The sequence below is a fragment of the Streptomyces sp. NPDC002845 genome, from assembly GCF_053591955.1.
Map to the genome: position 1 here is coordinate 173,014 of NZ_JBSFUU010000004.1, position 55,641 is coordinate 228,654.

General features: G+C 70.3%; 57 protein-coding genes and 5 pseudogenes (2 of these 62 cut by a window edge). 35 read left to right on the forward strand and 27 right to left on the reverse strand.

Features of this window, described 5'->3' with window-relative positions:
- From ACWD3C_RS04315 to ACWD3C_RS04340, 6 genes are all read left to right on the forward strand, one after another.
- Positions 1–1,290: the 3' portion of an FAD-dependent oxidoreductase gene (locus ACWD3C_RS04315; RefSeq protein WP_451139913.1), read on the forward strand. It extends 321 nt beyond the left edge of the window; only the last 1,290 of its 1,611 coding nucleotides appear in the window; its start codon lies beyond the left edge, outside the window; the stop codon is at positions 1,288–1,290.
- Positions 1,291–1,411: 121 nt separating this feature from the next.
- Positions 1,412–2,350, forward strand: a complete 939-nt coding sequence (locus tag ACWD3C_RS04320; RefSeq protein ID WP_451139915.1) for a PAC2 family protein — start codon at positions 1,412–1,414, stop codon at positions 2,348–2,350.
- Between the two features lie 66 nt (positions 2,351–2,416).
- Positions 2,417–3,037, forward strand: a complete 621-nt coding sequence (gene coaE / locus ACWD3C_RS04325; RefSeq protein ID WP_451139917.1) for a dephospho-CoA kinase — start codon at positions 2,417–2,419, stop codon at positions 3,035–3,037.
- Positions 3,038–3,087: 50 nt separating this feature from the next.
- Positions 3,088–3,468, forward strand: a complete 381-nt coding sequence (locus ACWD3C_RS04330) for a tetratricopeptide repeat protein (RefSeq protein WP_451139919.1) — start codon at positions 3,088–3,090, stop codon at positions 3,466–3,468.
- A gap of 87 nt (positions 3,469–3,555) precedes the next feature.
- Positions 3,556–4,248 carry a class I SAM-dependent methyltransferase gene (locus ACWD3C_RS04335; protein WP_451139921.1) on the forward strand — a complete coding sequence of 231 codons (693 nt, stop codon included), beginning with the start codon at positions 3,556–3,558 and terminating at the stop codon, positions 4,246–4,248.
- An 84-nt stretch (positions 4,249–4,332) separates the two neighbouring features.
- Positions 4,333–4,785, forward strand: a complete 453-nt coding sequence (locus ACWD3C_RS04340) for a DoxX family protein (protein WP_451139923.1) — start codon at positions 4,333–4,335, stop codon at positions 4,783–4,785.
- Between the two features lie 200 nt (positions 4,786–4,985).
- On the opposite strand, the gene ACWD3C_RS04345 is transcribed toward ACWD3C_RS04340, so the two are convergent.
- Positions 4,986–5,543 (reverse strand): RNA-binding S4 domain-containing protein, encoded by a 558-nt coding sequence (locus ACWD3C_RS04345; RefSeq protein ID WP_451139925.1) that lies wholly within the window; start codon positions 5,541–5,543, stop codon positions 4,986–4,988.
- Between the two features lie 81 nt (positions 5,544–5,624).
- On the opposite strand from ACWD3C_RS04345, the gene ACWD3C_RS04350 reads away from it, so the two are divergent.
- Together ACWD3C_RS04350 and pip are read left to right on the forward strand one after the other, a co-directional pair.
- Positions 5,625–6,332: a uracil-DNA glycosylase gene (locus ACWD3C_RS04350; RefSeq protein WP_451139927.1), complete on the forward strand. Its 708-nt coding sequence runs from the start codon at positions 5,625–5,627 to the stop codon at positions 6,330–6,332.
- A 73-nt stretch (positions 6,333–6,405) separates the two neighbouring features.
- Positions 6,406–7,404, forward strand: coding sequence for a prolyl aminopeptidase (gene pip, locus ACWD3C_RS04355; protein WP_451139929.1), 999 nt, complete (start codon positions 6,406–6,408; stop codon positions 7,402–7,404).
- On the opposite strand, the gene ACWD3C_RS04360 is transcribed toward pip, so the two are convergent.
- Positions 7,401–7,808: a (2Fe-2S) ferredoxin domain-containing protein gene (locus tag ACWD3C_RS04360; protein WP_451139931.1), complete on the reverse strand. Its 408-nt coding sequence runs from the start codon at positions 7,806–7,808 to the stop codon at positions 7,401–7,403. The genes pip and ACWD3C_RS04360 overlap by 4 nt on opposite strands.
- On the reverse strand, positions 7,805–8,509 hold the full coding sequence (locus ACWD3C_RS04365) for a GntR family transcriptional regulator (RefSeq protein ID WP_451139933.1): 705 nt from the start codon (positions 8,507–8,509) through the stop codon (positions 7,805–7,807). The genes ACWD3C_RS04360 and ACWD3C_RS04365 overlap by 4 nt, the downstream gene beginning before the upstream one ends.
- 187 nt (positions 8,510–8,696) lie before the next feature.
- Between ACWD3C_RS04365 and ACWD3C_RS04370 the strand changes: the two genes are divergently transcribed.
- From ACWD3C_RS04370 to ACWD3C_RS04380, 3 genes are all read left to right on the forward strand, one after another.
- Positions 8,697–10,193, forward strand: a complete 1,497-nt coding sequence (locus ACWD3C_RS04370; protein WP_451139935.1) for an NCS1 family nucleobase:cation symporter-1 — start codon at positions 8,697–8,699, stop codon at positions 10,191–10,193.
- 2 nt (positions 10,194–10,195) lie between these two features.
- Positions 10,196–10,909, forward strand: a complete 714-nt coding sequence (locus ACWD3C_RS04375; RefSeq protein ID WP_451139937.1) for an aspartate/glutamate racemase family protein — start codon at positions 10,196–10,198, stop codon at positions 10,907–10,909.
- Positions 10,910–11,620: 711 nt separating this feature from the next.
- A complete protein-coding gene (locus ACWD3C_RS04380) occupies positions 11,621–12,475 on the forward strand; it encodes a glycoside hydrolase family 6 protein (RefSeq protein WP_451139939.1) in 855 nt (284 codons plus the stop codon).
- Positions 12,476–12,502: 27 nt separating this feature from the next.
- Here ACWD3C_RS04380 and ACWD3C_RS04385 read toward each other — a convergent pair whose 3' ends face one another.
- The 3 genes from ACWD3C_RS04385 to ACWD3C_RS04395 all read right to left on the reverse strand — a co-directional run bounded on the left by ACWD3C_RS04385 (position 12,503) and on the right by ACWD3C_RS04395 (position 14,743).
- Positions 12,503–12,904, reverse strand: coding sequence for a RidA family protein (locus ACWD3C_RS04385; RefSeq protein WP_451139941.1), 402 nt, complete (start codon positions 12,902–12,904; stop codon positions 12,503–12,505).
- Between the two features lie 58 nt (positions 12,905–12,962).
- Entirely contained in the window at positions 12,963–14,009 is a 1,047-nt protein-coding gene (locus ACWD3C_RS04390) for a GNAT family N-acetyltransferase (protein WP_451139943.1), read from the reverse strand.
- A gap of 65 nt (positions 14,010–14,074) precedes the next feature.
- On the reverse strand, positions 14,075–14,743 hold the full coding sequence (locus ACWD3C_RS04395) for a hypothetical protein (protein ID WP_451139945.1): 669 nt from the start codon (positions 14,741–14,743) through the stop codon (positions 14,075–14,077).
- A 162-nt stretch (positions 14,744–14,905) separates the two neighbouring features.
- Between ACWD3C_RS04395 and ACWD3C_RS04400 the strand changes: the two genes are divergently transcribed.
- Positions 14,906–15,325: a hypothetical protein gene (locus ACWD3C_RS04400; protein WP_451139947.1), complete on the forward strand. Its 420-nt coding sequence runs from the start codon at positions 14,906–14,908 to the stop codon at positions 15,323–15,325.
- A gap of 59 nt (positions 15,326–15,384) precedes the next feature.
- The gene (locus ACWD3C_RS04405; RefSeq protein WP_451140029.1) at positions 15,385–16,167 is read left to right on the forward strand and encodes a nucleotidyltransferase domain-containing protein; all 783 of its coding nucleotides are present in this window, start codon (positions 15,385–15,387) and stop codon (positions 16,165–16,167) included.
- 52 nt (positions 16,168–16,219) lie between these two features.
- Here ACWD3C_RS04405 and ACWD3C_RS04410 read toward each other — a convergent pair.
- A pseudogene (locus tag ACWD3C_RS04410) lies at positions 16,220–16,413 on the reverse strand (DNA/RNA helicase domain-containing protein); the annotation flags it as partial.
- Between the two features lie 474 nt (positions 16,414–16,887).
- Between ACWD3C_RS04410 and ACWD3C_RS04415 the strand changes: the two are divergent.
- Positions 16,888–18,786: an FUSC family protein gene (locus tag ACWD3C_RS04415; protein WP_451139949.1), complete on the forward strand. Its 1,899-nt coding sequence runs from the start codon at positions 16,888–16,890 to the stop codon at positions 18,784–18,786.
- Between the two features lie 45 nt (positions 18,787–18,831).
- On the opposite strand, the gene ACWD3C_RS04420 is transcribed toward ACWD3C_RS04415, so the two are convergent.
- A complete protein-coding gene (locus ACWD3C_RS04420) occupies positions 18,832–19,824 on the reverse strand; it encodes an endonuclease/exonuclease/phosphatase family protein (protein WP_451139951.1) in 993 nt (330 codons plus the stop codon).
- A gap of 130 nt (positions 19,825–19,954) precedes the next feature.
- Here ACWD3C_RS04420 and ACWD3C_RS04425 point away from each other — a divergent pair, with 130 nt between their 5' ends.
- From ACWD3C_RS04425 to ACWD3C_RS04435, 3 genes and pseudogenes are all read left to right on the forward strand, one after another.
- A complete protein-coding gene (locus ACWD3C_RS04425) occupies positions 19,955–21,331 on the forward strand; it encodes an amidohydrolase (protein WP_451139953.1) in 1,377 nt (458 codons plus the stop codon).
- A 161-nt stretch (positions 21,332–21,492) separates the two neighbouring features.
- A pseudogene (locus ACWD3C_RS04430) lies at positions 21,493–22,246 on the forward strand (DUF899 domain-containing protein).
- A 165-nt stretch (positions 22,247–22,411) separates the two neighbouring features.
- Positions 22,412–22,585, forward strand: a complete 174-nt coding sequence (locus ACWD3C_RS04435) for a hypothetical protein (protein ID WP_451139955.1) — start codon at positions 22,412–22,414, stop codon at positions 22,583–22,585.
- Position 22,586: 1 nt separating this feature from the next.
- On the opposite strand, the pseudogene ACWD3C_RS04440 reads toward ACWD3C_RS04435, so the two are convergent.
- Positions 22,587–22,841, reverse strand: a pseudogene (locus tag ACWD3C_RS04440) (ABC transporter ATP-binding protein); the annotation flags it as partial.
- Between the two features lie 563 nt (positions 22,842–23,404).
- On the opposite strand from ACWD3C_RS04440, the gene ACWD3C_RS04445 reads away from it, so the two are divergent.
- The 6 genes from ACWD3C_RS04445 to ACWD3C_RS04470 all read left to right on the forward strand — a co-directional run bounded on the left by ACWD3C_RS04445 (position 23,405) and on the right by ACWD3C_RS04470 (position 27,403).
- Positions 23,405–23,800: a hypothetical protein gene (locus ACWD3C_RS04445; protein WP_451139957.1), complete on the forward strand. Its 396-nt coding sequence runs from the start codon at positions 23,405–23,407 to the stop codon at positions 23,798–23,800.
- Positions 23,801–23,843: 43 nt separating this feature from the next.
- Positions 23,844–24,221, forward strand: coding sequence for a hypothetical protein (locus ACWD3C_RS04450; RefSeq protein ID WP_451139959.1), 378 nt, complete (start codon positions 23,844–23,846; stop codon positions 24,219–24,221).
- Positions 24,222–24,233: 12 nt separating this feature from the next.
- Positions 24,234–25,028: an ATP-binding cassette domain-containing protein gene (locus ACWD3C_RS04455; protein ID WP_451139961.1), complete on the forward strand. Its 795-nt coding sequence runs from the start codon at positions 24,234–24,236 to the stop codon at positions 25,026–25,028.
- Positions 25,025–26,290: a hypothetical protein gene (locus tag ACWD3C_RS04460; protein WP_451139963.1), complete on the forward strand. Its 1,266-nt coding sequence runs from the start codon at positions 25,025–25,027 to the stop codon at positions 26,288–26,290. The genes ACWD3C_RS04455 and ACWD3C_RS04460 overlap by 4 nt, the downstream gene beginning before the upstream one ends.
- On the forward strand, positions 26,287–26,913 hold the full coding sequence (locus ACWD3C_RS04465; protein WP_451139965.1) for a hypothetical protein: 627 nt from the start codon (positions 26,287–26,289) through the stop codon (positions 26,911–26,913). Before ACWD3C_RS04460 ends, ACWD3C_RS04465 begins: the two co-directional genes overlap by 4 nt.
- Positions 26,914–26,983: 70 nt before the next feature.
- Positions 26,984–27,403 (forward strand): Clp protease N-terminal domain-containing protein, encoded by a 420-nt coding sequence (locus tag ACWD3C_RS04470; RefSeq protein WP_451139967.1) that lies wholly within the window; start codon positions 26,984–26,986, stop codon positions 27,401–27,403.
- A 246-nt stretch (positions 27,404–27,649) separates the two neighbouring features.
- On the opposite strand, the gene ACWD3C_RS04475 is transcribed toward ACWD3C_RS04470, so the two are convergent.
- The 6 genes from ACWD3C_RS04475 to ACWD3C_RS04500 form a co-directional block, all read right to left on the reverse strand.
- Positions 27,650–28,231 (reverse strand): DUF6262 family protein, encoded by a 582-nt coding sequence (locus ACWD3C_RS04475; RefSeq protein ID WP_451139969.1) that lies wholly within the window; start codon positions 28,229–28,231, stop codon positions 27,650–27,652.
- A gap of 47 nt (positions 28,232–28,278) precedes the next feature.
- Positions 28,279–30,750 (reverse strand): tyrosine-type recombinase/integrase, encoded by a 2,472-nt coding sequence (locus tag ACWD3C_RS04480; protein ID WP_451139971.1) that lies wholly within the window; start codon positions 30,748–30,750, stop codon positions 28,279–28,281.
- Entirely contained in the window at positions 30,747–31,898 is a 1,152-nt protein-coding gene (locus tag ACWD3C_RS04485) for a tyrosine-type recombinase/integrase (protein ID WP_451139973.1), read from the reverse strand. The genes ACWD3C_RS04480 and ACWD3C_RS04485 overlap by 4 nt, the downstream gene beginning before the upstream one ends.
- Entirely contained in the window at positions 31,855–33,567 is a 1,713-nt protein-coding gene (locus ACWD3C_RS04490; RefSeq protein WP_451140031.1) for an ATP-binding cassette domain-containing protein, read from the reverse strand. The genes ACWD3C_RS04485 and ACWD3C_RS04490 overlap by 44 nt, the downstream gene beginning before the upstream one ends.
- 352 nt (positions 33,568–33,919) lie before the next feature.
- The gene (locus tag ACWD3C_RS04495; protein WP_451139975.1) at positions 33,920–34,327 is read right to left on the reverse strand and encodes a hypothetical protein; all 408 of its coding nucleotides are present in this window, start codon (positions 34,325–34,327) and stop codon (positions 33,920–33,922) included.
- A gap of 50 nt (positions 34,328–34,377) precedes the next feature.
- Positions 34,378–35,196 carry an ATP-binding protein gene (locus tag ACWD3C_RS04500; protein WP_451139977.1) on the reverse strand — a complete coding sequence of 273 codons (819 nt, stop codon included), beginning with the start codon at positions 35,194–35,196 and terminating at the stop codon, positions 34,378–34,380.
- A gap of 210 nt (positions 35,197–35,406) precedes the next feature.
- Between ACWD3C_RS04500 and ACWD3C_RS04505 the strand changes: the two genes are divergently transcribed.
- Positions 35,407–36,267 (forward strand): helix-turn-helix domain-containing protein, encoded by an 861-nt coding sequence (locus ACWD3C_RS04505; RefSeq protein ID WP_451139979.1) that lies wholly within the window; start codon positions 35,407–35,409, stop codon positions 36,265–36,267.
- Entirely contained in the window at positions 36,268–36,522 is a 255-nt protein-coding gene (locus tag ACWD3C_RS04510; RefSeq protein ID WP_451139981.1) for a DUF397 domain-containing protein, read from the forward strand.
- 297 nt (positions 36,523–36,819) lie between these two features.
- On the opposite strand, the gene ACWD3C_RS04515 is transcribed toward ACWD3C_RS04510, so the two are convergent.
- The 3 genes from ACWD3C_RS04515 to ACWD3C_RS04525 form a co-directional block, all read right to left on the reverse strand.
- Positions 36,820–37,167, reverse strand: coding sequence for a hypothetical protein (locus ACWD3C_RS04515; RefSeq protein WP_451139983.1), 348 nt, complete (start codon positions 37,165–37,167; stop codon positions 36,820–36,822).
- 295 nt (positions 37,168–37,462) lie between these two features.
- Positions 37,463–37,858, reverse strand: coding sequence for a PEP-utilizing enzyme (locus ACWD3C_RS04520; protein WP_451139985.1), 396 nt, complete (start codon positions 37,856–37,858; stop codon positions 37,463–37,465).
- Positions 37,859–38,346: 488 nt separating this feature from the next.
- On the reverse strand, positions 38,347–38,955 hold the full coding sequence (locus tag ACWD3C_RS04525; protein WP_451139987.1) for a hypothetical protein: 609 nt from the start codon (positions 38,953–38,955) through the stop codon (positions 38,347–38,349).
- Positions 38,956–39,093: 138 nt separating this feature from the next.
- Between ACWD3C_RS04525 and ACWD3C_RS04530 the strand changes: the two genes are divergently transcribed.
- A complete protein-coding gene (locus ACWD3C_RS04530) occupies positions 39,094–39,276 on the forward strand; it encodes a hypothetical protein (protein WP_451139989.1) in 183 nt (60 codons plus the stop codon).
- A gap of 8 nt (positions 39,277–39,284) precedes the next feature.
- Here ACWD3C_RS04530 and ACWD3C_RS04535 read toward each other — a convergent pair.
- From ACWD3C_RS04535 to ACWD3C_RS04550, 4 genes and pseudogenes are all read right to left on the reverse strand, one after another.
- Positions 39,285–39,734, reverse strand: a pseudogene (locus tag ACWD3C_RS04535) (PEP/pyruvate-binding domain-containing protein); the annotation flags it as partial.
- An 803-nt stretch (positions 39,735–40,537) separates the two neighbouring features.
- Positions 40,538–42,028, reverse strand: coding sequence for a glutamate synthase subunit beta (locus ACWD3C_RS04540; RefSeq protein ID WP_451139991.1), 1,491 nt, complete (start codon positions 42,026–42,028; stop codon positions 40,538–40,540).
- A 159-nt stretch (positions 42,029–42,187) separates the two neighbouring features.
- Positions 42,188–42,667, reverse strand: a complete 480-nt coding sequence (locus ACWD3C_RS04545; protein ID WP_451139993.1) for an anthrone oxygenase family protein — start codon at positions 42,665–42,667, stop codon at positions 42,188–42,190.
- A 238-nt stretch (positions 42,668–42,905) separates the two neighbouring features.
- Positions 42,906–43,595 carry a DUF2293 domain-containing protein gene (locus tag ACWD3C_RS04550; RefSeq protein WP_451139995.1) on the reverse strand — a complete coding sequence of 230 codons (690 nt, stop codon included), beginning with the start codon at positions 43,593–43,595 and terminating at the stop codon, positions 42,906–42,908.
- Between the two features lie 178 nt (positions 43,596–43,773).
- Between ACWD3C_RS04550 and ACWD3C_RS04555 the strand changes: the two genes are divergently transcribed.
- The 3 genes from ACWD3C_RS04555 to ACWD3C_RS04565 all read left to right on the forward strand — a co-directional run bounded on the left by ACWD3C_RS04555 (position 43,774) and on the right by ACWD3C_RS04565 (position 45,453).
- Positions 43,774–44,415 (forward strand): uridine kinase, encoded by a 642-nt coding sequence (locus ACWD3C_RS04555; protein ID WP_451139997.1) that lies wholly within the window; start codon positions 43,774–43,776, stop codon positions 44,413–44,415.
- Between the two features lie 95 nt (positions 44,416–44,510).
- Positions 44,511–44,906 (forward strand): PPOX class F420-dependent oxidoreductase, encoded by a 396-nt coding sequence (locus tag ACWD3C_RS04560; protein ID WP_451139999.1) that lies wholly within the window; start codon positions 44,511–44,513, stop codon positions 44,904–44,906.
- A gap of 118 nt (positions 44,907–45,024) precedes the next feature.
- Positions 45,025–45,453 carry a CBS domain-containing protein gene (locus tag ACWD3C_RS04565; protein WP_451140001.1) on the forward strand — a complete coding sequence of 143 codons (429 nt, stop codon included), beginning with the start codon at positions 45,025–45,027 and terminating at the stop codon, positions 45,451–45,453.
- Between the two features lie 45 nt (positions 45,454–45,498).
- On the opposite strand, the gene corA is transcribed toward ACWD3C_RS04565, so the two are convergent.
- A complete protein-coding gene (gene corA / locus ACWD3C_RS04570) occupies positions 45,499–46,626 on the reverse strand; it encodes a magnesium/cobalt transporter CorA (protein ID WP_451140003.1) in 1,128 nt (375 codons plus the stop codon).
- Positions 46,627–46,855: 229 nt separating this feature from the next.
- On the opposite strand from corA, the gene ACWD3C_RS04575 reads away from it, so the two are divergent.
- On the forward strand, positions 46,856–47,650 hold the full coding sequence (locus ACWD3C_RS04575) for a class I SAM-dependent methyltransferase (protein WP_451140005.1): 795 nt from the start codon (positions 46,856–46,858) through the stop codon (positions 47,648–47,650).
- Positions 47,651–47,708: 58 nt separating this feature from the next.
- On the opposite strand, the gene ACWD3C_RS04580 is transcribed toward ACWD3C_RS04575, so the two are convergent.
- Entirely contained in the window at positions 47,709–48,641 is a 933-nt protein-coding gene (locus tag ACWD3C_RS04580) for a carbohydrate kinase family protein (RefSeq protein ID WP_451140033.1), read from the reverse strand.
- On the reverse strand, positions 48,626–49,564 hold the full coding sequence (locus ACWD3C_RS04585; protein ID WP_451140007.1) for a pseudouridine-5'-phosphate glycosidase: 939 nt from the start codon (positions 49,562–49,564) through the stop codon (positions 48,626–48,628). Before ACWD3C_RS04585 ends, ACWD3C_RS04580 begins: the two co-directional genes overlap by 16 nt.
- A 66-nt stretch (positions 49,565–49,630) precedes the next feature.
- Between ACWD3C_RS04585 and ACWD3C_RS04590 the strand changes: the two genes are divergently transcribed.
- A complete protein-coding gene (locus tag ACWD3C_RS04590) occupies positions 49,631–50,059 on the forward strand; it encodes a VOC family protein (RefSeq protein ID WP_451140009.1) in 429 nt (142 codons plus the stop codon).
- Between the two features lie 374 nt (positions 50,060–50,433).
- Here the strand turns inward: ACWD3C_RS04590 and ACWD3C_RS04595 are convergent, their stop codons facing one another.
- On the reverse strand, positions 50,434–50,988 hold the full coding sequence (locus ACWD3C_RS04595) for a methylated-DNA--[protein]-cysteine S-methyltransferase (RefSeq protein WP_451140011.1): 555 nt from the start codon (positions 50,986–50,988) through the stop codon (positions 50,434–50,436).
- Positions 50,985–51,225, reverse strand: a pseudogene (locus ACWD3C_RS04600) (glycerophosphodiester phosphodiesterase family protein); the annotation flags it as partial. The pseudogene ACWD3C_RS04600 and the gene ACWD3C_RS04595, both read right to left, overlap by 4 nt.
- A gap of 426 nt (positions 51,226–51,651) precedes the next feature.
- Here ACWD3C_RS04600 and ACWD3C_RS04605 point away from each other — a divergent pair.
- The 4 genes from ACWD3C_RS04605 to ACWD3C_RS04620 form a co-directional block, all read left to right on the forward strand.
- Positions 51,652–52,518, forward strand: coding sequence for an MHYT domain-containing protein (locus tag ACWD3C_RS04605; RefSeq protein WP_451140013.1), 867 nt, complete (start codon positions 51,652–51,654; stop codon positions 52,516–52,518).
- Between the two features lie 40 nt (positions 52,519–52,558).
- On the forward strand, positions 52,559–54,697 hold the full coding sequence (gene uvrB / locus ACWD3C_RS04610; RefSeq protein ID WP_451140015.1) for an excinuclease ABC subunit UvrB: 2,139 nt from the start codon (positions 52,559–52,561) through the stop codon (positions 54,695–54,697).
- Positions 54,698–54,857: 160 nt separating this feature from the next.
- A complete protein-coding gene (locus ACWD3C_RS04615) occupies positions 54,858–55,436 on the forward strand; it encodes a TerD family protein (RefSeq protein WP_451140017.1) in 579 nt (192 codons plus the stop codon).
- Positions 55,437–55,482: 46 nt separating this feature from the next.
- Positions 55,483–55,641, forward strand: the 5' portion of a protein-coding gene (locus ACWD3C_RS04620; RefSeq protein WP_451140019.1) for a TerD family protein. It continues 1,818 nt past the right edge of the window; the window shows 159 of its 1,977 coding nt (coding positions 1–159); its start codon is at positions 55,483–55,485; its stop codon lies beyond the right edge, outside the window.

A 55,641-nucleotide genomic window follows, 5' to 3' on the forward strand; every position in this document is an offset into this window, starting at 1 on the left:
CGCCGCGGCGACACGACCACCGACCTGTACGGCAACCGGCAGACCGCCCGCTTCGCCGACGGCCAGTACATGAACACGGGCCCCGCCCGCCTGGCACAGTGGATGGTCACCCTCGACTACTGCCGCGAACTCGGCGTTCCCGTCGAGGTGTTCACCAACGCCAACGCGGACGCGTACATCTTCAACGAGTCGACCGGCATGACGAAGCCGATGCGTTACCGGACCGCGAAGGCCGACGTCTACGGGTACGTCTCCGAGTTGCTTGCCAAGGCCGCCCACAAGGGGGCACTCGACCAGGAGCTGACGGCGGAGGACCAGGAGAGACTCGTCGAGTTCCTCCAGGACTTCGGGGAACTGGGCGACAAGCTGACCTACGAGGGCGGCCGACGGCGCCGCGGGTACTCCGTCGTTCCGGGCGCGGCAGGAACCCCCGGTGCACCGCTCGGCGACATCCCGTCCGCCTCCGACGTCTTCGCCAGCGGTGTCGGACGCTACTTCGGCTTCGAGCTCGAGTTCGACCAGGCGATGCTGATGTTCCAGCCGGTCGGCGGCATGGACCAGATACCCAAGGCGCTCACCAGGGCGATAGGGGCCCGCCGCGTGTGGACCGGGGCCGTGGTCTCGAAAATCACCGACAAGGGGAGCGGTGTTTCGGTCACCTACACCCAGGGCGACCGTACGAAGGTGATCGACGCCGACTACTGCATCGGTGCCCTCCCGCCCAACATCCTCGCCAAGATCCCGCACAACCTCGGCTCCGGCGTGCAGAGCGCGCTGGACGAGATCGTTCCGTTGTCGGCGGCCAAGATCGGGCTGGAGTACCGCTCCCGTTGGTGGGAGCTGGACCACAACATCTACGGGGGCATCACCGAGACCGACCAGGACATCCTCGACATCTGGCACCCCTCGCACGGCTTCCACACCGAGCGTGGCGTCCTGATCGGCTACTACAACTACGGCGCCAACGCCGACTCGTACGCGAAGCTCACCCCCAAGGAGCGCGAGAAGCGGGCGGTGGCCGCCGGCGTGAAGATCTACGGCGAGAAGTACCGCACCGAGCTGGCCTCGTCCTTCTCGCACCACTGGCGCCAGATGCCCCACCTGGAGGCCGCCTGGCACTTCCTCCCGGACGGCCCCGACGCACCCCGCTACAAGCCGCTGAACGAGCCAACCGGGCGCGTCTACTTCGCCGGGGACTGGCTGAGCCACACCGTTGCCTGGCAGCACGGGGCCTTCGAGTCGGCCCGCAAGGCGGTGACTGCGCTGCATGCGCGCGTGCTGGGTGCTTAGGGGGACGCCGTCCCTTGTGCGGATGAAAACGCCGTAGGACGAGGTGATGAAGGGGCACGGGCGGGAATGGCCGTGCCCCCGACCGCGTTGTGCAGTACGAACACGAGGAGGAGCGGTCACAGTGCTTGATCCGCAGGGTTTGTACGAGTGGGAGCCGAAGGGCCTGGCAGTCGTCGACATGGCGCTCGCCCAGGAGTCGGCCGGATTGGTCATGCTCTACCACTTCGACGGATACATCGACGCGGGCGAGACCGGCGACCAGATCGTCGACCGGCTCCTCGGTTCGCTGCCCCATCAGGTCGTCGCACGCTTCGACCACGACCGGCTCGTGGACTACCGCGCCCGTCGTCCGCTGCTGACGTTCAAGCGCGACCACTGGACCGCCTACGAGGAGCCCACGCTCGACGTACGGCTCGTCCAGGACGCCACCGGGGCGCCCTTCCTGCTGCTGTCCGGCCCGGAGCCGGACGTGGAGTGGGAGCGCTTCGCGGTCGCCGTCCAGCAGATCGTGGAGCGGCTCGGCGTCCGCCTGTCGGTGAACTTCCACGGCATCCCCATGGGCGTCCCGCACACCCGCCCCGTGGGCCTCACACCGCACGGCAACCGTGCCGAGCTGGTGCCCGGCCACCGCAGCCCCTTCGAGGAGGCACAGGTCCCCGGCAGCGCCGAGTCGCTGCTGGAGTACCGCCTCGTGGAGGCCGGACACGACGTCCTGGGCGTCGCCGCGCACGTGCCGCACTACATCGCCCGCTCCGCTTACCCGGACGCCGCGCTGACCGTCCTGGAGGCGATCACCGGCGCGACCGGCCTGGTGCTGCCCGGTGTCGCGCACTCCCTGCGCACGGAGGCGTACCGCACGCAGACCGAGATCGACCGGCAGATCCAGGAAGGCGACGAGGAACTTGTCGCCCTCGTCCAGGGCCTGGAGCACCAGTACGACGCCGCCGCGGGCGCCGAGACACGCGGCAACATGCTCGCCGAGCCCGCCGACATCCCGTCCGCGGACGAGATCGGGCGCGAGTTCGAGAAGTTCCTCGCGGAGCGGGAGGGCGACGGCTGAGCGCCGGGGCGTCCGCGGGAAGGGGTGAGCTGGGGCCTGTCAGTGGCAGGCCCTAAGCTGCCGGTCATGCTGAAGGTAGGGCTGACCGGTGGCATCGGCGCCGGCAAGAGCGAAGTCTCCCGCCTGCTCGTCGAGTGCGGCGCGGTGCTGATCGACGCGGACCGGATCGCCCGCGAGGTCGTCGCGCGCGGAACTCCCGGCCTGGCGGTGGTTGTCGAGGCATTCGGCGAGGACGTGCTCGCCGAGGACGGCAGCCTGGACCGGCCCAAACTGGGCTCCATCGTGTTCGCCGACCCCGAGAAGCTCGCCGTACTGAACTCGATCGTGCACCCCCTGGTGGGCGCTCGCTCCCGGGAACTGGAGGCCGCGGCCCCCGAGGACGCCGTGGTCGTCCACGACGTCCCCCTCCTCGCCGAGAACGGACTCGCCCCGCTGTACGACCTCGTGGTCGTCGTGGACGCAAGCCCCGAGACACAGCTCGACCGGCTCGTACGCCTGCGCGGCATGACCGAGGAGGACGCCCGCGCGCGGATGGCCGCCCAGGCGCCCCGCGACAAGCGTCTGGAGATCGCGGACATCGTCATCGACAACGACGTCCCCCTGGAGGACCTGGAGCGGCGTGTACGGGATGTATGGGCGGATCTCGCCCGTAGAGCGCAGGAGCCCCGGGAACACTCCCAGGAATAGCGGTCCTTTACGGGGGCGTTGAATCCGTGCAGCAAGGGAAGGACTCAGCCGTGCCCGAGATCAGCGGTTCCGCCGGACGTACTCCGGAGACGCACGTCATAGACTTTCGCGCCGCCGAGCAACTGCTCGCCGCGGGCGATCCGCGGGGCGCGGTGAAGCTGCTCGACGGAGTCATCGCCGTACACCCCGAGAACACGGCCGCCCGGCTGCTGCGCGCGCGTGCCTTTTTCGCGGCGGCCCAACTGCGCCCTGCGGAACTGGAGTTCACCATCGTGCTGGAGCGCGAGCCGGACAACGCGTTCGCGCACTTCGCACTGGCCCGGACCTACGAGCGGCAGCACCGGCCCGATCCGGCCAAGCGGCACTTCCGCCTCGCCGCGGCGCTCGACCCGAACCCGGAGTACCTGGAAGCGGCCCGCTTCGACTCGTGAGCCGCGGCCGGGGCCTGCCGTAAGACATCACTCGATCGAGTGATGGAGAGGCGGAACGGCCCGGTGGGGGCGGGCCGTTGGAGGGATATGAGCATTCAGATGCGTGAGGGACACGAGGGAACCGGACCCGGTGCGATCACCCCGGACGGCTGCGCGGTCGAGCTCTACTCACGGCTGTCGTTGGGGAACGAGCCGGAGGTGATCGCCGCCGCCGCACCCGCGGGCGCGAGCATTCTCGAACTGGGCTGCGGGGTGGGGCGGATGACCCACCCGCTCGTGGAGCGCGGATTCAGGGTCACGGCCGTGGACGAGTCGGCGGACATGCTGGAGCGGGTGCGCGGGGCCCGCACGATATGCAGTCCGATCGAGGAACTCGACCTGGGCGAGAAATTCGATGTGGTGCTGCTCGCGTCCTTCCTCGTCCACACCGGGGACGAGGAGATGCGACGGGGGATGCTCAGGGCCTGTCTGCGGCATCTCGCGGACGGCGGTTCCGTGCTGATCCAGCGGGAGGGCGAGGACTACCACTCGAACGTGCCTCGCGAGCGGACCGACCCCAGCGGCTACACCGTACGGATCCTGTCGGCGGAGCCCGTCGGGAACGGGGCGAACTCGGTGCACGCCGAGTACGTCTTCCCGGACGCGATCTGGACCCAGACGTTTCAGGCGCGGCCGATGACCAAGCAACAGTTCGAGGAGGCCTTGGGGGAGGTGGGGCTGAGGGTGGACCGGTATCTGACGGAGGACCGGGTGTGGGTGAAGGCGTTGCCGGTCGGATAAGTCGGCGCCGGCGGCGATGAGTTTTGGACGACCCGTGGGTCTACTTCGGTGACAGCAACCCGAACTGCTTCACAGGAGACCCCGATGTCCGAAACCATCGCTCCCGTCACCGGCACCACCTCTGCCTCTGCCTCTGCCACGCGTACCGCCCGCAGCCGCCGCGCCGAGATCTCGCTGCGCGCTCTGCAGATCGTCCTCGCGCTCTTCTACGCGGGCGCCAGCGCACTGCCCAAGCTGATCGGGCACTCGTCGGCCGTCGAGATATTCGAGGAGATGGGCTGGGGCAGCGCGGGGATGTACACCATCGGCGCGCTCGAACTGGCCGGTGCCATCGCGCTGGTGGTCCCCGCGCTGGCCACGATCGCGGCGGTGTCGCTGGGCGCGCTGATGGTGGGGGCGTTCGTCACGCAGCTCACCGTGTTCGACGGGGAGAACGCGGCGACGCCGCTCATCCTGCTCGTCCCCCTCGCCGTGATCGCCTGGGCCCGCCGCCACCACACGGCCGAGCTGGTGCGGCTGGTACGACGACGGGCGTGACGGCGGTACGGGGGGCACGGGGTGCGCGTGGGACACGCGCGTACGTGGGGGTGTGAGAGGTGCGTGCGAGGTGCGTGGGTGCCCGCGCCGTCGAGGGTTCCCCGACCAACCGAGTCCGACCGGGTCGGTCGGGGTCGGGGAACCCTCGACGGCGTCGGACGACCCGCGCCGGGCCGACCGCAGGACCGCGGCGGCTGCCGTCACTCTCCCCTGGGGCTCCTGGAGCCGTCGTCAGGGGCCCCGAAGCCGCTGCCCGGGCCGCCGCCGAAGCCGCGGAGGCGTTCCAGTTCGCGGCGGTCGCGCTTGGTGGGGCGGCCGGTGCCGCGGTCGCGGATGCCGATGGGGGCGACGGCCTCGCGGGGCGGGGGCGGAGGGGAGTTGTCGACGTAGCACTCCACCGCGACCGGGGCGCCGACGCGCTTGCGGATCAGGCGCTTGACGACCACGATCCGTTCCCGGCCGGCGTGGCGGAGGCGGACCTCGTCGCCGACGCGTACCGAGTGGGAGGGCTTGACGCGTTCGCCGTTCACGCGGACGTGTCCGCCCCGGCAGGCGGTAGCACCTGCCGAGCGGGTCTTGACGAGTCGGACGGACCAGATCCAGCTGTCGATCCGCACGGTCTCGCCGTTCGCCGGGCCCGCCGCCCGGGCGGCGGCGACCGCGTCGGCGGAACCACGCGAACGGGCCTCGCCGGAAGCGGAGCGCTCCGACGACGAAGCCGTGTCCTTCACGTCCTCGACCGCATCTTCAGAAGCCATACCTCGACCTTAACTCCCCGGCCCGCCCGCCCCTCCCCGCTCGCCGGGGTTCGGCGATCGGCCCGGCCGTACCGTAAAGGCATGGACAGCACTCTCGGCGAACTCGACATCAGCGGGTGCCGGGCGTGCCCGCGGCTGGTCGAGTGGCGCGAGGAGGTGGCGCGGACGAAGCGGGCGGCCTTCGCCGAGTGGACGTACTGGGGGCGGCCGGTCCCCGGATTCGGGCCCGCTGACGCGTCCTTGCTGATCGTCGGGCTGGCGCCGGCCGCGCACGGGGCGAACCGGACGGGGCGGATGTTCACCGGGGACCGCTCGGGGGACGTGCTGTACGCGGCGCTGCACGAGGTGGGGCTCGCCTCGGGCGGGACCGCGGTGAGTGCGGACGACGGGCTGGAGCTGTACGGCGTGCGGATCACCTCGCCGGTGCGCTGCGCCCCGCCCGCCAACAAGCCGACGCCCGAGGAGCGGGACACCTGTCGGCCATGGCTGGTGCGGGAGCTGACCTTGCTCCGGCCCACGGTGCGGGCGGTGGTGGTGCTCGGGGCCTTCGGATGGCAGGCCGCGCTGCCCGCGCTCGCCGAAGCGGGGTGGGCCGTGCCCCGGCCACGGCCCGCCTTCGCGCACGGGGCCCGGGTCCGGCTGGCGGGGGAGGACGGTGACCTGGAGCTCTTCGGGTGCTTCCACGTCAGCCAGCGGAACACGTTCACCGGGCGGCTCACTCCCGCGATGCTGAGGGATGTGCTGCGCACGGCGGCGGACGCGGCCGGGCTGAGCACCACCGAGCCGTAGAGCGCTCTCCTGGCCGTGCGGGGCGAGGGAAAAACGGCTGCTGACAGCACCGTACGCACGTTATGGTCGCGCGATGCCCCTCTACCCGGAGATCGAACCGTACGACCACGGCATGCTCGACGTCGGTGACGGCAATCGCGTGTACTGGGAGGTCTGCGGCAATCCGCGCGGCAAGCCCGCCGTGATGCTGCACGGCGGGCCCGGCTCCCGCAGCAACCCCAACTTCCGGCGCTACTTCGACCCGGCCGCGTATCGGATCGTCCTGCTCGACCAGCGCGGCTGCGGCCGGTCCACGCCGCCGGCGAGCGCGTACGAGACCGACATGAGCGTCAATACGACGCCTCACCTCATCGCCGACCTGGAGCTGCTGCGACGGCACCTCGGGATCGAGCGGTGGCTGGTGTGGGGCGTGTCGTGGGGGTCGGTGCTCGGGCTGCGGTACGCGCAGACGCACCCCGGTTCCGTGTCCGAGCTGGTCCTCACCTGCGTCGCCACCGGATCCGATGCCGAAGTGTCCTTGCTCACCAGGGGACTCGGGCAGTTCTTCCCCGAGGCATTCGAGCGGTTCCTCGCCGAACTGCCCGAGGACGAGCGCGACGGCAGCCTCGCGGCCGCCTACAACCGGCTGATCGAGTCGCCCGACCCGGAGGTGCGGGCGCGGGCGGCGCGTGCCTGGACCGACTGGGAGACGGCGATCATTCCCGCGCCGCCACGGTCCGTCGAGCGCTACGAGGACCCGGTGTTCCGCATGGGCTTCGCCCGTACCGTCACGCACTACTGGGGAAACGACCACTTCCTCGGCGAGGGGAACGAGGAGGGCGTCGTCCTGCGGGACGCGCCCCTGCTCAAGGACATCCCCGGCACCCTTGTCCAGGGCAGCCTCGACTTCGGCAACCTGCTCGGCATCGTCTGGCGCCTCCACCACGCCTGGCCCGGCAGCGAGTTGATCGTCATCGACGAGGTCGGGCACAACGCGGGCGCCCCGAGCATGGTGGACGCGCTGGTGGCGGCGACGGACAAGTACGCGGTCCGCGTACAGCCGATAGCCGAGCCCGAGCAGAGACGGTCCTAGCGGCGCGCCCGGGTCCGTTCCCCCGCCGACTGGACGAATTGGAGTTCCAGGACGGGCGGGGGAGGGGCGATGCCCGGGCCGCCGGCCTCGGCCCAGCGCAGTATCTCGTCGGTGCAGTCGTCACCCATCGACCAGCCGATCCATACGGCCTTGCCCCCGCGCCTGCGCCCTTCCCCCGACGGCTGGACGACGATGACGTTCGCCTGGTCGCAGGGGCCGAGGCAGTCCGTCGTACGGACCGCGAGGCGGCCGTCGGAGGCCGCGGCCGCCGCCCGGAGCCGGTCCAGCTGCCAGTCGTGGTCGTAGCCGGGGTACTTGCGGGAGTCCCCGCAGCAGCAGCCGCGGCAGACGACGAGAGTGCAGGGGCGGTTCCGGGCGGCGCCGATCACCGTACGGGCGGTCACAGTTCTCCCTGAGCGTCGCGGGTGTCGCGGTTGTCGTCGGCTTCGCGGTTGTCGTCGACCTCGCCGAAGAGGTGCCGGACCGTCGAACGGTAGTTCGCTCGCACATGGCTGAGCGCGTGGGCGCGGGCCCGTTCCGGATCTCCGGAGGCGATCGCCTCGTACAGCTCGCGGTGTTCGGTGAGGAGTTGGGGCCACTCCTCGTTCTGGCGGGTGAGCCAGCGGAGCCGGCCGTCGACCGGTTCCATGACGGATATCAACAGGCTGTTGCCCGCCATGGCCAGGATGCCGTCGTGGAAGCGGGTGTTGACGTCGGTGATCGTCTCGGCGTCCCCGGCCTCGGTGGCGATCGCCGCCTGCTCCAGCAGGGCCGCGAGCCCCGCGAGGGATTCCGGCGTCGCACGGGAGGCGGCGAGCCCGGCGGTGTACACCTCCAATGCCTCGCGCAGCTCGAACAGTTCGGCCACGTCCGTCGCGGTGAGGCGGCGGACGACCGTGCGGCGCGGGGTCTCGAACAGGACGAAGCCCTCGGCGACCAGGGCGCGGATCGCCTCGCGGACCGGCACCCGGGAGACCCCGAAGCGGTCGGCCAGCTCGCGCTCGACGAGCCGGTCGCCGGGGCGCAGGCGGCCCGCGATGATGTCCTGCCGCAAGGTGCCCAGGACGCGTTCGCGTACGGCACCGAGCGGTTCGATCTTCGTCATGGGGCCATCTTCGCCGACGCGGGTCAGGTTTACGCACTTGTAACGGCAGGGATATGGCCGAGAACCATTGGTGGCGAGACTATGAGCGCAGTTTGGTATACCAAAAATTCATTAACCTCCGGCAAGCCTCAAGTGAACCCCCCGCCCTGACAGGCCACCTCCGTCCCCTCGCTCATGGAGGACCCCCGTGTCCCTCGCCGACCGTGCCGAAGTCACCGGCACAGCCGTGTTCGTCCCCGACCCCCGGCTCACCAACGAAGACCTCGCGCCCGCCACCGAGCGCAAATGGAAGGTGTTCGACCTCTTCGCGATGTGGATGTCCGACGTCCACAACCTCGGCAACTACACGTTCGCGGCGGGCCTGCTGGTGCTCGGCATGAACGTCTGGCAGGTCTTCACCTCCCTGCTCGTCGGCTTCGTGCTCATCTACGTCGGCATGAACTGGATGGGGAAGATCGGGCAGCTCCACGGAGTCCCGTTCCCCGTCGTCAGCCGCATCAGCTTCGGCGTCTGGGGCGCCAACATCCCCGCTCTCATCCGGGCCGTGATCGCCATCATGTGGTACGGCATCCAGACCTACCTCGCGTCCGTCGCCGTCAACGTGATGCTGCTCGCCGCCTGGCCGAGCCTGGAGTCCTGGACGCGGAACTCGTTCCTGGGGCTCGACACGCTCGGCTGGATCTCCTTCATCGCCCTCTGGATCATCCAGGCGCTGATCATCAGCCAGGGCATGGAATCCGTGAGGAAGTTCCAGGACTTCTGCGGTCCGGCCATCTGGGTCGTGATGATCGCGCTCGCCGTGTGGATCCTCGCCAAGGCCGGCTGGACCATCTCGCTCACCTCCACCCCGAACCCGGTCTCGGTCGGCGAGCAGTGGCGGCAGTGGTTCGGCGCGATCGGCCTCGTCCTCGCCACCTACGGCACGCTGATGCTCAACTTCTGCGACTTCTCCCGCTTCGCGCCCGACTACAAGACCGTCAAGCGCGGCAACTTCTGGGGCCTGCCCATCAACTCGACCGCCTTCGTCGTCGTGTCGGTCATCGTCACGGCCGGCTCGCTGGAGGTGTTCGGTGAGGCCATCACCGACCCCGCCGCACTCGTCGCCAAGGTCGGCAACACCTGGGTGCTCGTCCTGGCCGCACTGACCTTCGCCATCGCCACCATGGGCGTCAACATCGTCGCCAACTTCGTCTCCCCGGCGTACGACCTCGCCAACGTCTGGCCGCAGAAGATCACCTTCAAGGTCGGCGGCATGATCAGCACGGTCGCCGCGCTGGTGGTGACCCCGTGGAACCTTTTCTCCAACCCCACCGTCGTCCAGTACTTCCTCGGCGGCCTCGGCGCCTTCCTGGGCCCGCTGTTCGGCGTGATCATGCTCGACTACTTCTGGATCAAGCGCGGCCGGATCGACGCCGACCAGCTCTTCAGCGCCGAGCCGGACTCCCCGTACTACTACCGCAAGGGCGTCAACCCCAAGGCCCTGTGGGCGTTCCTGCCCGCGGCGGCGGTCGCGGCGGTGCTCGCGCTGGTGAAGGACTTCGGCGCCGTGGCCCCGTACTCGTGGTTCATCGGGACCGCGCTCGCGGCCGGGCTGTACGCGGTGCTGTGCCGGCCGGAACGCGCGGCCGCCGAGCGGTCCGCCGTCGCCCAGCCCGCCACCGAGTCCGCCGTTGTGGAGGGCTGAGCGTGCGGATCGTCGTCACCAACTGCAATACGACGCAGGGGATGACCGAGGAGATCGTACGAGGTGCCCGGGCCGCCGCAGGCCCGGGCACCACCGTGACCGGGCTGACCCCCGCCTGGGGCCCCGAGTCCGCGGAGGGCTGGCTCGACAGCTACCTCTCCGCCGCCGCCGTCCTCGACACCCTGCGCACGTACGAGGAGCCGTACGACGCCGTCGTCATGGCCGGGTTCGGGGAGCACGGGCGGGAGGGCGCGCGGGAACTGGTGGACGTGCCCGTCGTCGACATCACCGAGGCCGCCGCCCACCTCGCGTGCCTGCTCGGGCGGCGGTACGGGGTCGTCACCACGCTGGAGCGGTCGTGCGGGCAGATCGAGGACAGCCTGGAGGTGGCGGGCGTGGGCCGCAACTGCGTCGCCGTCGTCGGTACGGGGGTGGGGGTGCTCGACCTGGGGGACCCGGTGCGCACGGAGGAGGCCTTCGTCGCCGCCGCCGAGCGTGCGCGGGACGCCGGGGCCGAGGTCCTGGTGCTCGGGTGCGCCGGGATGACGGGGTTGCAGCGGGCGGTGGGAGCGAAGCTCGGGCTGCCGGTGGTCGACGGGGTGGGGGCGGCGGTGAAGCTCGCCGAGTCGCTGGTGGAGTTGGGGCTGACGACCAGTCGGGTTGGGGGGTACGCGAAGCCGTTGCCCAAGCGTCGGGTGTGGGGCGGGCGGGGTTAGGGCGGGGTTCGGATGACTGTCGTAGGGCACAGGTTGAGGCCGGCCTGCGCCGTAAGACCGGCTCTGGCTTCGGGCCCTGGCTCGCGTCCGTGGGGAGGTCCTGAGGTCCGGGTGCGGCCTGGCTTCGCCTCCGAAAGCCGCCTTTTGGGCGCCTGTGAGTTGCAGGGCGACGCCGGTGAGGTGGCCCCGCGTCGGTGAGCCGGTTCCGGGCCGGTGAGGTGGCCGGGATGCGCGTGAGTTGGGCCGGAGTCGCGTGAGCCCCAAGGGTTGTATGACTTCGCCTCCGTCGGGGTGATCTTGTCGCGACCCGGCGAGGGACGACGGTGCGGTAGGCGGTGCATGCCTTCAGACTCCGGGAAACACGAGTCGCCGCCCGAACGGAGACAGCCCGTGCCCGGTCCGGGTCCCTTGCTGAGATCGTTCCTTGCCACCGCGCTGGTGGCGGTGTGCTGCGCGGCAGGGGCCGGGGGCGCGTCGGATGCCCGGTCCTTGGCCGTGGGGCTGGCGGGGGTTCGGGACGTGGGCCGGGCGGAGTCCGAAGCCGTCGGGTCGGCGGGGGTTCAGGACGTGGGCCGGGCAGGGACCGAAGCCGTAGGGCCGGCAGGGATTGAGGGTGTGGACCGGATGGGGACCGAAGCCGTTGGGCCGGAGGGGAGTCGGGACGCGGGCCGGGCAGGGACCGGGCCCGCAGATCAGGGTGCCCCGTTCTGGGTGAACCCGGAGTCCGGTGCCGCTCGGCAGGCCGCCGAGTACCGTCTCCTCGGCCGCACCGCCGACGCCCTCCTCATGGACCGCATCGCGACCAGACCGCAGGCCGAGTGGCTCGTCGGCGTCAGCCCCCGGATGACCGTCGAGGCCCGTACCACGGCCGCGGCCCGCGCCGGCCGCGTCGCGGTCCTCGTGGCGTACTACCTCCCGAACCGCGACTGCGGCCAGTACTCGAGCGGCGGTGCCGGGAGCGCCGCCGCCTACCGTGCGTGGGTCGACCAGTTCGCGGCGGGTCTCGGCGACCGGGATGCGTACGTGATCGTCGAACCGGACGCCGTCGCCCACGTGGTGGCGGGCTGTACGCAGGTCGTGGCGAGCGAGCGGTACGCCCTGCTCGCGTACGCCGTCGACCGGATCAAGCGGCAGCCGGGCGCCCGCGTCTACCTCGACGCGGGCAACTCCGCCTGGATTCCGCAGACGTCAAGGCTCGTCGCCCCGCTCACGGCGTCCGGGATCGCCCGCGCCGACGGGTTCGCGCTCAATGTCGCCAACTTCGAGACGAACGCGACCAGTTCGGCGTACGGCGAGGCGCTGTCGGCCCAACTCGGCGGCAAGCACTTCGTGATCGACACCAGCCGGAACGGCAACGGTCCCTACACCGGCACCGATGCCTGGTGCAATCCACCGGGCCGGGCTCTCGGCGTACCGCCGACCACCCGCACCGACGAGCCGCTGATCGACGCCTACCTGTGGATCAAACGCCCCGGCGAGTCGGACGGCACCTGCCGCGGCGGACCGGAGGCGGGGCAGTGGTGGCCGTCGTACGCACTGGAACTGGCCCGCAACGCACGCGGCTGAGCAGAGCGCGGGCGGTCTGGTCCCCGTTCAGTCCAGCACCACCGCCGTCGCGGTTATCTCCACCAGCTGGCCCGTGTAGCCGAGGCAGGCCACGCCGAGCAGGGTCGACGAGTGCGGGCCGACGCTGAGACCGGAGGCCTCGACGACGTCCCACACCGCGGAGAGCACCGCGGGCTCACCGCTCACGACGTACACGTCGGTCGACACGACGTGCGCGAAGTCGCTGCCGACCGCGCGCAGCTGCTCACCGAGGTTCGCGAGCACCTGCTCGGCCTGTCGTACGGGATCTCCCTCGCCGACAAGTTTCCCCTCGGCGTCCAACGGGACGGAACCGGCGAGAAAGGCGAGCTTCGTCCCCGCCTCGACGACGGACGCGTGGGAGTAGACGGGCGGCGGGAGGAGATGGGGGACGGTGACACGGTGGATCATGGGGCCTCCTGGAGGTTTCAGCGACCAGCCGACCAGCCGCGACCAGTTGATCAGCCGATCATCCGTGTCTCGGACGCCGACCGCATCCAGGTTTCGCCCCACCGCCCGTCCAAGGGCCCGCCCACGGACCGAAGCGCAAGACGCCACCGTCCGGACTGTACGTACCGTACGGGCGATACGGACCGTCCACTCGCCATCCCTCCTCCCGAGCCACACGCTCGAAGATCCCGATCTTGTACGCGAGCCCTTCCGGCTCCCCGATGTCGCACCACTGACTCGCCCTGGCCCACTCCTCCTCTCCCCGGGCCAACGGACGCCCCCGCACGGCGAGATGCAGAGCGAGCGTCGCCCGCGCGTAGTGCCGCAGGCGTACGGTGTCACGCTCGTCCTGCGTGCGTACGTACTCCTCGGTCTCCCGCAGCCGAAGCCGCCCGCCCTCGTGCCCGGCCACGAGGAGCGGGGCGAACTCGCCCGGGCCGGAGGCGTAGGAGCCGTGGCGCGCCGTGAGGAAAGCCAACTCGTCCTCGGTCTCCCGGACCTCGTACCGGGGGAGGTACGACAGCCGGGCGAACCCCAGGGCGTGCTTCCACGAGGTGACCCACAGCCCGCGTTCGAGGTAGTAGCGGACGGACTTCTGCCAGGTCCAGTACGCGTCCAGGCGGAACCCGTGCAGCCCTTCCGCGAGGCACGCCTCGTACAGGGTGTCCAGCACCGTCGAGGCGAGCCCCCGCCGTCGGGCGACCGGGTGGACGTACAACGACCAGACCGGCAGCGCACCGGCGCCCACGGGCCAGGTGCCGACGGCGACGGTACCCAGGGGGCCGGTGGTGCGGCCGCCGCCTCCGTACTCCGCCCGGATCCAATACGGCCTCAGATACTCGTCGTCGAACTCGTACATCCTTCCGTGCGCCCCCAGCCGGACCCGTAACTCCCTCTCGCGCGTGCTCGTGAGCGAGTCGGGGTCGACGCACTCGCCGAGGGCGCCCTCGGCGAGTGAGGCGAGGTCCCAGAGCCCGAACCGCCGCTGCTCGGCCGGGCCGACCGGGCGCAGGACGGGGCAGGACGAGAGACGTTCGTGCACGCGCAGGGCGTGATCATCTTGCATGGGCCGGAGCGTAAGGAGGTTCCGGGCCCAATTGCCCTGCTCTGCCGGGGACTTCATCGCGTACTTCACCAGGGCGGTGGACCAAGCCCTTGCTCACTCGCCCGCCTTTCGCACTCCTGTGCAAGGGGTGGGTACGCCTCGGCGATGGCCGCGCAGATCCGACTCCGCAACAGCGTCACGGCCTCGGCACGCCCGGACGACCGCCCGTGCCCCGGCAATCCGTCGAGGAGCTGGGCGTAGTGACTCATCCGATGCAGCAGGTAGTCGACCTTCCAGAGGTCGAGTGCGGAGCGGCCCCCGGGTTCGGTCTCAGCACTTGGCACCTTGACCTCGTCGACCGTGGTCCTCGCGGCCCGTCGCAGCTCCGCCTCCCTCCGCGCCCGGTGCTCGACGGCACGCAGCGCCAGCTTGCCCGGATCCAGCCGGGGCACGTCGATCGGCTCGGCCGTGATCCGCTCCAGCACCTCGTCCCGCCGCCGCTGCACCGCGGCCCGCACCTCCTCCGACCGCCGCGCCGAAGCCTCGGTCATCTCCCGGAACTCCTGGCTCCGTTCTGCCGCCTCGACCCGCTCGACGCGATACAGCCGCACCTGGGGTGCCGTCCTGAACTGCGCGTTGACACTCAGCCGGTCCGGCGCCCCGAGCAGCCGACGCACCGTCCCTCCGGTCCAACCACGCGCCCGCAACCCGGCCAACGACACATACCGCTGCCCGTCCTCCTCGTATCCGGCCATGGCCATCTCCCCCGTACCCACTCGCACTCGCTCACTTCGTCACGCTCTGTGACGACACAATTCATTGATAGCGGGTGCCACTGACAATCGCCGCGCTGCGGGCTCGCAGGCTACGGTTGGAATCCGGAAAGGTGAGGCAGGGCAGAAGACGAAGGGGGCCTGGTGGACACGGAGTTGACCGCACTGGCGGCGGCCGGGGCCACGGCGCTGGTGCAGCAGATGGTGACCGATGGGTGGACGCAGGTGCGGGACCGGGTCGTGGCTCTGTTCGCGCGGGGGAGGGAAGAGGAGGCCGTCCAGGGGGAGCTGGAGGAGTCCCGCGCCGATCTGGTCGCGGCGCAGGACTCCGGCGACGAGGAGGCCGTGGCCGACGTACAGGCCGAGTGGCGCAACCGTCTCCGCCGCACACTCCGCGCCGACCCGGAGGCCGCTGCGGAACTCCGCACCTTGCTGGACGAGTTGGCGCCCCCGGCCGACGATCAGGGCAAGGGAACCGCCCACAACCACAACACCATCAGCGGCGGCGTACAGCACGGCACCGTCATCCAGGCTCACACGGTCGGCGACCTGACGATCGGGTGACCGCGACGACGAGCGGGGACGGCTCGGCTCGTCCTGACCGGGAGGCCTCCGACCAGAGGGTGAGCTGGGAGGCGCCCGACCCCGCTTTCCTCGACCACGTGGCCGACCGCCTCGCCGCCCTCCCCACTGTCCGTGCCGTCGCCCTCGGAGGCTCCCGGGCAGAGGGCACCCACGGCCCGGACAGCGACTGGGACTTGGCGATCTACTACCGAGGTGCCTTCGACCCCGCCGACCTCCGGGCCCTCGGCTGGAAGGGTGAGGTCTCCGAGATCGGTGGCTGGGGCGGAGGAGTGTTCAACGGCGGCGCCTGGCTCACGATCGACGGGCGGCGCGTCGACGTCCACTACCGCGATCTCGATGTCGTCGAGCGTGAGCTGGCCGAGGCACAGGAGGGCCGCTTCCGGGTCGAGCCCCTCCTCTTCCACCTCGCCGGAATCCCCACCTACCTGCTCGTCGCCGAACTCGCCGTCAACCGTGTCCTGCGCGGCGAGTTGCCCCGCCCGGTCTCGTACCCGGAGAAGCTCCGCCACCGTGCCGCCGAGCGCTGGCACGGCACCGCCCGCGCCACCCTCGCCTACGCCAAGGCCAACCATGCGCCGAAGGGCCACCTCACGGAGGTCGCCGGGGCTATCGCCACGGCTGCCGTGCAGGCCGGGCATGGGGTGTTGGCGGGGCGAGGGGAGTGGGTGACGAACGAGAAGCGGTTGCTGGAGCGGGCGGGCTTGCGGGCGGTCGACGGCATCATCGGGAGGCTCCGCGCGGAACCGGAGGTGCTGCTGCGGGCGGTTTCCGAGGCAGAGGCGCTCTGTGAACCCCCTGATGCTTACTCCGAGCCCGTCTGAGGCTCAGCCGCCTGTCGGCTGTGCCCGCGAGGGCGCTGTCGGCTCCGGCTCTTCCACGTGTCGCCGCGGCCGCCCTGATCTGGGCGACCGTACCCATCTCACCGGGACGCACCACCTGATACTGGTCGAGGAGGAAGACGGGCACGCGTGCGAGTCGATCAGTTCGGCGATCTTCCGCTTGCCGGTGCGGTGCGAGGCGGGGGTGTAGCGGTTCGCCGATGTCTCCCGGATGCGGTGCGCCTCGTTCGCAGATCAGTACGGCGGCAGGTGTTCCCGGCCGACAGGCGCGATGAGCGGGCGCAGCTCGGCGACCGATTTCCGAAGCAGCAAAAGTAATTCCCCACAGGCACGACAGAATTCGTGTGGGTGGGGGCGTCTCCTGAAGAGGAAGCCCGTCGGGCCGCAATGACTACTTCTACGTCAGCTCGGTTGTTGTCCGCTGGTCCCGGAACAACCGAACCCAGGAACACCAGAATAAGGGGCGGGCCCTGGAGCCCGCCCCACCACTCCTGCCAGGTGCAGTTACTGAGGGTGGGTCGCTCGGTTGCGGCCCTCGCGACCGATTGCGTTCATAAAGAACCCGCCCATCGCGAAAACTGTCACACCCCCGAAACATCCACGCGCGCTCCCCACCCCGCCCCCGATCTACCGTGGAGACCACACCACCCCCGGCCACCGTCGCCCGAGGACACACCCCGCCCTCGTCCGAACAGGAGCCCCGTGTCCCGCCCCGCGTCTGCCCTGCCTCCCTGGTTCGCCCATGCTCTGCGTGCGCAAAGGGGGCCGGTGCCATGGAGTGCCGTGACGAGGGGGGCGTTGGCGGCCGGGCCGCTGTTGCTCGTGGCGGTGCTGGTCGGGCAGAGCACTGTGGGAGTCGTCGCGGCGCTCGGGGCCATGCTGGCCGGGATCAATGATCGGCCGGGGAGCCGGAGGGGGGCGGTCCAGCGGCTCGGGGTGCCGGCGCTTGCGGGGGCCGCGGGGCTGGTCGTCGGGACGTATGCCGGGCACTACACCGGGGCTGTCGTGCTCACGCTGCTGCTCACCCTGCTCGGGCTGCTCGCCGGGAGTGTCAGTGCCATGGGACCTGTTGCCTCCGGTGCCGGGACCCAGCTGCTCGTCGCGGCCGCCATCGGGGCGGGGATGCCCTTGCCCGAGAGCGGGTGGGAGCGGGCGCTCGCTTTTGCCGGCGGGGCCGGGTGGCTGCTTGCCCTGCGGCTGGTGCTGCCCACGCCCGGTGCCGTCGCCGGGGACTTCCGGTTCGACGGGGAGCGGGATGCCGTAGCGGCGGTGTACGACGCGATCGCCGGACTCCTCGATGCCGCCGGTACGGCGGAAGCCACCGGGCGGCGCGCCGCCCTCACCGCCGCGCTCGATCACGCGCAGGACGCGCTCGCCGGGCCCCGGCTGCGGCGGTACGCCAGTTCCGCGGCCGAGCGGCGGCTGCACGCGCAGTACGCGGCCGCGTTGCCGCTCGCGGAGGCGGCGACCGCGTTGGCGTGGGACGGGGAGGCCGTATCGGGGCGGACCGCTGAAGGGCCCCGGCGGCTTGCCGCGGCCGTGCGGTGGAACGCGGCCACCGGGCCGTTGCCCGCGCCGAGCCGGTCGGCTCCCGCGTTGCGGGCCCTCGATGACGCCCTTCTCCATGCCGCCGACGCGTTCGACCGTGGCGGGGATCCACGGCGCCTGCCCGCCCGGCGTCGTACCGTCGCGTCACTCGTCCGTGTCGCCCTCGGGTCCGGAGGGCGGGAGTACGGGCTGCGGGTCGCCCTGTCCTTCGGGGCCGGCGCGGCCGTCGCGCAGGCTCTGCACCATGTGCATTGGTACTGGCTGCCAGCCACCGCCGTCTTCCTGGTCAAGCCCGACCTCGGGCCGCTCGCCTCGCGCGTGCTGAACCGGGCGGCGGGGACCGTGCTGGGTGCCCTCGTTTTCGCCGGGTTCGCTGCCGTGCTGCCCCGCCCGGAGGGGCTCATCGCGCTGGTCGCCCTCAGCGGTGCGCTCATTCCCGTCGCCACGCGGCACTTCGCCGCCCAGACCGCCGTCGTCACCGTGCTCGTGCTCGCCCTCGTCATGGTCGGCGGGGAGCCGGAGGCATCCTGGAGCCGGATCGGGGAGACGCTGCTCGCGTGCGCGATCGTGCTGCTCGTGGGGCATCTGCCGATGCCGGGACAGCGGGGCGGGGGAGTACGGGCGCGGCTCGACCGGGCCATGGACGCGGCCCACGCGTACCTCACGCACGTCCTCAACGAGTCCCACCTCGCCGACGGCGACTCGCACCTGGCCGACAACGACTCGGACGACCGCGCCGCCCGTTGGGCCCTCCGCCGAGAGGCCTACCGCACGCTCGCCGAGGCCCGTACGGCGACAGCCCTCGCCTCGGCCGAGCTGCCCGCCCTCGCCCGGCACACCGAGGGCACGAGCGAGGTCGCGGCCACGCTCGAACGCCTCGTCGACACGACCACCGCGTGCGCCGTCCATCTCGACGACACGGGGCGGCTCACACCGGGGTACGTCAAGCGCCTCACGGAGCTTCTGGACGAGCTCGCCGAGCGGAGGGAGCGGGCGGGGGTCGGTACGCCCACCGAAGAGAACGATCTGCCTGGGCTGCGGGCAGCGATTTAGGGGGCGGGCAGGAAGCGGGTCAGGGACAGCCCGGCCGAGCCTTCCCTACACCCGCACCCACACCGGCGCGTGATCCGATCCCGGCGCACCCCTCCGCCGCTTCGGGTCCGCACCCACCGACGGCAGCCGTGGAGCGCCTCCGCCCGGCAGCCCCGTACCCGCGGCCGTGACACGGTGGACCAGGCGGTGGCTCACCAGTATGTGGTCGATCAGTTCGCGGCGGCCGGAGTTGATGCGGGAGAAGCGCTGCTCGGCGGGTATCAGCGGGGCCACGTTCCACAGGCGGGTCGCGTCGCCCTTGTCGGGGTGGTCGAAGCCCGGTGTGCCGATCTCCGATCCGGGCGGGCCGAGCAGTATCTGGGTGGTCGCCGCCCGCACCTCGTCGTTGAGATCGCCCAGCACCACCACGGACCGCGCACGGCCGTCGCCGGCCAGCAACTCGTCCGCCAGCGCGCGCAGCGCCGTTGCCTCGGCGGCCCGGCGATAGAGGGCGTACGCGCCGAAGCGGGCCCGTTCGCCCTCGTCGCGGGGGTGGAAGCGGCCGTTCGGGTACGACAGCAGCTTGGACTTCAGATGGCAGACGGCCACCCGTACGATCTCCGGCGCCGCGTCCCCACCCCCGTTCCCGTCCTCGTCCCCGTTCCCGTCCCCGTCCTCGAACTCCACCGCCAGGAAGCCGCGGCCCGACCGGGACACCGACTCGCCCGCGTCGTCGGCCTGCACCGGGCGCAGCTTCTCCGGGAACGCGTCCGTGTCGGCCAGCACCTCGAACGGCCGGCGGCTGAGGAACCCGACCCGGATGCCCCGGCCGTCCGCCTTTCGCGAGGTCGCGACGTGCCACTCGCCGCCCAGCATTACGGCCAGGTCGCGGAACGCCTCCACGTCCCCGACCTCCTGCACGCCGAGCAGGGTCGGATCGAGCTCGGTGACGACGGCGGCCAGGGCGGCGAGCTTCGTCTCGTACGCTGCCTTGTCCTTCGGCCCGAAGGGGCCGCCGGGCCGGTACAGGTTCTCCAGGTTCCAGGTGCCGAGGAGCATGCCGGGCTCTTTCCAGGAGGGGGCGGTGGTGCCGCCAGAGTGCCCGCGGAACCGCCGCCGCGGCAGGGCCGGGACGGGGGATGTCCGGTTGACGTCCCTCCGGGGTAGGACGACGCCCTACGGTGGCAGAGTGACCTCATCCACCGCTGATCTCATCATCACCGGATGCACCGCCCTCGTGCACGACGAGCACGAGGAGATCGGATTCGTCGAGGACGCCACGATCGTCGTACGCGACGGCGTGATCGAGAGCGTCGGGCCCCCGGCGGAGACGGCGGAGACGGCGGAGCCACGGGACGCCGTCGAACGCATCGACGGCCGCGGCCAGGTCGCCCTGCCCGGCTTCGTCAACTGCCATACGCACGCTCCGATGGTGGCCCTGCGCGGTATCGCCGAGGACGTGCCGGCCGAGGAGTGGTTCAACGACATCGTCTGGCCCGTCGAGTCCAACCTCACGCCGAAGGACGTGGAGTTGGGCGCGCGCCTCGCCTGCGCGGAGATGATCCGCGGCGGGGTCACCTGTTTCGCCGACCACTACTTCGCGATGGACAGGGTCGCCGCCGTCGTCGCCGAGAGCGGAATGCGCGCGCACCTGGGGGAAGCGTTCTTCTCCTCGCAGGGACCCGAAGGCCGGGAGAAGTCACTGGAGTTCGCGCTACGGCACCGGGGCGCGGCCGGTGGCCGTATCACCACCGCGCTCGCCCCGCACGCCCCGTACACCGTCGACGACGCCGACCTCGCCGCGACCGCCGAACTCGCCCGCGCACACGGCCTGCCCGTGCACCTCCACGCCTCGGAGAGCCGCGACCAGACCGACAACAGCCTCGCCCGGCACGGTGTCACGCCCATCGAGGTGCTGGAGCGCACCGGGCTGCTCGCCCTCGACGCGGGCGTGCTCATCGCGCACGGCACCGGCATCCTGGAGCGCGACCTGCCCGTCCTGGAGCGTGCGACGGGCCCGGTGGCCGTCGCGACCGCGCCCCGTACGTACCTGAAGTTCGCCTGGCCCACCACCCCGGTGCGCGCACTGCGCCGGATCGGCGTGCCCGTCGGACTCGCCACGGACGGAGCCGCCTCCAACAACTCCCTCGACGTGTGGGAGTCCATGGCGCTCACCGCCCTCGCGCAGAAGTCGGCCGAGGGCGACCCGCGCTGGCTGACCTCCCGTCAAGCCCTGCACCACGCCACGGTCCAGAGCGCGCGGACGGTGGGGCTGAGGGAGCGCGTCGGCAGCCTCGCGCCCGGCCGGCGGGCCGACATCGTCCTCGTGGACCTCACCGGCCCGCACACCCGGCCCGTCCACGACCTCGCCGCCACCCTCGTGCACAGCGCCCGCGCCGGTGACGTCCGCACCACCGTCGTCGACGGCCGCGTCCTCATGCGCGACCGCGAGCTGCTCACCGTCGATGTGCCGTCCACGGTGAGGGAGCTGGAGGAACGGCTCGCCGCGCTCACCGACCGCAGCCACGGCCGGCGCATCCAGGACTACGACAAACCGCCCGCGTAGGCCCCCACGAAGAGTCGGGAAACGTACAGCCCGCGCGAAGAGCCGGGAAACGTACCGCCCCCACGAAGAGTCCGGAAAAAGTCGGCGCCCCACCGATGAGTTCCGCTCCCCCCTCCGGTCCATCCCCAGAGAGCAGCCGTCGCAGGACCGGAGGACACACCATGACGCTTCCGCGGATCGTCCCGCCCGAGCAGTGGCACACCGCGCGCGAGGAACTGCTGGTGAAGGAGAAGGCCCTCACGCGCGCGCGTGATGCGCCTGGTAGAACGGACTGGCACGGCGGTGGCGCGCAAGGCCCTCACGCGCGCGCGTGATGCGCTGAACGCCGAGCGGCGGCGGCTGCCGATGGTCGAGATCGACAAGGAGTACGTCTTCGAGGGCGGCGACGGAAAGGCGACGCTGCTCGACCTCTTCCGGGATCGGCATCAACTCGTCGTGTACCACTTCATGTTCGCCCCGGAGTGGGACGCGGGCTGCCGCAGCTGCTCGGCGTTCCTCGACCAGATCGGGCATCCGGCCCACCTGCGCGCGCGGGGCACCGAGTTCGCCGCCGTGTCGCGGGCGCCGTACACGAAGATCCTTCCCTTCAAGGCCCGCATGGGCTGGACGGTGCCCTGGTACTCGTCATACGGCGACGACTTCAACGCCGACTTCCAGGTGTCGTTCGAGGGGGCCGGGGGCGAGACCGTCGAACGGCCGGGGGTGAGCTGCTTCCTGCGCGACCGGGAGCGGGTCTTCCACACGTACTCGACGTACGAGCGCGGCCTCGACGGGCTCGGCTCCACGACCAGCCTGCTGGACCTCACCGCCCTGGGGCGGCAGGAGGAATGGGAGGAGCCCCGGGGACGCGCCTCGGCGCTGGGGGCACCGGCGGGCAGTGAGCGGATCCGGTACCACGACGAATACGAAAACTGACGCCGGTCGACACGGAACGTCACCGGACGGCTGCCGTTCTGAGAACTTCCTCACAATTCACCGTTGAACAAGTGTCAACTACGTCTCAGAACCGTCACTTCACGAGCCGTTCACCCCATGGAAGGCGTTTAACTCTACGAGGACAACGCGACATGGAGGTGCAAGGTGAACGGGCGAACGGTGCTGGAGCGTTTTCCCGCAGGCGGACCGCGCGGTTCCTGGCCGGCGGAGGAGTTCGCGCAGGCGCGCCGCCTGGAGGGGCAGGCCGCCGAGGTCGTCATGGACCTCTCGACGGACACGTTCCTGGTGATCGTCCGCGGGGCGGACATCACCGAATGACTCAGCCGGTCTCCTCGGCGGGCACCCGCACCGCGAACTGCTCCGCCTGCAGCGCGTACAGCTCCGCGTAGACGCCACCGGTGGCCAGGAGCTCGTCCGGGGTGCCGGACTCGACCAGGCGCCCCTGATCCAGGACGTGCACCAGGTCGGCGTGGCGGACCGACGCCAGCCGGTGGGTGATGAGGACGACCGTCTGGCCGGTGCCCGCCAGGGCGCGGATCTTCTCGAAGACCTCCAGCTCGGCCCGGGCGTCCATTTTTATCTATAGCTGTCAAGTATCGGTCCGAGTCCATTGGCACGGTTGCCTCCAGGCACGTTAGGCACGATCCGGGTCCCCCGTCACGGTCCAGCTGCGTCGGCCGCACTGAAGCCGGGCGAGTTCGACGAACCAGCGCCAACTGGGCATACGCCCCGGGCAGATACCCGCACGTCCCAAACCGTCGACCGGCTACACCACTCGGCGGGACACCATCCGGTCTACTGCTTCGACGCGGTCGCCGACGACGCCTGGACTACCTCCGGGTGGCCGACGACATCATCAGCTTGGTCGAGCAGGGGGCGGATCGCGCCATGATCCTTCAATGCTGGACGTCACCGCGGCTGTTCATGCGTCGCACTCAGGCGATCCCGCATCGCCTGCCACGCGCGTGGCGTGGTTGATGTGTGCAGGTCAGGAGTGGTCTTCGGCTCCCGCGACTGAAAGCTAAAGGAATTCGACTCCGGAGTACATGCACGTGAAGGGGAATGTCTTATTCTCCGGTGCCGTCGAAGTCGCGCTGTCCGGAAGACTGATCATTCCTACGAAAGGAGGCTCTCGGAATGGGAGTGAAACGGAAGGCGGGCTGGCTGCTTGTCGCCGGCATGGCCTTGGGCGCCGGAATTTTCGCTGCTCCGCAAGCGGCAGCAGATCCGGCCGACTGCAACGGCTTCAAGCCGACAATCACGTTGTCGAGCGACGCGAGACTTTCCGCCGGTATTACGGCGTTCTGCAGCGTCGACAAAAGTAGGTACTACCGTGGCGAAATCAAGTGGGACAAGAACTTCGCCCCGGATCCACTCACGTCGAGCTACACCGACCATGACTACGACGTGTACGACGCAAGTCACCGCACCTGCGACAGGCACAATACGCGTAAGTACTACTCGCGTGGCTTCTTCACGTCCGGCTCGGACTATCACGACTCAACTCACCGTGACCTGACCGTCGGATGCTGATGCGGAACCCGCAAAGGAGAAGCTCATGAGAGGTACACGAAAGATGGCCAGCGTCGTGGCGCTGTCTGTCGCGTCGTTCGGCCTGAGTGTCGGGGCCGCAACCGTGGCGGCGGCGGACCCGGCCGGTTGTGAGGCAACCAGGACAACGGTTGGCCTCACGGACAACGGACGGGTCTATGGCGAGGGCTTCGGCTCCTGCGACATCACGGCACTTCGCTACTTCCGGGCCGAAGTGAAGTGGGACAAGGCATGGGCGCCGGACCCGCTCACTGCTTCGAGGACGGTGTCCGGCAAGACGAACTGGCACGGATTCGTGGCCACTTGCGACAACGGCAACACCAGGGGGTATTACGGAAGGACCTTCTGGACTTCGGGAAGTGACTACCACGACTCGAATCCGCGGGACATTCGCGCCTGCTAGCGACTCCGGGGCGTGAATCTGGCCACCATGCAGAAAGGTAGTTGGAGAGTAGTGGAACCTGCAGTTTCGACGAAAGGCTTGGTCCAGCGATACGGCCGCAAGGTCGTCCTGAATGATTTAGACCTGGTGGTGCGAAGTGCAGGGATCACCGGGATCGTCGGACCGAACGGTGCAGGCAAGACAACACTGCTTTCCACTGTGGCTACCCTGATGCAGCCGGCGGGTGGGGAGCTGTCCATCATTGGACTGAACCCCACCCGCCGTCAGGAGCGGAAGGAAATACGCCGACGCAGCTCGTTCCTTCCACAGTCGTTCGGATACATCCCCAAATTTACTGTGAAGGAATTCGTAGGATACGCGGGGTGGCTCAAGGGAATACCATCCGCCCGGATGGATCAAGCAGTCAATGACGCCATCGAGTACGTCTCGCTGACCGAGAAGGCTGACCAGCCGATGGGGCGTCTGTCTGGCGGTATGATCCGGCGAGCCGGCATTGCCTCGGCTCTCGTCAACTCCCCGGAGATCCTCATCCTCGACGAGCCGACCGTCGGGCTGGATCCACGGCAGCGCCTGGACTTCCGCACCGTGATCAAGGGATTGGGGCAGACGAGCACTGTCCTCCTGAGCACCCACCTCATCGAGGACGTCGCCGCCACCTGCAAGGACGTTCTGGTGATTCAGGACGGGACGGTCAAGTTCAGCGGCGATACCAAGGAACTGGCGCAAGTTGGTGACGTGACCGGCGAAGGACAGTCCCCCCTCGAACGCGGTTATGCAGCCTTGATCGGAGAGGGTGAGCCGTCGTGAGAAGTGTGTTCTTCACCGAGGTTCGGCGCAGCCCCATGCTCTACGCCCTTCCGATCCTCATCTTCCTGTGCGGGATGGCTGCATGGCGCTCGCTCATCCCTGGCGTCAACACCTGGGATGCCAACTCCCTGGCAATCCTCAGCGGTATACAGTTGCTCGGCCCCGTCGCCGCTGGCATCTCCTGCTGGATCGCACAGCGCGAGCGGCAGCGGCGCCTCGCGTATCTTCGGATACTTTCTGATGACCGAAACGGTCTCGTGCCGGTCGTACAGTTAGCTTCTGCCGTGACGTGGACCGTCGGAGCCGTGCTCTTCGTCTATTCAGCACTAGCCATTCAGACGATCTACGTCGGTGGATACGGCAGTGTGTCTGTGAGCGCCCTCTTCTCAGCCTGCATGGGTGCAGCAGTCCACACGGCCTTCGGATACCTGGCCGGCTGGCTCATTCCACGCACTGTCGTCGCGCCGATCGTCGCGCTGGCCGCCTACGTGTATATCGTCCTTAACCTGGACTACCCGGGTTCTTGGTTCTATCTTCTCGCGCCGGTCACCAGTGAGCGCCCCAGCGTTTTCGTCGAGTGGCAGTCCCACCTCTTCCTCACGCAAGGCGCGTGGCTCGCATGCGTCTTGGTCCTTCTCGCTGCACTATGCGCCATCTCCAGCGTGCCCAGGAAGATCTACCTCGCGGCGGGCGGCACCAGCCTGGCGCTGGCTCTGTGTTTCGGCCTGATGCTGCAGTCTTATGACGGATACGTGTTCGCCGGTGGGTTCGCGCGCCCGGAACCGGTATGCAAGGGCCAGAGCCCGACGGTCTGTGTCCACCCTGCGTTCAAGGACTCGGCTCAACCCGTGAGCAACGCATTCCGCCAGTTGTCCGCACGCTTCGGAACGTCACCGCTGGCCTTCGACCGCCTCGAGCAGAGGGCCACAGGAGACTTCTCTCCCCTCCCCAAGGGAACCCTCAGAGTCACCCTTGACGATGAGGCACCCGGCTACATGGACCTCGCCCGCAGCTACTTCGTGACGGACTTGGTCGATCAGGCCGCGTGCAGCCGCAGGAAGGACATCGAGGGACGGGCTTACACAGAAGTCGTGAGCGCCTGGCTTCTCGACACCCAAATCCGCCTCCCCTCCCGGTTCCAGGACGCCGAGCAGAAATTCCAGAACACGACCGAAGAGAAGCGACGCAAGTGGTTCGGCAATCACGTCAACGACTTCAGAACGTGCGGACTGTCCTCCGAGAGCTTCGACACGGTCTCGTGATCCGCCTCGCCTCACGCAATTACCTGTCCTTTGTCCGGGCACGCAGCGTTGGAACCTCTCTCGCCGTCATCGCTGCCGTGAGCGCAGTTTCACTGCTGGCCGGCGAAAACCTCATCGACCTCCGCGTCGGAAGCGGCGCGGGAGTCCCGTATGCCACGCTCGCGCCGGCCATGTCGGGAAGTCTGATCGCGGCCTCTGCCCGCAGTGGCTTGTTCCGACAAGAACAGTTGGCCTCCAGAAACCTATGGGGCCCCCGCGCCGCCGTACTCCTCGGCATGGTCCTGTGGGCCGCGGCATGGGCAGCCATCGCCCAGCCGACGCTCCCGAACTCACCCGGGGACGTCGCCGCAGTCCGCAACGTCGTCGGCTTTACAGGACTGGGGCTGATCGCCAGCCGCATCGTCGGGGGCAGGCTCGCGTGGATCGCGCCGATCAGCATGGCGATCGCCGCGCTGACCTTGGCTAGTTCCAGCGGTCAGACTCGTGGAGCCGCGCTCGTATGGCCCCTGACCGCCGACGGCAACGTCACCGCAGCTCTCGTGGCTCTCACATTATTCGTGGTGGGTGCAGGCGTCGTCATCGTGCAGGGAACGCGCGAGCGGGAGATAGACGCTGAAGAGTGATGTCAGCAGGCTTCAGCCATTGTTCAGAGACCGGTAGACGGTGGACTCGACGCGGCAGAATACTGATCACATGCCCGAATTGATGTCAGAGGATGCGGTTAGAGACCTCGCACAGGCCCCTGCCGAAGCCCGATCCTTGCACCGCACCGAAGTCTTCCCCGTGCACGTGCTCCTCTGCGTCGCTCATCATGAGAGCGATGCGAGCAGCCTGCTGAAGGCCGCAGGAGTCGACTACTCAGCCCTGTATGCGGCACTGGCGGCCGGTCAACCGGCCGCCAAGCCGACCAATAAGCGAGAGCTCCCGTGGTCCAGCTCGATGGAGCACATCCTCCAGCTCTCCCAGAGCTACACCAAGAAGCACTTCACATCGAGCCACTTGCTGGCCCTGATCCTGGACAACGACAAGGACAGCGTCACGCTGCTGCGCGAGTGCGGCCTGAACGTCCAGGAATTCCGAGCCACGCTCTCTCAACGTTTGGGCGACGCCTGACTCAAGGTGGCGCCTGCCTACCGCTGGCCGATCGACGAAGTCGGCCGGATGCTGCGCGAGCCGGCGAGGAGGAGCGGTTCCGCCGAGGCCATCTGCTGATGCGCAAACAGTAGAATCCGGGCAGGCTGAGCCCGGTTCCACTGGATCGCCCCAAGGAACTACGCAAGGAGGTAGGTAGAGGGTTGCCCGGGGTGATGTCGGGCAACCTGCTGCTCCCAGGACGAAGACGGAACCGATGCCCGACTGTCAGTCGATGACGCTTCTCTGGTTCTCGGCGCGGATCATGCGTCTCAGGCTGGTGCGGGCTGCGTTGAGGTCCTCGCCGGTCTCGGCCAGGCGTCGTTCAAGGTTCTTGTTCACTTGGTTCAGTCCGTCGATTTCCGAGCGCAATTCGCGGTTCTGCCGGGTCAGTTCCTCCACCCTTGCGGTCAGGTCGGCGGAGCCCAGCTGGTCGAGTTGGTGACCGAGTTGCCGCTGGACGGCGGCCCGCGCCTGGGACAGTTCGGTTCGCAGCCGGGCATTGTCGGCGCGGGTGAGCTCCAGTTCGGTCTGCAGGCTGGCAGCGCCGACCGGCGGGTGTGCCTGCGTGGCCCTGGCCGCTTGGCGTTGCTGCCTGGTCCGGGCCGCCTCGATGTGCTCGCGCACGCCGTCAGCGTAGACGAGCCAGCTGGACACGCCGGCTGCCCTGGCCACCCCGGTGAACGTGATCAGGTCACCGCTGGTCAGCATGGCGTCCACGACGGCCACGACCTTGGCGCGCTTGGCCCGGCTGTCCTTGCGCCGGGCCTCGCGCAGCACCGCGCCTGGGGTGCGCGTGGCCGCCGTCATGCCGCACCTTCTTCCCGGTGGATCACTGTCAGGGGCAGCAGGGCGCGTCACTCGGCCGCGCGGGCCTTACGCAGGATCCGGCTGGCGTCCTCGATCTCCGCCCGCTGGTCGGTGGGGAGTTCGGCCAGGCGGCGGTGCATGGTGTCGGACACGTCCTTGAAGGCGTCGATCTGGTCGGTGAGGTTGCGCAGGACAAACGGTGCGGCGTCCATCGCGTCGGCGGTCTCGCGGTCGGCACGCAGCGCGTGCAAGTGCTCCTCGATGGCGGGCAGGTAGGAGGGGTCGGGGCGGTAGAAGCCGCAGCCGGCGCACTGGAACCGCAGTGCGCAACTCTTTCCGCCGGCCTTGACGTTGGTAGGCTCGGTGCAGTTGCCGTAGGGCACCGCTACGGATCGGGCCTCGTACGCGGTTGCGGAGGGCATCGGGGCGGGGCGTCCCGCCCGGTCCACGACCTGTAGCCGCAGAGTGTTCACCGCGGACCTCTTCCGTTCCAGGGAGATCTTGTAGTAGCCCATGGTCGTGTCGATGGACCGGTGATCCATCAGATCGCGCAGCACGTCGGGCCGCACCCCCGCGTCGGCGTGCCGCTGGGCGTAGGAGTGCCGGAACGCGTACGGGAACACCAGCGTCGAGTCGAACGGGAGCGGGAATCCGTCGAGACCGGGCATCTCGGAGTCCAACACAGGCAGGTGGTCCGCCCACGCGCGGATCGCCCGGGCCAGGTTGCCGGCCAGCAGGTGGTGCACCCCGGTGTCTTCGGAGATCGCGGGGAAGAGGTAGGACCGGCTGTGAGCCGGTCCGCCGATCTGCTGGCGGCGCTGCTGCCAGATCTGGATCGCGGTCGCGGTGGCCTTGGTGATCGGCAGTCGGCGGCGGTACCGCTTCTTCTTGTGGTTGTCCCAAACCAGGGTGAACTCCCCGCCTTCCGCCTCCAGACAGGCGGATTTGAGTGAGGTGACCTCGATGGGCCGCCGCCCGGTGTCGCGCAACACGGTGTAGGCGGTGCGGAACATCAGCTGCACGTCCTGCGGGGCCATCTCGCCGTAGGGGAAGCCGTTGCCCAGGCGGTCGAGGTGGGTGTCGAGCTGGGCGATGACCGACTCGGGGATCGCCTTGCCGATCTCGTCCTCGTTGTCCTCGTCGCCGGGAATACTGTGGGATTGCTGGCGGGCGAAGCCGCCGGCCATCCGGTCCAGCAGCCCGGCCCTGCGGCCGAAGTCGAGCATCTGGAAGAACTTCGCCAACAGGTCCCGGCGCACGGAGTTGGAGTACCGCTCACCGTCGGGCTTGCGCGAGTCCCTGAACCCTTCCACCACGGCGTCGATGTCCGTGAACGCCAACTCGGCCTCGTCCTGGCCGCCGCCGGGGCGAGCGTCCAGCGCCTGGGACGCCCGGACGCAGGAGTTCATCATCCGGTTCAGCGCGTAGCTGTCCGGATCGGTGGTCCGCGCCCAGGCCAGCACGCTCTCGCGCAGCCAGGGCTGGGAGATCCGGCCGAAGTCGATGGTGCCCTGGTTGTAGCGGCGCCCCGAGCGGCTGTAGCGGGAGGCTATCTTGGCAGTGACCGCGTCCCAGACTTCCGAATCCCGGGGCCCGTTGCCGCCCGCCTGCTCGTAGCCTGCCTGCACATGCCGGAAGAACTCCTTCACATGTGCTCGGGTGTTGTTCGAGGCCCGCTCCACCATGGCCAGCGCAGTGAGCCGGTCGACTTCGAGCAGGCTCCCGTACCCGGCAAAGGTCCGGGTCAGGTGGCGTACGCACTGGGTGTCGAGCTTGGCCCCGCGCTGATCCCGCTGCTGAACCGCGTAGAGAAACTCCAGCCGCAGCACTGGTGCCAACTGTCGCAGGGAGAACTGGTGTTGCAGCAGAAACGGGACCTGCCCCTCAGCCCACGAGGCCGCGTCCTGGCCCGCGTTGCCCGTCCGCGCGTCAGCGGTGCGGCGACGACGGTGGTACGCGCACAGCGGCAAGCCGGAGTCCTGGGCCGTCGGGCAGCCCGGCACCACACACATCGGGACCTCCTCCACCCCCACCCGGATATCAGCCGACGCGAGCCACGGGCCCGGATCGTCTCCGCCCAGTCCGCCCTTGCGCTTCCACTGCTGCCACAACGCGTAGTGGTCCTTGCACACGCCCCGCGCCGAGACCGGGTAACCGCAGCGCCGAGCATCCTGTCGCGCCTCGCAGCGCGCCGGGGACTGCCCGGACGTCGCGGCCATCCGCTGCGGGAGGTACTGACCGGCAAACGCTTCGGCGTCCAGGCCACTCACCGAGAGTGCCTTCACGCATCCGCTGCAGAAGCTGCGGGTGTGAACCACCGTCGAACACGCAGCTGTGCGGCAGAAGTTCGCGCGGGTACGGGGGTTGTTCGGATCTCCGGTGAACAGCAGGGCCTGCGGATCCCACTCCCCTGGGCGCCAGCCGGCGACGATGACGTCCTGCAGCCAGCAGGTCCAGGACGCCAGGTCCACACCTGCGAACAGAGCAGGGGTGTCGTCGCGAATCAGCGCGAGGGTCATCGGCGAGCTCCCTGGGCCGCACCGACGCGCTCGACGGCATCCCGCAGATCCGTGTCGCTGGCGTGCAGGTACGGGTCCATCGACGAGGCCGAGGCGTGGCCCATCAGGGTCTGGACCACGTCGCGGTCCACCCCGGCACGCACCCAGCGGGTGGCGGCGGAGTGCCGCAGCATGTGCGGACGCGCCGTGAAGCCGACCTTCCTGGCCAGCCGGTCGAACAGATCCTTCGCCGAGGCATAGGTCATCGCCCGCCCCAGCGGCCCGCGGAAGAGGTTGACGAAGACCATCTCGCAGTCCTCCGCCTCCCTGACGCCCCCACGCTCATGGAGGTAGTCGGCATACAGCGCCACCACCTCTTCATTGACCGGGATCGACCGCGAGACCCGGGACTTCGCCAACGCCCCGTTGGGATTGCGTCGCCGCCGCACATGCACATGAGGCCCAGTCACCTGGCAGCCGAGCGCACCGGAATGCGACAGCAGGTGCATGTCCTCACGCCGCAGCCCCAGTGCCTCCCCGATCCGCATCCCCGTGCAACTCAACAGTCCCACCAGGAAGCGGTCCCGAGCCCGGCGTGTGGCCGCGACCAGCAGGTCGACCTGCTCGCCGGTCAGCCACTCGTAGCCTTCCACCGCGACCGCGTATTTCAAGTTCCTCGCCCGCACCGTGCGGAACTGGCCGTCCTCGCCCGGGTCGTAGCCCGCGGGGAGGTAGGACAGGCGCCTCGGCTCCGACAATGACGCGGAGATCTGCGTCGGAACCCAGCCGTTCCGAGCCCCGAACCGGAGAAATTCACACACCGTGGTCATCACGGCGTTCGCGGTCGACTCCCGCCGATACCGCGCCTCTATCGCAGGCCCTCGCCCGCGCGGCGGCAGCGGCTCCGCCACCAGCCAGCGCAGGAACCTCCCCAGATCCAGCATTCCTGCCTGGGACCAGTCCACGCCGTGCTCGGCGCACCAGCAGAGGTACAGCGCGACCCTGCCCGCATACACCCGCTCCGTGTTCGGCGAGCGCCCAGCCGACCTCAGCTCCGCGAGGAACGACGACGCTTCCATGTGCAGGGCGAACGCCTCGTCCACGACCACCCACGCCACCGACTCATCAACTGGCGAGACAGCCCGTTCCGCCCTGTACTTTCCGATCATGATCACGAACGTACCTGACATACCTATGACCCCTCAGATACTGCTGAGGCAACGGGCCCCACCGCGGGACCTCTCGTGTGCCTCGCAACCTGCAGGACCTATAGATATCGAGGGCGGCCGTCGGCTCGTCCACGATCAGGATGTGCCCACGCCGGTACGCGGCCCGCGCGATGCCCAGCCGCTGCCACTGGCCGCCCGACAGCTCGTGCCCGCCGCTGAAGCCGCGGGCCAGCAGGGTGTCGAAGCCGCGTGGCAGGTCGGCGACCACGTCCTGGGCCCCGGCCTCGCCGACCGACGTGGAGAGGCGCTCGTCGGTCAGGGGCGCCGAGGGGCGGCCGATCGAGACGTTCACGCGGGCCGTGAAGGGCCACCGTTTGAAGTCCTGGGCGACCATCGCGACGCGCTCGGCGAGCTGCCGCCGGTCGGCGGTCGCCGCGTCCACGTCGTCCCACAGAATCCGGCCCCGGTCCGGCGCGTACAGTCCGGCCAGCAGCTTGACCAGGGTCGTCTTGCCCGAGCCGTTCTCCCCGACGAGCGCGACGATCTTGCCCAGCGGCACGCTCAACGACACGTCGTCCAGCGCGGGCCGGGCCGCCTTGCCCGGATAGGTGAACGTGACGTTCTCCAGGCGGATCTCGCGCGGCTCGACGGGCAGCGGGGCGCCGCCCTCGGGGATCGCGCGCTCGGCCGCCTCGACGTACAGGCGCTGCAGATCGCCCACGAACAGCGCCTCCTCGTGCAGGGCGTTGAGCTCCAGGACGAGTGTGTCGAGGCTCCCCGAGCCCGTGCGGATCGCGATGACCGCCGTACCCGCCACGGAGAGCGCCATCGCACCCGCGAGCAGCAGACCGCCGAGGGTCGCGTACGTCGCCACCGTGGCGAGCCCCGTCCAGGCCGCCGCGATCAGGCCGGTACGGGCCGCGAGCCGGGCGAGCCGCGCCTGCTCCGCCTCGGCGGTCTCCGACATCGCGCGGAAGTGGCGCAGCAGGAACGGGCCGACACCGTGCACCCGGATCTCCGGGGCCGCCTTCGGCTCGGTCAGCAGGTCGCTGATCAGGCGCCCCGCGCGCGCGTGCTGCACCCAGGCGTGGAAGGACTGGTAGCGGCGGCGGGCGTTGGTGAGCGAGCTCCAGGCGCTCGGCAGGGTCATGGTCATCAGGAGCGGCAGCAGGGCCGGGTGCAGCACGGTCAGCACGCCCGCCGCGGCGATCAGCGAGATCATCGCGTTCACCACGCGCGCGGAGTACGCGATCATGCGGCGCGCCGACGCGGCGCCGTACCTCGCCGTGTCCAGGAGTTTGTGGAACGCGTCGTCCTCGATCGCCGACAGCTCCACGGCCGCCGCCCGCTCCAGATACAGCTCGGTCGCCACGCGCTCCACCTTCGGCTCCAGCAGGCCGGTGGCGTACGTCGAGGCGGCCCGCAGCAGCGCGGCCAGCAGCAGCACGACGGCGACCGTGACGAGGGCGGGGAGGGAGCCCCGTAACCGGTCCTCGACGGGACCCCCCGACAGCAGCCGGGCCAGGACCGCGTTGACCGCCAGCAGGTTCACCGCCTGGGCCGCGCCCCGGCCGATCTCGGCGCCCAGCACGATGCGGGCGGCGCGCCGGTCGGCCTGCCAGGCGAGCCGGAAACTGGACGCGAGCATCGACGGCAGCCGCCGTACCATCGCGCGGAAGTTCAGCTCCAGGAACGCGTCCGCGTGCTGCGACCAGCCCGTGTCGTACCGCAGCGGGCCGCCGAAGAGCAGCCGCTCGGACGCGGAGGGTTCCGGCTTACGGCTCTTGTCCCCCTTGCGGCCCTTGTTTCCCGCATACGCCTGCCCCACCGCTCGCCCTCCCCGGCTGTCCGCGAACCGTCACTATCGCGGGGCGGTCGGCCCGAAGGGCAGGGCGCGCGATCGACTTACCAGGACCGACCGGAGTACGCCGGGCGCTCACCCGCCGTACGGGTGGCACTCCCGTGTGACCCCTGACGCGCTGACCGGGCGCCCCTTCAGGCACTGATTACTGGGCACCCGTTCAGGCGCTGACCGGGCGTGACCAGACCGGTGTGGTCCCCGTCACCCGGCACACGGCCAGGTAGAGGGGGATCGGCGGGGTGTAGGGGATCGTTCCGGTCGGCCGGTGGATGAGGCGGGGGTCGGCGGGCAGGTCGGGGAGGAGGGTGCCCGTGGTGTAGTGGGCGGGCCGGGGCCATTCCAGGGCGTAGTCGGAGTCGGACGGGACCAGCCACCACCAGTGCGTGCCGTCGGCGTAGACGCAGCCCACGCGCGGCAGACGCGGCAGGACCAGGGAGCCGAAGTGGGCGGGAACCGCGACCGCGTCGCAGCCCATGGGGGCGGTCATGCCCTCGGGGATGAGCAGGCGCCGGGGGCCTTCGGGCGTCCGCCGGTCGTGGCGCAGACGGACCAGGGTGTCGAGGCACATCACGGATGCTCTGCCGCCCGTTCCCGGTACGGCCGCTCCTGCTGACGCCCTCACGCCCATGCGGCCCCCGTCCCGGTGCGATAGGACGATTCCGTCCCCGTACTGTCGCCCTCGCCCTCCGGCGGTGGCTTCTTCGCGCCCCAGCCCAGATCGGACCGGGCGGGTGCGCCGCTCAGGTCGGATCGAGTCAGTGCGCCGCTCAGATCGGACCGGGCCGGTGCGCCGCCCGGATCGGACCGGGCCGGTGCGCCGCCCGGATCGGATCGAGTCGGTGCGCCGCCCGCATCGGACGGGGAGGGTGTGCGCCCCGCTCCGGTCGGCGTGCGCCCCCGATGGGCTTGGGCCGGTGTGTGCCCCAAACCGGACCGGGCCGCCGTGTCCGGGCCGCCGTCATCCGCCGTACGGGGCAGATCCGCCCAGACCAGCAGCCCGGACCCGGCGTCCTGGGCGCCCCAGGCATGGCACATGGCCGCCACGAGAAGCAGTCCCCTCCCGTGCTCCTCCTCGGGCCGCTGCGACGAGGGGTGCGGCTCACCTGGAGCGCACCCCTCGTCACGTACGGCTATCCGCACCAGGTCGTCGCCGTCGTGCAGCTCGCAGACGACCCGGCGGCCGGCCGCGTGCACGATGGCGTTGGTGACCAGTTCGGAGACGACCAGAGCGGCCGTGTCGCAGGTGTTCTCACAGACCGCCCAGGTGGACAGCCGGGCACGCGTCATCCGCCGGGCCTGTGCGACAGAACCCGGGTGCGCGGCCAGCTCGAAGCGAAACCGGCGCTCGCTGTCCGCGCCGGGGCGTACCCCGGCGGCCGGACCGGGAGCGAACCGGCCTGCGACGGCTTCTGTTCCTAACGGAGCGGGCGGAATCACGCTTGCCACTATCTCCCCGGAGTGAACACTTGGCAAGTGTCACTCTGAAAATTGCAGAGTGCTGTATGACTCTCTGAACCGCCGTGGCACACTGCTCGCAACAGCACGTCGCGCGGCGCCCCGTCGGATCCCTGCGTCGAGTTCCCCCGCGGGGCTCCCCAGGGCTCCGCAGGGCGCCGCCGGGCTGTCAGGACCGGATGGAGGTGCGAGATGAGCGAACCGCGGTCCGCGCCGACGGTCGGCCAGGTCGTCCTCGGCCGACGCCTGCTGGACCTGCGGGAACGCGCGGGACTCAAGCGTGAGGAGGCCGCGCGCATCCTGCGTGTCGCCCCCGCCACGGTCCGCCGCATGGAGATGGCCGAGGTCTCTTTCAAGATCCCGTACGTCCAGTTGCTGCTGAAGGCGTACGGCGTCGGCGACGAGGAGGCCGAGGCCTTCGTCCGGCTGGCCGAGGAGGCCAACAAGCCCGGCTGGTGGCAGCGGTTCCACGATGTCCTGCCCGGCTGGTTCTCGATGCACGTCAGCCTGGAGGGCGCGGCCGCCCTCATCCGGTCGTACGAGCCCCACTTCGTCCCCGGACTGCTCCAGACGGAGGACTACGCGCGTGGCGTGCTGAAGTCGGGCGCCGTCGGCCAGACCAGGCCCGACGACATCGAGCGCCTCGTCGCGCTGCGCATGCAACGCCAGGAACTGCTCACTCGGGAGGATGCGCCCCGGGTGTGGATGGTGATGGACGAGACCGCCCTGCGCCGCCCGGTCGGCGGCCCGGAGGTGATGCGCGCCCAGATCGACAAACTGCTCGAAGCCATGAAGCTGCCGAACGTGACGCTGCAGGTCGCCCCGTTCTCGGTGGGGCCGCACCCCGGCACGTACGGCCCCTTCGTGCTCTTCCGATTCGCCATGCCGGAGCTCCCGGACATGGTCTACAGCGAGTACCTGACCGGCGCCGTCTACCTGGACGCGCGCCCCGAGGTGGCGACCCACCTCGAGGTCATGGACCGCATGGCGGCTCAGGCCGCTACGGCACAACGCACGAAGGAGATCCTCCGGGATCTCCGCAAGGAGCTGTGAATGGATCGCATCATTCCGCGTATACGCGTCTACAACGGCATGCCCGCCCGCGAGCTGGGCAGCGAGGGTTGGCACAAGCCGTGGAGCGGCGGCAACGGCGGCAACTGCCTGGAGGCGATGAAGCTCTCCGACGGCCGGATAGCCGTACGCCAGTCCACCGACCCGGACGGACCGGCGCTGATCTACACGCCCGACGAGATGAACGCCTTCATCGCGGGTGCCAAGGCGGGGGAGGCCGACTTCCTGTTGTCCTGAGGCATTTGTTGATGGCTGAGCTGATTGTTAACTGCTGTTGGTGCTGGTGGTGACGGACGGAGACAAGGAGGTCCCCCGCCCACCACCGTGAGATGGGTGCGGTCCAGGCCGGTGTCCTCCAGGCAGCCGCGCAGCCGCGCAACCGCTTGCGGTCGTGGTCGGTGAGCGCGGGCCGTACGACCCCCGCGAACAGACCGTCGCCGAGGTCGCCCAGCGCGGCCCGCTTCAGCGGCATGGACGTCGAGTCCCGGCAGCGTTCCCAGAGTTGGTGCGCGGCGAGGGACTGCCGTTCGGCCGTCATGTTCTCGCCGCGCACGTCGACGCGTACGAGCACGGAGGTCGCCTCGGACGTGTCCGCCCGCTCCTCACGGTCTGGGTGAGCTCGGCGAGGCCGACGACGAGGGCGGTGAGCAGGACGGTACCGACCACCGTCGCGGCGGTCAGCCGGACCGTACGGCGGCGGGAGCCCGGCAGCGTCGGCCGGTCCTCCAGGTCGGCGAGTACGGCCGGATCGGGCGCGGCCAGCACGGACAGCCGCCCGGCGAGCCGGCGTTCGGCCGTGGGCCGGGCCGTGGCCGACGCGATCCGCTGCGCCACCCAGGCCAGCCCCGAGAGCAGGACGCCGGCGACCATGAGCACAGGCATGAAGACGTACGTGCGGCTCGCGGGGTCGTCCAGCCAGCGGAACCGGTCGTCGCCGGTCTCCTGCGGCTGCTGGAGCCGGGCAGGACGTCCTGCTGCCGCCGGTCGCTCTCACGTATCTGTTCCTCCAGCCGCGCCATCCGCCCCAGCAGCATGGACACGAAGAGCAGCACCTCCACGACCAGGAACAACACCCCGCACAGGATGGCCCGTTGCCACTGCCACCGGTAGAGATAGACGACGACGTACGTTCCCGGGCCGGCGGCGGCCGCGCCCGCGAAGACGTACGCGATGCGCTTCATCGCGCTTCCTCCGCCCCTACGGCCTCCGCCTGCACGGCGCCTGTCGTGCCGTCGACGATGAGGTGCGAGCCCGGCGGGAAGCGGCGCACCGCGTCGGCGGCGCCGACCACTGCGGGCAGGCCGAACTCCCGGGCCAGGACGGCGAGATGGGACAGTGGGCTGCCGGTCTGCGCGACCAGTCCCGCGAGGCCGGGCAGCAGCGGGGCGAGCGCGGGGTCGAAGGTGCGGACGACGAGCACGGCGTCGGCCGGCCGGGCTCCGGTGCCGTCCCAGGAAACGCCGGTCGCGCGTCCGCCGGAGACGCCCCGGCCGCCGTCGCCCGTGTGCCAGGTGCTCTTCTTCGGCTTCCCCGCCTTCCCCGCCTCCCCCCGGCTTCTCCGCCACGACGACACCGCCGTCCGCGAGCCGGAACATGTCCGGCAACGGCGCGGCCGGTGTGCGTGGCAGCCGCTCCTTGACGTCCCCGGGCAGCGGACCGCCCTCCAGTACGGCGGCGAACTCCTTCCAGCGAAGGAGCCCCACCTGCCCGGCATCCCCCAGCCCGTCGCGCACGGGCGGCCTGCGGGCTCCCTCGCGAACCAGTCGTACTTGCAACTCCTGCACCCAGCGGATACGCAGGCGCAGGGCTTCGCGGGGCGGGAGGGCGCCGAGGCTTGTGGGGGGGGGAGGAGGTCCGAGGGCTGTGTGGGTGGAGCTGACGCTTGTGTGGGGAGGGCCGAGGCTTGTGTGTGGGGGAGCTGACGCTTGTGGGCAGGGCCGAGGCTTGTGCGGGGAGAGCCGACGCTTGCGTGGGGAGAGCGCGTGAGGGACTCGCCCGCGCCGTCCTGGGGCCCGCTGTCGGTGTGCGGCAGCCGCGGTTCGCCCCGCAGGCTCGGTGCCGTCAGGGCCAGGACCACCGGCTCGATGGCCACCACGCGACGGTCGGACAGGCCCAGGGCGCGGGCGTCCGCGAAGGCGGCGAGGGCCGTACCGGCCGCCGTGGTGCCGGTCTCGGGGAGAAGGGCGCCCGCCAGGGCCTCCTGGGCGTGCAGCGAGACCAGGGTGGTGCGGTCCAGCGCAGAGTGGTGACCAGGGCGGCGCTCGGGAGTTCGCTGGGCGCCGGTATCTCGGCGAGTCGGCGGTCGACGTCCGCCACCAGGTCGGTCGCCAGTCCCGGGAGCGCCGAGGCCAACCGGCCCAGCCGCCAGGCCGCGCCGAGTCTGCGGGCACCCGGCGCCGGGTTGAGCAGCGCCAGCCGGCGGTGCTTCGGCGGAACGGTGCCCAGTAGCCGCAGGTCCGCCGCGGCCCGCCCGCCGACCGCCGTGACGACCGGCACCGTCCGCAGCAGCCGCCGGGGCGCGGTGCCGCCGAGGTCGAGGGCGGTGGCGAGCCCTCGGGCCATGGGCGCCACCCACAGGTCCTCCTCCAGCGGCTCCAACGGGTCGGGCAGTGTCTCCGCCACAGGGCCGGGGCCGAGGAGCCGTGCCCCGCGCGCGGGCCGGGCCGCCATCGCCGTGATCGGGCGGCTCTGGAACAGCCACAGCCGCCCGTTCTCGTCGAAGCCGACTCGATGTCCTGGGGGCCACCGAAGACACGGCGGGCACGACGGGCGAGGCGGCGCAGGTCGGCGTGGGTGAGGAGTGGGTCGGTGCTGGTGCTGGTGCTGGTGTTGGTTCTGGTGTCGGTGTCGGTGTCGGCCGCAGTCTCGGTCCCGGTTCGGGGGCCGGGCGTCGGAGGGCCGAGTCGTTCGGAGCCCAACGGGCCGGTGCCGGGCTCCATCGCCCCCGGCGGTTCGGTGCGCAGCACGCGTCCGAGCCTGCTCAGCCAGTAGTTCGTGCCCGGCTGTTCACCGCTGACCAGCGTGTCGGGCCCGCCCCGCACCGCGCTCACCAGTATGCGGTCGTCCCGCCCCTCGACGGGGTCCGCGCCGAACATCACACCGCCGACGCGGGCCCTGAGCATCGGCTGCACCGGTACCGCCATGGGTGCCGCGGTGCCGTCGGGCCGGTGCGCCGAGTCGAGCACGGTCCGCACCGCCGTGCCGAACTCCGGCCATTCCCACACATCGAGCACGGAGGTGAACTGGCCCGTCTGGGACGAGTCCTGGGTGTCCTCGTGGGGCGAGGAGGACCGTACGACGAGCGGGCGGGTACCGCCGTCGGACAGGTCCTCCCAGGCGCGGCGCACGAAGTCGCGGCCGTCGTTCACTGGGTACGGGCGGTCATCGGCATCGTACGGATCGCGCGGATCGCGCGGATCGCGCGGATTGTATGGATCGTGCGAGATCACGAAGCCGGGTAGTACCGGGAGCCCGGCGCGCGCCGCGCGTGCGAGGTGTGCCGCCTTGGAACCGGCGAGTCGGGGGAGTAAGGCCGTCGACTGGGTCAAGGGGACGGCGTGGAAGCCGAGTCTGCCCTCGCCCTGGGGCTCTTCCCCGTCGCGCGCGTCTTCTCCGTGACGTTCGTCGAGCGTCCATCAAGCACCCTCCAGGACCGGCCGCCAACAGGGGGGACGCGCGGGGGTGGCCCTGCGACTGACGGCGGAACGAAGGATGGGGCGAATCGCGGCCGGACCGGAATACGGCGACGGCGACGACACGCCTCCTTCGGGCAATGATCCCACCTCCGTTGCGCTGTGCGTCAACCGGAGGACGCCTTTGAGCCAGGCGGACGTTGGCCGCCCGTTCGTCCTGGGACCCGGGGGACGGCTCCAGGAGGTCATTCCGGCGGCGGCAGCACCCCCGTCCCCGACGAGGAGCCCCGTCCATGGACGACATAGAAGGCCATCGTGGCCAGCGGGTGGAGGAACCCCGAGAGGCACTCCAGGACAATTCCTCGCCAACCACCCCTCGACAGTGGACCGCTCGGTCCCCGAGTACGGCCCCGACGTGCTTGCCGCCGTAGCGGAACCCCCCGTCGTAGTCGTCCTCCAGAATCACCCGGCCACGCGCACGTGCCAGGTACTCGGCGAGGGCACGGCGCAGCTCCACGCGTCCCGCGGGATCACAGGGCCCGAAGGCCTCCCTGCCTCCCTGGGCGTCTGCTGGAGCGCCCTGCGTTACGCGGTGTGTGGCCTGTGGGCGTCGCCGCCGTTCACGCCGTCATCGGCCGGTCGTACGGTCCGATCGGCGCCGGCAGCCGCGAGTCCGATCCGGTGAGATGGCGGTCCACGGCAGCGGCGACCGCCCGGCCCTCCGCGATCGCCCAGACGATGAGGGACTGCCCGCGGGCGGCGTCCCCGGCGGCGTACACGCCGGGGACGTTGGTCGCGAAGTCGGGCCCCCGGGCGATCGTGCCGCGTGCGTCGAGGCCGAGGCCGAGTTGGTCGATCAGCCCGTCGCCGCGGTCGGGGCCGGAGAAGCCGAGGGCGAGGAGGACGAGGTCGGCGGGGAGCGCGCGCCCCGTGCCCGACAGCGGGCGCCGGTCCGCGTCCACCTCGACCAGGTGCAGTGACCGCACATGCCCGTCCGCGTCCCCGGTGAAGCGGAGCGTCGACGCCGCGAAGAGCCGGGCGTCGGCGCTCGCCGCGGGCGCGCTCCGCAGATCGCGCGCCTCCTCGTGCGCCGCAGAGAGCCGGTAGATCTTCGGGTACGTCGGCCAGGGCTCGGCGTCCTCGTCGCGCTCGGCCTGCGGAAGCGGATAGATGTCGAGCTGCGTCACGGACGCGGCGCCCTCCCGCAGGGCCGTCCCCAGACAGTCGGCCCCGGTGTCACCGCCGCCGACGATCACGACATGCTTCCCGGCGGCGGACAGCGGCGAGACCTCCAGATCCCCCTCGCACACCCGGTCGGCCAGCGGCAGATACTCCATCGCCTGGTGGATGCCGTCCAACTCCCGCCCCGGCACGTCCAGTTCCCGCCAGGCGGTGGCCCCTGTGGCGATCACCACGGCGTCGTAGCGGGACCGCAGCTCCGCCGCCCCGATGTCCTCACCGATCGTGGTCGACGTACGGAACTTCGTCCCCTCGGCCCGCATCTGCTCCAGCCGCCGGTCCAGATGCCGCTTCTCCATCTTGAACGCGGGTATCCCGTACCGCAGCAACCCCCCGATCCGGTCCGCCCGTTCATACACGGCGACCGTGTGCCCGGCCCGCGTCAACTGCTGTGCCGCGGCCAGCCCGGTGGGCCCCGACCCGATCACCGCGACCGTCCGCCCGGTCAGCCGGTCCGGCGGCCGCGGGGGCGCGAAGCCCTCCTCCCAGGCCCGGTCGGCGATGGCCACCTCGACGTTCTTGATGGTGACCGCGGGCTGGTTGATCGCGAGCACGCAGCCCGCCTCGCACGGCGCGGGGCACAACCTCCCGGTGAACTCGGGGAAGTTGTTCGTGGCGTGCAGCCGGTCGCTCGCTGCCCGCCAGTCCTCGCGCGACACGAGGTCGTTCCACTCGGGGATCAAGTTCCCCAGCGGACAGGCCTCGTGGCAGAACGGGATCCCGCAGTCCATGCAGCGGTCGGCCTGCTTGCTGATGATCGGCAGCAGCCCTCCGGGAACGTACACCTCGTTCCAGTCCCGCACCCGCTCCTCGACGGGCCGGCGGGGGTACTCCTCGCGCGGGGTGGTGAGAAAACCCTTGGGATCGGCCATGGCCGTCTTCCCTCTACGTACGTGTACGGCTGGCTGGCTCGGCCGTGCGGCTTGCGGACCTCAGGCCGGTGGAACCAGGCCCCCGAGTGGGCACGAGGCCGTGCGCCGTCGGGCGGCACTCTCTTCCCGCCACGATACGTCGCGCTCGCCGCGTCCGCCTCAGGCGAGCGCCAGCACATACGAGACCGCCGCCGCTACCGCCGCGACCATCCGCACATGGTTCCACGCCGTCCACTCGCCCACGTACGACGGCCAGTAGGCGGCGGCCTCCGGCGTCCCCGGGTCCAGCCGGGCCAGGGCGTCGTTGCGCGGGATGTTGGCGGCCCGTGTGACCCCGAGCGAGCCGAACAGATACAGCCCGCTCCCCAGCAGCAGCTCCACCTTGCCCTCGTCCGGCCACACCACCAACGTCACCACGGTGATCGCCACGCACAGCACCGCCGTCCCGACGAACACGCCCAGAAAGGCGGGCGTCAGCGCCTTCACGTTGATCGCCTTCATCGCCGCGACGCCCTGCGCGGGCGGCAACGCGGCCAGCCCTCGCATCACAAATGTCGAGAACGCACAGAACACCCCCGCCACCAGCCCGGCCCCGACCACTCCCAGCACCGTCAGCACGAAATACGGCCCATCGATCATGTCGCCCCCCTTGGTCCTCCCCGATCCTCGAATCCGAAGATCCTCCATGGTCCTTCCCACCCACACCAGTGAAAACCGGGACGAGGGCAGTGACCATGGCCGAGATGCGCGAGGACATACGCGAGCGTCCAGGGCCTGGGCGCCGGTGCGGGATACGACCGGGACGCCGGTCAGGGCCGACTCACGGGGCCGGTGTGCGGTACGGCCGTGACCAGTCAGGCGGTACGGCCGTGACCAGTCAGGGCCGGCCCGCCGCCCGCCACTCCCGCAGCGTCGCCTCCACCGCCCCCGCGATCCGTCGCCGTGCCTCGTGCCGCGGCACACCGCTCATCCGCAACCGGTCGTACGGCGTGTTCCCATGCCGTACGGACGCGACGACCGCCGAGGTCACCTCACCCTCGGACAACGCCCGCCCCGCGGCGCTCCGCCCGACCCGGCCGCTCCCGCGCACCGAGGCATGCGCCGCGATCTCCTGGGCCCGGTCAGGGGGACACCCGGGGAACAGCCGCCGGATCTCCGCCGCGAACGCGGCCGTGAACCGCACGTCCTCCGCCGCCCGCCGCCTCGCGTCCCACACCCGGCGCCGGCGCCGAGCCTCGGCGTCCGCCAGGCACCGCGACTCGGCCCGCGCCAGCGCCGCCTCCTCGACCAGCACGCCTTGCCGCTCGTACCGGCTCTTCCGCCGGTTGAACCGCACGACCACCGCCGACAGCGAACTCTCCTCCCGCGACCGCCGGGTCAACGCCGTGTCGCCCCGTGGCAGGAACACCAGATGCCCCAGATCCGCACAGTCGAGACACCGCGGCACCCCCTCCTCCAGCACCAGCAGCGCGACCGGCCCGCCCCGGCACTCGGCACAGTGCTTCCTCCTGAGCGCTTGAACGACGACAAGTCCGGTACGGGCCGGGGGAGATGTGAGGGCTTCCACACACCTTTCATTCCCCGGTGCGGTGCCTGCTCAGCTACGGGCAACCGTGCCGGATGGGCGGCGCCCGCCTCCCGGAGAGCGAACACCGACACGCGCCCACCCGGGGCGGTACCGCCCCGGCCGTCGGTCTTCGCCCGGACGTGGCAGCACGACGACCCAGCCGTGTCGGCGCGGCACCATGGGCCGTGTGCGACTCGAAGCGATCACCTGGGAACGGCTCGGCGACCTCCTCGCGGATCGCGTGCTCGGCCTGAAGCCGGCCGACGGCAGCCCCTGGCCGCGCATCGCCTTCGACGGAGCTCCGGCCGCCCGCCCCGGCGACCTCGCCGAACGCGTCTCCGAGGCGCTGCGCATACGCGGCCGGCCCTCGCTCGTCGTCGGCACGGAGGGCTTTCTGCGGCCCGCCTCCGTCCGGCTCGAGTACGGCCACGAGGACCTGGAGGCGTACTACAACGGCTGGTTCGACACCGCCGCTCTCTGGCGCGAGGTCTTCGGCCCGCTCGAACCCGGTGGCACCGGCCGGGTCCTGCCCGACCTGTGGGACCCCGTCACCGACCGCGCCACCCGCAGCTCCTACGTCCAACTCCCGCCCGGCGGGCTCCTGTTGATGCATGGTCCGCTCCTCCTGAAGCACTGGTTCCCCTTCGATCTGACCGTCCACGTCCTCCTCTCCCCGGGAGCCCTTCGCCGCCGTACCCCCGAGACCGAGCACTGGACCCTCCCCGCCTTCGAGCGCTACGAGGCCGAGACGGACCCGGCCGCCACAGCCGACGTCCTGGTCCGCGCCGACGATCCCCGGCATCCGGCGTGGGGCGGCTGATCGTCTACAGAGCCCACACGGGCCTTGAGGGGCGACGGCTCGCCACCCACCAAAAAGCTTTTCTATGCACACGCATTTAAACTATGCTGCGGAACATGACGATCTCCTTCGACGATTCGGTCCGCGCGCTGCTCGACGCCAAGAACTTCGCCAGCGTCGCCACCCTCGGTCCCAGCGGCGCTCCCCAGAACTCGGTGGTCTGGATCAAGCGCGAGGGCGACACCGTCCTCTTCTCCTCGATCGCCGGCCGCCAGAAGGTCCGCAACCTTCAACGCGACCCGCGCATCAGCCTGTCGGTCTTCGATCTCATGAACCCCTACACCTCCGTCGAGATCCGCGGCACCGCCGAAATCCTCCCGGATGACAGCAAGCGCCTGCCGTACGACCTCTCGCACAAGTACCTCGGCATCGACCCTCCCGCGGAGAAGAACGACGAGGCGCGCGTGATCATCAGGGTCGTCCCGGAGAAGATCGTGGGCTTCTCCGCCTGAGACCGCTCGGCGGTGTCCTTCCGGGTGCGCTTCCCCGGGGACGCGACAAGAATGAAGGGCACCGGGACCAGCGGTGCGCCCCGCGCCGCGCCGGCCGTCCGGCACCGGGAGGTACTTCATGACCACTGCCGGAGACATCATGCACCGCGGTGCACAGTGGATCCCCGCACACGAAACCCTGGACCGCGCCGCCCAGCTGATGCGCGAGCTCAACGTGGGCGCCCTGCCCATCAGTGACGAGAACGAACGCCTCTGCGGCATCCTCACCGACCGCGACATCGTCGTCGGCTGCGTGGCCATGGGCCACGACCCGTCCCGTGTCACCGCGGGTGAGATGGCCAAGGGCACACCGCGCTGGATCGACGCGGGCGCCGACATCAGCGAGGTGCTCCAGGAAATGAAGGGGCACCAGATCCGCCGGCTTCCGGTGATCGAGAACAAGCGCCTCGTCGGCATGATCAGCGAGGCCGACATCGCCCAGCACCTGCCGGAGGACCAGATCGCCGACTGGGCCGAGAGCGTCTACGCGAAGGGCGCGTCACGCTGACCCGGTGGATCTCTCCTTCCCCGGCCGGCCTCGGCCGGGGAAGCGTCACAGCCAGCCGTTGCGCTTGAAGCCCCGGTACAGGATGAGACAGGCCGTGGCTATGACCACCCAGACCAGCGGATAGCCGAACCGCCAGCTCAGCTCGGGCATGAACTCGAAGTTCATGCCGTACACACCGGTGACCATGGTCGGTACGGCGATGAGCGCCGCCCACGCCGTGATCTTCCGCATGTCCTCGTTCTGCGCGACGCTGACCTGCGCGAGATGTGCCTGGAGAATCGAGTTGATCAGCTCGTCGAACGCGGCTATCTGCTCGGTTGCCCGCAGCAGGTGGTCGGAGACGTCCCGGAAGTAGGCCTGTATCTCCGGGTCGACCACCCGGATCGGTCGGGAGGCGAGCTCCTGGACCGGTCGGGAGAGAGGAGCCACCGCCCGCTTGAGCTCCAGGAGTTCACGCTTGAGCTGGTAGATGCGCCCCGGGTCGACGCGTGCGCCGTGCGCCGCGAACACATCCGTCTCGACCTCGTCGATGTCCTCCTGCACCGAGTCCGTGACCGTCAGATAGTCGTCCACCACATGGTCCGCGATCGCGTGCAGCACCGCGGCCGGCCCTTTGGCGAGCTGCTCGGGATTCGCCTCCAGTTCCTCCCGCAAAGGGCCCAGCGAACCGTGCCGACCGTGCCGCACCGTGATCACGAAGTCGCTGCCGAGGAAGACCATGATCTCGCCGGTGTTCACCACCTCGCTGGTCGCCGTCAGTTCCGTGTGCTCGACGTAGCAGACCGTCTTGAACACCGCGAACAACGTCTCGTCGTACCGCTCCAGCTTCGGGCGCTGATGGGCCTCGACCGCGTCCTCGACCGCCAGCGGATGCAGGCCGAACAACTCGGCGATACCCGCGAGCTCATGCTCTGTCGGCTCGTGCAGCCCCAGCCAGACGAAGCCGTCCTCGGTCTTGCGGACGCGCTCGACGGTGTCGACGAGGTCGCGTCCGCCGGGTACCCGGGCCCCTTCCTCGTACGCCACACAGTTGACCACCGCGGAGCCCAGCGGGGAGCGGGCCGGATGGCTCAGGTCCACGCGGGTGCGACGCCGTGTCAGTCGTGCCACCTTGCGGAGGGGGCCGACCTTCCTGAGGCCTGTCACCTTCCGCAGATTCCCTGCCATGGACATCTGGCTCTCCCCGTGTGGATCCCCTCGCGCCGCACTGTGCGCCGTGCCGCGGCCAGTCTGCCAGCAGGAAACAATCGGCGGGGAAGCCTGTGGGAACGGAATATTCCACTTCGCCTGTGCGCCTGAAGGGACTTCACTTGTGCGTCTGAAGGGACTTCATGGGCACATGCGAGCGGACTGCGGGAGCGTCGCCGTTCGGGGCAAGCGGGATAAATGGGATGATCGCGGCATGACGCGATCAGACGGGTATCTCCTCGACCACCGGCAGACCGAGGCGGGACAGCGCATCGACGCCTTCGCCGCCCTCTTCGACCCCACGACCTTCCGGCACATCGAGGGCTTCGGCATCGGATCGGGCTGGCGCTGCTGGGAGGTCGGCGCGGGCGGCACCTCGGTGACCTCCTGGCTCGCCAAGAAGGTCGGCCCGACCGGAAAGGTCGTCGCGACGGACATCGACACCTCGTGGGTGACCTCGCCCGTGCGCCCGCCGGTCGAGGTCCGCGTCCACGACGTGGGCGCCGAGGAGCCGCCGGGGGAGGGCTTCGATCTCGTGCACGCCCGGCTGGTCCTGGCCCATGTCCCGGACCGGGAACGGGCGTTGCGGTCGATGACCAAGGCCCTGCGCCCTGGTGGACGGCTCCTGATCGAGGAGGCCGACCCTTCCCTCCAGCCCCTGCTCTGCCCCGAGGAGTACGGCCCCGAACAGCAACTGGCGAACCGGCTCCGCCACGGCTGCCGCACCCTCCTCGCCGAGCGCGGCGCCGACCTCGCGTACGGCCGAAGGCTTCCGCGCCTGCTCCGCGAGTCCGGCCTGCGCCACGTGGGGGCCGACGCCTACTTCCCCGTCGCCTCCCCGGCCTGCGCCGCCCTGGAATCCGCGACGATCCGTCAGATCCGCGACGACCTCGTCTCCTCGGGCCTCGCCACCGACGAGGACATCGACCGCCACCTCGCCAACGTGGCCGCCGACGGCATGGACCTGACCACGGCACCGATGATCTCGGCCTGGGGGAGGAAGGCGTAGGAAGAAGGGGGCGGGAACCGCGGTCCACGAAGCACCGGCCGACGCCCACCCCGGACTCTCACCGGGCCGTCGGCGGCCTCCCGCCCACCTTCTCCACCGCCGACGCCCCCGCCCTGCACCCTGCCGCCGCCGCGTCCACGGCGTCCGCGCCCGTGAGCAGCGCGGCGAGGAACGCACCGGTGAAGGCGTCACCGGCCCCCGTGGTGTCGAGGGGCGCGGCGGGCGCCGCCGGGACACGCGCCTCGACGGCCCCCGAGCGGGCCACTAGGGCTCCGTCGGGGCCCTGCTTGGCGACCACCAGGGGGACGTGGCGGCTCAACTTGGCCGACGCGTCCGCCGGATCGGGCAGCCCGGTCAGCAGGTACGCCTCGTCACGGCTGGGCAGCAGCACGTCGACGCCCTCGGCGAGCGCGAGGAAACGGTCCACCCCCCACTTCGTGAGGAACCCCGCCGACGCCGGGTCCACGCTCACCGGCACCCCACGCGCGCGTGCCGCCTCCAGAGCCACCGCCACGAACGCCCGACTCGGCTCGCAGAAGAACAGGTAGCCCGACAGATGCAGCCGTGCGACCCCGTCGAGCAGCGCGTCCGACCAGTCACCTGGGTCGAGCAGCAGCGATGCCCCGCTGTCCGTGAGGAACGTGCGCTCGGCCGAAGCGCCCGTGTCCACCAGACAGATCACCGTTCCGGTCGGCGCCCGCGGATCGACGACGAGGTGCGGGCGTACTCCTGAGGCCGTCAGCTCCCGCTCGTGCCACACGGCCGCGTCCTCTCCCACCCGCCCGAGCAGCCGTACGTCCGCGCAGCCCTCATGTGCCGCCCAGCACGCCACGTTGGCGCCCGCGCCGCCCGGCAGCGTCCGGATGGCGGCCACCGTGTCGGTGCCCGCGGCGAGCGGCCCGCGATGCCGGGCGACGACATCGGTGATCACATCACCGGCGACGAGCAGTGCCCCGCCCGACCCGGCCACCTCGGTCACCCCCCGGACCAGGCGGCCGCGATCCGGCCCGCCAGCCGTACGTTCCCCCGTACCGCCGCCAGGTTCGCGCGCAGCGACGCGCCGTCGGTCTGCCGCACCAGATAGTCGAGCAGGAACGGCGTGACCGCCTGACCCGTGACGCCCTCCGCCTCGCACGCGTGCAGCGCGTCGGCGAGCACGCGCGCGTGAAGCCCGGGATCGAGCTGCTCCGCCTCGGGAACGGGGTTGGCGACGATGAGCGCCGCCTCCGGACCGCCGAGCGCGTCCTGCGCCCGCATGACCTCCGCGACCTCGCCCGGCGAACCGAGCGTCCAGTCCACCGGATGCCCCGAGTCGGACAGATAGAAGCCGGGGAAGCGCTCGGTGCCGTACCCGGCTACGGCGACGCCCAGAGTCTCCAGGCGTTGCAGCGTCGCCGGCACGTCCAGGATCGACTTCACGCCCGCGCACACCACCGTGATCCTGGTGCGCGCCAGCAGCCCCAGGTCGGCGGACTCGTCCTGGGTCACCGTCCACTCCCGGTGCACCCCGCCGAGCCCGCCCGTCGCGAACACCCGTACGCCCGCGAGGGCCGCCAGCAGCGCGGTCGCCGACACGGTGGTCGCGCCGCTCACCCCCGAGGCCACCGCGAGCGGCAGATCCCGGTGGCCCAGCTTGCGGATGCCGTCCTCGTTCGCGACCCGCTCCAACTGCTCCTTGTCCAGGCCGATATGGGGCCGTCCGTCGAGCACGGCGATCGTCGCCGGTACGGCGCCCTCCCGGCGTACGACGTCCTCCAGCTCCAGCGCCACCTGCAGGTTGCGCGGACGCGGCAGCCCATGCGCGATGATCGTGGACTCCAGGGCCACCACGGGTCGACGCGCGTCAAGCGCCTCGCGCACCTCTTCGGACACCACCAGCACGCGCTTGCCTCCTGTCTGTCGCTCTTCCCTCATCTCTGGCGGGCGGCGCACCCGGCCAAACCCTTGCGGCCTGTGGGGGACGCCACCAGCCTGGGGTGCATGACCGACAACACAACACGTCTCGACCATGTCGTCCTGTGGGTGCGGGACCCGGTGGCCTCGGCCGGCTTCTACGAGAAGACGCTCGGCATGGCACCCGTCAGGCTCACCGAATTCACCACGGGCGAGGCGCCGTTCCCTTCGGTGCGCGTCAACGACGAGACCATCCTCGACCTCATGCCGCTGGCCACGGCGGAGCACATGAAGATGCTCCCCGGTGCCGCCAAGAGCGCGGGACACCCGGTCAACCACGTCTGCCTGTCCCTGCCGGAGGACGACTTCCACGCGCTGCGCACCCACCTGGAGGAGCGCGACGTACCCGTGTCGGACTACTCGTACGACTCCTTCGGAGCCCGGGGCAAGGCCAGGCGCAGCTTCTACTTCCGCGACCCGGACGGCAACGTCTTCGAGGCACGGCATTACGAGTAATGGGGGAGGCGTTCCAAAGGGGGTGCCCGCGCGCGTGGGCACCCCCTTTTCCCCCGCGGCCTCAGACAGGCCGTACGCCGTCCAGCGCCCCGTGCGGGTTGAGCACATACTTGCGGCTGGCGCCCTGGTTGAGAACGACCGGCCGACGTTCTCGGATGCCACCCCCGGCCCGTCCTGGAGTTCGAGCGTCGGTAGCCGATGGTCCTGACCTCCGCCGCGCCCGGCTTGAGGGGCTTCGTGACTTCGGACGCCAGCGGCTGTGCGCATGGCGGAGTCTGCTGCCGCATACGGTTTCCGGCCACCCTCCGCGCGGGACACGTATCGCCTGCCGCCGTCACCGGCGGCGGGCACACCACCTCAGAACAACGGCTGCCTCAGAACAACGGCTCCGGGAGCACCCCTTCCAGCGCCAGCAGCTTCCGCTTGGTCTCCAGCCCGCCGCCGAATCCCCCGATGCCGCCGTCGCTCTCGACGACCCGATGGCACGGCACCACCACCGGCAGCGGGTTGGCCCCCATGGCCATGCCCACCGCCTGGGCCGCGCCGGGCTGCCCCACCCGCCGGGCGAGGTCGCCGTAGCCCACGACCGAGCCGTACGGAACGCCGGCGGCGAGTTCGCGCAGCACCTGGCGGTTGAAGCCGGATATCAGCGACCAGTCCAGCGGCAGCTCGAAATCGTGCTGCCGACCCGCGAAGTACGCCTCGACCTGGCGTATCGCCTCGGCCAGGAGCGGGAAACCGGGCGCCTCGACGGGCTCGGTCCCGAGCCGGGATGCGAGCCCGTCGAGCGCCTTGTCACGCACCGCGTCCGTGGCGTGGAACACCACGTTCACCAGGCCCTCGCGCGTCGCGGCCAGCAGCAGCGGACCGATGTCCGTGCCGACCACCGCCCATACGACCTGCTGCTCGTACCGCTCATGACTGTTCATGCGACCACCGTACGGCGCGCCACTGACAAGGCCCGGCCCCGTCGTGCGACAGGGCTTCGTCGGTCCTGTGTCGCGTCCCGGACCATGTCGGGCTTGTTCGTGATGATCCCGTCCACGCCGTAGTCGACCACCCGGCGCGGGCGTCGGTCGCGTCGTCCACGGTCCAGGTGAGGACCTCCAGGGCTCGCCGTGCGGCCCGTCGAGCGCGTGGAAGCCGGTTCTGACGCCGGGACGCAGCTTATGGAGGCGTACGCGGAGGCCCCGCGGTGCGCGACGACGAGTGGGCTGTCACCCTGGGGGTCGGCCTGAGTGGCGGAGGTGGGGAGCAGGAGGGCCAAGACCCGCAAGAGCGCGGTGGTCGCCGTGGCAACGGCGCGCACGTGCGTGCGTGTTCCTGGCGTCGGGCGATCACGGACGGGTCAAGAGTGACCGCAGAGGGTCAACGGAAGGGGGTGCAGAATGGCCATGAATTGAATGGAGTTGCCCAAGCCCGCTCACGAGCGCCGCACAAGTGGGGCAAGGACGTGATTCTTTGCCGGAAAATCGTTCGACCATTCCGGGGGAGTCATACTCTCTGCCACAATCACGGCCGCCGGTGCGGTCCTGGGGGTGGGGGCACGACAAGAATTCACGGAAGCAACAGGGCGGGGAGGGCAGCCGCGTATGCAGGGCACGGTCGACGGCTTCAGTTACGGACTCGTCACACCGCTGGTGGCCTTCCTCATGGCCTGTCTCGGCGGTGCGCTAGGGCTCCGCTGTACCACCAGATCTATGCGCGTCGTCGGCCCGTGGCGGGCCGGCTGGCTCGCGCTGGGCTCGGCCGCGATCGGGTCCGGGATATGGACCATGCACTTCATCGCGATGATGGGGTTCAAGGTCCAGGAGACCCCCATCCACTACGACAAGCTCATGACGTTCGCGAGTCTCGCCGTCGCGATCGTCATGGTCGGCATCGGGATCTTCATCATCGGTCACAGAGGGGCGACCGGAGCGGCCCTCTTCACCGGGGGCACCATCACCGGCCTGGGCGTGGCCACGATGCACTACCTGGGCATGGCCAGCATGCGCCTCAACGGGAAGCTCGAGTACAACACCCTCACCGTCGCCGCCTCGGTCGTCATCGCCGTCGTGGCCGCCACCGTCTCCCTGTGGGCGGCAGGACAGGTCCGCGGCTTCCTGTGGAGCGTCGGCGCCAGCCTCGTCATGGGACTCGCGGTCAGCGGCATGCACTACACGGGCATGGCCGCCCTCAGCGTCCACCTCCACAGTGCGACCACCACCCCGGCCGGCGACTCCCCGGCCGCCCTGCTCGCCCCGATGCTGGTCGGCCCGCTCGCCTTCCTGCTGCTGGCGGGCGTCGTCGTGATGTTCGACCCGCTGATCGTCATGGGCAAGCCCGACTGGAACCAGGTCGAGCAGCGCCCCGGCATCCCGGCCCACGCCACCGTCGCGCACTCAGGCCGGCGCCTGGCCACCCGCCCCCGCCCGCACTCCCGCCACCCCCGCTCCCGCACCCCGCAGAACCGCTGACCGGGCCCCGTTGTCAGTGGGGGGTCGTACGGTTGATTCCATGCGGCCCGTATCCCAGATCGAACGCACGGTGGCGCCCTTCGAGGTCGTCAGTCCCTTCCAGCCGAGTGGCGACCAGCCCGCGGCCATCGCCGAGCTCGCCCGGCGCATCGAAGCAGGTGAGAAGGACGTCGTCCTGCTCGGCGCGACCGGCACCGGCAAGTCCGCCACCACCGCGTGGATGATCGAGAAGCTTCAGCGCCCCACCCTGGTGATGGCGCCGAACAAGACCCTGGCCGCCCAGCTGGCGAACGAGTTCCGGGAACTGCTGCCGAACAACGCCGTCGAATACTTCGTCTCGTACTACGACTACTACCAGCCCGAGGCGTACGTCCCGCAGTCGGACACCTACATCGAGAAGGACTCCTCGATCAACGAGGAGGTCGAGCGCCTGCGCCACTCCGCGACCAACTCGCTCCTCACCCGCCGCGACGTCGTCGTGGTCGCCTCGGTCTCCTGTATCTACGGCCTCGGTACGCCCCAGGAGTACGTGGACCGGATGGTCCCCCTCAGGGTCGGCGACGAGATCGACCGCGACGACCTGCTGCGCCGCTTCGTCGACATCCAGTACACGCGCAACGACATGGCCTTCACCCGCGGCACCTTCCGCGTCCGCGGTGACACCATCGAGATCTTCCCGGTGTACGAGGAGCTCGCCGTCCGCATCGAGATGTTCGGCGACGAGATCGAGGCCCTCTCCACGCTCCACCCGCTCACCGGCGAGATCATCAGCGACGACCAGCAGCTGTACGTCTTCCCGGCCTCCCACTACGTAGCGGGCCCCGAGCGCATGGAGCGGGCTGTCAACGACATCGAGAAGGAGCTGGGCGAGCGCCTCGCCGAGCTGGAGAAGCAGGGCAAGCTCCTGGAGGCCCAGCGCCTGCGGATGCGCACGACGTACGACATCGAGATGCTCCGCCAGATCGGCTCCTGCTCCGGCGTCGAGAACTACTCGATGCACTTCGACGGCCGGGAGCCCGGCTCCGCGCCCAACACGCTGCTGGACTACTTCCCGGACGACTTCCTCCTCGTCATCGACGAGTCCCACGTCACGGTGCCGCAGATCGGCGCGATGTACGAGGGCGACGCCTCCCGCAAGCGCACCCTCGTCGACCACGGTTTCCGCCTGCCCTCCGCGCTGGACAACCGCCCCCTGAAGTGGGAGGAGTTCCAGGGGCGCATCGGGCAGACGGTCTACCTCTCGGCGACCCCGGGCACATACGAGCTCTCCCGCTCCGACCGTCAGGTCGAGCAGATCATCCGCCCCACCGGCCTGGTCGACCCCGAGGTCGTCGTCAAGCCCACCGAGGGGCAGATCGACGACCTGGTGCACGAGATCCGGGAGCGCACCGAGAAGGACGAACGCGTCCTGGTCACCACCCTCACCAAGAAGATGGCCGAGGACCTCACCGACTACTTCCTGGAGCTCGGCATCCAGGTGCGCTACCTGCACAGCGACGTCGACACCCTGCGACGCGTCGAGTTGCTGCGCGAGCTGCGCTCCGGCGAGTTCGACGTCCTAATCGGCATCAACCTCCTCAGGGAGGGCCTCGACCTGCCCGAGGTCTCCCTGGTGGCGATCCTCGACGCCGACAAGGAGGGCTTCCTGCGCTCCGGCACCTCGCTCATCCAGACCATCGGCCGCGCGGCGCGCAACGTCTCCGGCCAGGTCCACATGTACGCCGACAAGATCACCCCGGCGATGGAGAAGGCCATCGACGAGACCAACCGCCGCCGGGAGAAGCAGGTCGCGTACAACAAGGCGAACGGCATCGACCCTCAGCCGCTCCGCAAGAAGATCAACGACATCGTCTCGCAGATCGCCCGCGAGGACGTCGACACGGAGCAGCTGCTCGGCACGGGCTACCGCAAGACCAAGGACGGCAAGGGCGCCAAGGCTCCCGTGCCCGCCCTCGGCGGCAAGGCGGCCAAGGGCGCGGGGCCCGCCAAGGGCAAGGTCAAGGAGACCGTCCCGACCGACCGTCCCGCGGCTGCCCTCGCCGAGCAGATCGAGGAGCTGACGGCGCGGATGCGCGCGGCCGCCGCCGACCTGCAGTTCGAGATCGCGGCCCGGCTGCGCGACGAGGTGTCCGAGATGAAGAAGGAACTCCGGCAGATGAAGGAGGCGGGCCTGGCCTGAGTGTCCCGCGGCCGGAAATGGCCCCCGGCGCGGGCGCGCAGTGTTGCAAGACCGATACAAAGTGCGACCCAGGGTTCGGCACTGTCAGTGCCGAACCGTAGGGTGCTGGTCATCCGCGGAGTCCGCGGCAACAGGGGACAGTTCGAGAGGGGAACAGCGCGTGACGGTCAACATGACCAAGGGTCAGGCCATCAGTCTGCAGAAGAACGACGGGGGCACGCTGACCGCGGTACGCATGGGGCTCGGCTGGCAGGCCGCCCCGCGGCGCGGGCTGTTCGGCTCGCGCACCCGGGAGATCGACCTGGACGCCTCCGCCGTGCTGTTCGCGGACAAGCAGCCGGTCGACGTCGTCTTCTTTCGCCACCTCGTCAGCGACGACGGCTCCGTACGCCACACGGGTGACAACCTCGTCGGCGGTGTCGGTCAGGGCGGCGACGACGAGGCCATCCTCGTGGATCTGCAGCGCGTCCCGGTCCACATCGACCAGATCGTCTTCACCGTGAACTCCTTCACGGGCCAGACCTTCCAGGAGGTGCAGAACGCGTTCTGCCGACTGGTCGACGAGGCCAACGGCCAGGAGCTCGCCCGGTACACGCTCGCGGGCGGCGGGCAGTACACCGCTCAGATCATGGCCAAGGTGCACCGCGCGGGCACGGGCTGGAACATGACCGCGATCGGCGCGCCCGCCAACGGCCGCACCTTCCAGGACCTGATGCCGACGATCCTGCCGGTCCTGTAGGCAGCCCGACGCACCGCGGACGAAGCGACACAGGGGGACGAAGGCGATGACGGCCGAGCTGGTCCGGGGGCAGAACCATCCGCTCCCCGAGGTCCGACTGGAGGTCCGCGTCTCGGCCGGCAAGCCGATCGTGGCCGGAGCCACGCTCGGCGACGAGCACGGCAAGGTGCACGGCGTGGAGTGGGTGGCCCACCCGGGCGCGCCC

Coding starts and splice junctions, on each gene's coding strand:
- pip (WP_451139929.1), top strand. CDS start 6,406: ATGCCCCTCTACCCGGAGATCGAACCGTACGACCACGGCATGCTCGAC.
- ACWD3C_RS04590 (WP_451140009.1), top strand. CDS start 49,631: ATGACCGACAACACAACACGTCTCGACCATGTCGTCCTGTGGGTGCGG.
- ACWD3C_RS04560 (WP_451139999.1), top strand. CDS start 44,511: ATGACGATCTCCTTCGACGATTCGGTCCGCGCGCTGCTCGACGCCAAG.
- ACWD3C_RS04365 (WP_451139933.1), bottom strand. CDS start 8,509: ATGACGAAGATCGAACCGCTCGGTGCCGTACGCGAACGCGTCCTGGGC.
- ACWD3C_RS04445 (WP_451139957.1), top strand. CDS start 23,405: ATGGGAGTGAAACGGAAGGCGGGCTGGCTGCTTGTCGCCGGCATGGCC.
- ACWD3C_RS04545 (WP_451139993.1), bottom strand. CDS start 42,667: ATGATCGATGGGCCGTATTTCGTGCTGACGGTGCTGGGAGTGGTCGGG.
- ACWD3C_RS04490 (WP_451140031.1), bottom strand. CDS start 33,567: ATGGTACGGCGGCTGCCGTCGATGCTCGCGTCCAGTTTCCGGCTCGCC.
- ACWD3C_RS04505 (WP_451139979.1), top strand. CDS start 35,407: ATGAGCGAACCGCGGTCCGCGCCGACGGTCGGCCAGGTCGTCCTCGGC.
- ACWD3C_RS04585 (WP_451140007.1), bottom strand. CDS start 49,564: ATGAGGGAAGAGCGACAGACAGGAGGCAAGCGCGTGCTGGTGGTGTCC.
- corA (WP_451140003.1), bottom strand. CDS start 46,626: ATGTCCATGGCAGGGAATCTGCGGAAGGTGACAGGCCTCAGGAAGGTC.
- ACWD3C_RS04605 (WP_451140013.1), top strand. CDS start 51,652: ATGCAGGGCACGGTCGACGGCTTCAGTTACGGACTCGTCACACCGCTG.
- ACWD3C_RS04390 (WP_451139943.1), bottom strand. CDS start 14,009: ATGCAAGATGATCACGCCCTGCGCGTGCACGAACGTCTCTCGTCCTGC.
- ACWD3C_RS04555 (WP_451139997.1), top strand. CDS start 43,774: ATGGGCCGTGTGCGACTCGAAGCGATCACCTGGGAACGGCTCGGCGAC.
- ACWD3C_RS04495 (WP_451139975.1), bottom strand. CDS start 34,327: ATGTGCCTCGACACCCTGGTCCGTCTGCGCCACGACCGGCGGACGCCC.
- coaE (WP_451139917.1), top strand. CDS start 2,417: ATGCTGAAGGTAGGGCTGACCGGTGGCATCGGCGCCGGCAAGAGCGAA.
- ACWD3C_RS04485 (WP_451139973.1), bottom strand. CDS start 31,898: ATGATCGGAAAGTACAGGGCGGAACGGGCTGTCTCGCCAGTTGATGAG.
- ACWD3C_RS04340 (WP_451139923.1), top strand. CDS start 4,333: ATGTCCGAAACCATCGCTCCCGTCACCGGCACCACCTCTGCCTCTGCC.
- ACWD3C_RS04515 (WP_451139983.1), bottom strand. CDS start 37,167: ATGCCTGTGCTCATGGTCGCCGGCGTCCTGCTCTCGGGGCTGGCCTGG.
- ACWD3C_RS04385 (WP_451139941.1), bottom strand. CDS start 12,904: ATGATCCACCGTGTCACCGTCCCCCATCTCCTCCCGCCGCCCGTCTAC.
- ACWD3C_RS04350 (WP_451139927.1), top strand. CDS start 5,625: ATGGACAGCACTCTCGGCGAACTCGACATCAGCGGGTGCCGGGCGTGC.
- ACWD3C_RS04595 (WP_451140011.1), bottom strand. CDS start 50,988: ATGAACAGTCATGAGCGGTACGAGCAGCAGGTCGTATGGGCGGTGGTC.
- ACWD3C_RS04540 (WP_451139991.1), bottom strand. CDS start 42,028: ATGGCCGATCCCAAGGGTTTTCTCACCACCCCGCGCGAGGAGTACCCC.
- ACWD3C_RS04420 (WP_451139951.1), bottom strand. CDS start 19,824: ATGCTCCTCGGCACCTGGAACCTGGAGAACCTGTACCGGCCCGGCGGC.
- ACWD3C_RS04525 (WP_451139987.1), bottom strand. CDS start 38,955: ATGGCGGCCCGGCCCGCGCGCGGGGCACGGCTCCTCGGCCCCGGCCCT.
- ACWD3C_RS04335 (WP_451139921.1), top strand. CDS start 3,556: ATGAGCATTCAGATGCGTGAGGGACACGAGGGAACCGGACCCGGTGCG.
- ACWD3C_RS04480 (WP_451139971.1), bottom strand. CDS start 30,750: ATGACCCTCGCGCTGATTCGCGACGACACCCCTGCTCTGTTCGCAGGT.
- ACWD3C_RS04475 (WP_451139969.1), bottom strand. CDS start 28,231: ATGACGGCGGCCACGCGCACCCCAGGCGCGGTGCTGCGCGAGGCCCGG.
- ACWD3C_RS04345 (WP_451139925.1), bottom strand. CDS start 5,543: ATGGCTTCTGAAGATGCGGTCGAGGACGTGAAGGACACGGCTTCGTCG.
- ACWD3C_RS04450 (WP_451139959.1), top strand. CDS start 23,844: ATGGCCAGCGTCGTGGCGCTGTCTGTCGCGTCGTTCGGCCTGAGTGTC.
- ACWD3C_RS04510 (WP_451139981.1), top strand. CDS start 36,268: ATGGATCGCATCATTCCGCGTATACGCGTCTACAACGGCATGCCCGCC.
- ACWD3C_RS04395 (WP_451139945.1), bottom strand. CDS start 14,743: ATGGCCGGATACGAGGAGGACGGGCAGCGGTATGTGTCGTTGGCCGGG.
- ACWD3C_RS04470 (WP_451139967.1), top strand. CDS start 26,984: ATGCCCGAATTGATGTCAGAGGATGCGGTTAGAGACCTCGCACAGGCC.
- uvrB (WP_451140015.1), top strand. CDS start 52,559: ATGCGGCCCGTATCCCAGATCGAACGCACGGTGGCGCCCTTCGAGGTC.
- ACWD3C_RS04565 (WP_451140001.1), top strand. CDS start 45,025: ATGACCACTGCCGGAGACATCATGCACCGCGGTGCACAGTGGATCCCC.
- ACWD3C_RS04575 (WP_451140005.1), top strand. CDS start 46,856: ATGACGCGATCAGACGGGTATCTCCTCGACCACCGGCAGACCGAGGCG.